General features: G+C 63.4%; 59 protein-coding genes and 1 pseudogene (2 of these 60 only partly in view). 41 read left to right on the top strand and 19 right to left on the bottom strand.

Features of this window, described 5'->3' with window-relative positions:
• The 5 genes from lptG to rsmA form a co-directional block, all read left to right on the top strand.
• Window positions 1-795, top strand: partial view of an LPS export ABC transporter permease LptG gene (gene lptG, locus QTJ18_RS10160; protein WP_252751534.1) — the 3' portion only. 294 nt of this gene lie to the left of the window's left edge; 795 of the gene's 1089 nt are visible here — the last part of the coding sequence; its start codon lies beyond the left edge, outside the window; it ends in the stop codon at window positions 793-795.
• Complete coding sequence (locus QTJ18_RS10155; protein WP_252751535.1) at window positions 795-3122, top strand: LPS-assembly protein LptD; 2328 nt, start codon at window positions 795-797, stop codon at window positions 3120-3122. Before lptG ends, QTJ18_RS10155 begins: the two co-directional genes overlap by 1 nt.
• 109 nt (window positions 3123-3231) lie before the next feature.
• The gene (locus QTJ18_RS10150; protein WP_252751536.1) at window positions 3232-4173 is read left to right on the top strand and encodes a SurA N-terminal domain-containing protein; all 942 of its coding nucleotides are present in this window, start codon (window positions 3232-3234) and stop codon (window positions 4171-4173) included.
• Complete coding sequence (pdxA, locus tag QTJ18_RS10145; protein ID WP_252751537.1) at window positions 4170-5201, top strand: 4-hydroxythreonine-4-phosphate dehydrogenase PdxA; 1032 nt, start codon at window positions 4170-4172, stop codon at window positions 5199-5201. The genes QTJ18_RS10150 and pdxA overlap by 4 nt, the downstream gene beginning before the upstream one ends.
• A complete protein-coding gene (rsmA, locus tag QTJ18_RS10140) occupies window positions 5201-6028 on the top strand; it encodes a 16S rRNA (adenine(1518)-N(6)/adenine(1519)-N(6))-dimethyltransferase RsmA (RefSeq protein ID WP_252751538.1) in 828 nt (275 codons plus the stop codon). Before pdxA ends, rsmA begins: the two co-directional genes overlap by 1 nt.
• Window positions 6029-6049: 21 nt before the next feature.
• Here rsmA and gmk read toward each other — a convergent pair whose 3' ends face one another.
• The 8 genes from gmk to QTJ18_RS10100 form a co-directional block, all read right to left on the bottom strand.
• A complete protein-coding gene (gene gmk / locus QTJ18_RS10135; protein ID WP_252751539.1) occupies window positions 6050-6718 on the bottom strand; it encodes a guanylate kinase in 669 nt (222 codons plus the stop codon).
• A gap of 4 nt (window positions 6719-6722) precedes the next feature.
• Window positions 6723-7610 (bottom strand): YicC/YloC family endoribonuclease, encoded by an 888-nt coding sequence (locus QTJ18_RS10130; protein WP_252751540.1) that lies wholly within the window; start codon window positions 7608-7610, stop codon window positions 6723-6725.
• Window positions 7611-7665: 55 nt separating this feature from the next.
• On the bottom strand, window positions 7666-8883 hold the full coding sequence (mltG, locus tag QTJ18_RS10125; protein WP_252751541.1) for an endolytic transglycosylase MltG: 1218 nt from the start codon (window positions 8881-8883) through the stop codon (window positions 7666-7668).
• A 111-nt stretch (window positions 8884-8994) separates the two neighbouring features.
• Window positions 8995-10257: a beta-ketoacyl-ACP synthase II gene (gene fabF / locus QTJ18_RS10120; RefSeq protein ID WP_252751542.1), complete on the bottom strand. Its 1263-nt coding sequence runs from the start codon at window positions 10255-10257 to the stop codon at window positions 8995-8997.
• 128 nt (window positions 10258-10385) lie between these two features.
• On the bottom strand, window positions 10386-10622 hold the full coding sequence (locus QTJ18_RS10115; protein WP_003547058.1) for an acyl carrier protein: 237 nt from the start codon (window positions 10620-10622) through the stop codon (window positions 10386-10388).
• Window positions 10623-10912: 290 nt separating this feature from the next.
• On the bottom strand, window positions 10913-11650 hold the full coding sequence (fabG, locus tag QTJ18_RS10110; RefSeq protein ID WP_252751543.1) for a 3-oxoacyl-[acyl-carrier-protein] reductase: 738 nt from the start codon (window positions 11648-11650) through the stop codon (window positions 10913-10915).
• A 17-nt stretch (window positions 11651-11667) separates the two neighbouring features.
• Window positions 11668-12612: an ACP S-malonyltransferase gene (gene fabD / locus QTJ18_RS10105; protein ID WP_252751544.1), complete on the bottom strand. Its 945-nt coding sequence runs from the start codon at window positions 12610-12612 to the stop codon at window positions 11668-11670.
• A 75-nt stretch (window positions 12613-12687) separates the two neighbouring features.
• The gene (locus tag QTJ18_RS10100; protein WP_252751545.1) at window positions 12688-13977 is read right to left on the bottom strand and encodes an Nramp family divalent metal transporter; all 1290 of its coding nucleotides are present in this window, start codon (window positions 13975-13977) and stop codon (window positions 12688-12690) included.
• Window positions 13978-14194: 217 nt separating this feature from the next.
• Between QTJ18_RS10100 and QTJ18_RS10095 the strand changes: the two genes are divergently transcribed.
• The 6 genes from QTJ18_RS10095 to rplI all read left to right on the top strand — a co-directional run bounded on the left by QTJ18_RS10095 (window position 14195) and on the right by rplI (window position 19234).
• Window positions 14195-15238, top strand: a complete 1044-nt coding sequence (locus QTJ18_RS10095) for an aldo/keto reductase (RefSeq protein ID WP_252751546.1) — start codon at window positions 14195-14197, stop codon at window positions 15236-15238.
• A 191-nt stretch (window positions 15239-15429) separates the two neighbouring features.
• The gene (locus QTJ18_RS10090; RefSeq protein WP_252751547.1) at window positions 15430-16374 is read left to right on the top strand and encodes an RTX toxin; all 945 of its coding nucleotides are present in this window, start codon (window positions 15430-15432) and stop codon (window positions 16372-16374) included.
• A 382-nt stretch (window positions 16375-16756) separates the two neighbouring features.
• Window positions 16757-17224, top strand: coding sequence for a 30S ribosomal protein S6 (gene rpsF / locus QTJ18_RS10085; protein WP_252751548.1), 468 nt, complete (start codon window positions 16757-16759; stop codon window positions 17222-17224).
• Between the two features lie 24 nt (window positions 17225-17248).
• A complete protein-coding gene (gene rpsR / locus QTJ18_RS10080) occupies window positions 17249-17497 on the top strand; it encodes a 30S ribosomal protein S18 (protein ID WP_062552730.1) in 249 nt (82 codons plus the stop codon).
• A gap of 171 nt (window positions 17498-17668) precedes the next feature.
• Window positions 17669-18634 (top strand): DUF2232 domain-containing protein, encoded by a 966-nt coding sequence (locus tag QTJ18_RS10075; protein WP_252751549.1) that lies wholly within the window; start codon window positions 17669-17671, stop codon window positions 18632-18634.
• 24 nt (window positions 18635-18658) lie between these two features.
• Window positions 18659-19234 (top strand): 50S ribosomal protein L9, encoded by a 576-nt coding sequence (gene rplI / locus QTJ18_RS10070; protein ID WP_252751550.1) that lies wholly within the window; start codon window positions 18659-18661, stop codon window positions 19232-19234.
• A gap of 147 nt (window positions 19235-19381) precedes the next feature.
• Here the strand turns inward: rplI and QTJ18_RS10065 are convergent, their stop codons facing one another.
• From QTJ18_RS10065 to QTJ18_RS10055, 3 genes are read right to left on the bottom strand one after another with little or no spacing between them, the layout of a single operon-like run.
• Complete coding sequence (locus QTJ18_RS10065; protein ID WP_252751551.1) at window positions 19382-20434, bottom strand: HlyD family secretion protein; 1053 nt, start codon at window positions 20432-20434, stop codon at window positions 19382-19384.
• Window positions 20435-20447: 13 nt separating this feature from the next.
• A complete protein-coding gene (locus QTJ18_RS10060) occupies window positions 20448-22208 on the bottom strand; it encodes an MFS transporter (RefSeq protein WP_252751552.1) in 1761 nt (586 codons plus the stop codon).
• Window positions 22205-22660, bottom strand: a complete 456-nt coding sequence (locus tag QTJ18_RS10055; protein WP_252751553.1) for a MarR family winged helix-turn-helix transcriptional regulator — start codon at window positions 22658-22660, stop codon at window positions 22205-22207. Before QTJ18_RS10055 ends, QTJ18_RS10060 begins: the two co-directional genes overlap by 4 nt.
• Before the next feature lie 442 nt (window positions 22661-23102).
• Here QTJ18_RS10055 and QTJ18_RS10050 point away from each other — a divergent pair, with 442 nt between their 5' ends.
• On the top strand, window positions 23103-24599 hold the full coding sequence (locus QTJ18_RS10050) for a replicative DNA helicase (protein WP_252751554.1): 1497 nt from the start codon (window positions 23103-23105) through the stop codon (window positions 24597-24599).
• Between the two features lie 47 nt (window positions 24600-24646).
• Here QTJ18_RS10050 and QTJ18_RS10045 read toward each other — a convergent pair whose 3' ends face one another.
• From QTJ18_RS10045 to QTJ18_RS10035, 3 genes are all read right to left on the bottom strand, one after another.
• Window positions 24647-24949, bottom strand: a complete 303-nt coding sequence (locus QTJ18_RS10045; protein WP_252751555.1) for an AzlD family protein — start codon at window positions 24947-24949, stop codon at window positions 24647-24649.
• Window positions 24946-25647, bottom strand: coding sequence for an AzlC family ABC transporter permease (locus QTJ18_RS10040; RefSeq protein ID WP_252751556.1), 702 nt, complete (start codon window positions 25645-25647; stop codon window positions 24946-24948). Before QTJ18_RS10040 ends, QTJ18_RS10045 begins: the two co-directional genes overlap by 4 nt.
• A gap of 63 nt (window positions 25648-25710) precedes the next feature.
• Window positions 25711-26568, bottom strand: a complete 858-nt coding sequence (locus QTJ18_RS10035) for an AraC family transcriptional regulator (RefSeq protein ID WP_252751557.1) — start codon at window positions 26566-26568, stop codon at window positions 25711-25713.
• Window positions 26569-26651: 83 nt separating this feature from the next.
• On the opposite strand from QTJ18_RS10035, the gene alr reads away from it, so the two are divergent.
• The 14 genes from alr (at window position 26652) to cimA (ending at window position 39745) form a co-directional block, all read left to right on the top strand.
• Window positions 26652-27809, top strand: coding sequence for an alanine racemase (alr, locus tag QTJ18_RS10030; RefSeq protein ID WP_252751558.1), 1158 nt, complete (start codon window positions 26652-26654; stop codon window positions 27807-27809).
• A gap of 103 nt (window positions 27810-27912) precedes the next feature.
• Window positions 27913-28203 carry a type II toxin-antitoxin system ParD family antitoxin gene (locus QTJ18_RS10025; protein WP_252751559.1) on the top strand — a complete coding sequence of 97 codons (291 nt, stop codon included), beginning with the start codon at window positions 27913-27915 and terminating at the stop codon, window positions 28201-28203.
• A complete protein-coding gene (locus QTJ18_RS10020; RefSeq protein WP_252751560.1) occupies window positions 28193-28516 on the top strand; it encodes a type II toxin-antitoxin system RelE/ParE family toxin in 324 nt (107 codons plus the stop codon). The genes QTJ18_RS10025 and QTJ18_RS10020 overlap by 11 nt, the downstream gene beginning before the upstream one ends.
• Before the next feature lie 7 nt (window positions 28517-28523).
• Window positions 28524-29927, top strand: coding sequence for a DNA repair protein RadA (gene radA, locus QTJ18_RS10015; protein WP_252751561.1), 1404 nt, complete (start codon window positions 28524-28526; stop codon window positions 29925-29927).
• A gap of 124 nt (window positions 29928-30051) precedes the next feature.
• A complete protein-coding gene (locus QTJ18_RS10010) occupies window positions 30052-30645 on the top strand; it encodes a CvpA family protein (RefSeq protein ID WP_252751562.1) in 594 nt (197 codons plus the stop codon).
• 133 nt (window positions 30646-30778) lie between these two features.
• The gene (purF, locus tag QTJ18_RS10005; protein ID WP_252751563.1) at window positions 30779-32284 is read left to right on the top strand and encodes an amidophosphoribosyltransferase; all 1506 of its coding nucleotides are present in this window, start codon (window positions 30779-30781) and stop codon (window positions 32282-32284) included.
• Between the two features lie 69 nt (window positions 32285-32353).
• On the top strand, window positions 32354-33094 hold the full coding sequence (locus QTJ18_RS10000; protein WP_252751564.1) for an SDR family NAD(P)-dependent oxidoreductase: 741 nt from the start codon (window positions 32354-32356) through the stop codon (window positions 33092-33094).
• Between the two features lie 61 nt (window positions 33095-33155).
• Window positions 33156-34055, top strand: coding sequence for a DMT family transporter (locus QTJ18_RS09995; protein ID WP_252751565.1), 900 nt, complete (start codon window positions 33156-33158; stop codon window positions 34053-34055).
• A 279-nt stretch (window positions 34056-34334) separates the two neighbouring features.
• Window positions 34335-35720, top strand: coding sequence for a cysteine--tRNA ligase (gene cysS, locus QTJ18_RS09990; protein ID WP_252751566.1), 1386 nt, complete (start codon window positions 34335-34337; stop codon window positions 35718-35720).
• 271 nt (window positions 35721-35991) lie between these two features.
• The gene (locus QTJ18_RS09985; RefSeq protein WP_252751567.1) at window positions 35992-36471 is read left to right on the top strand and encodes a GFA family protein; all 480 of its coding nucleotides are present in this window, start codon (window positions 35992-35994) and stop codon (window positions 36469-36471) included.
• Window positions 36468-36605 (top strand): hypothetical protein, encoded by a 138-nt coding sequence (locus QTJ18_RS09980; RefSeq protein ID WP_252751568.1) that lies wholly within the window; start codon window positions 36468-36470, stop codon window positions 36603-36605. Before QTJ18_RS09985 ends, QTJ18_RS09980 begins: the two co-directional genes overlap by 4 nt.
• A 9-nt stretch (window positions 36606-36614) precedes the next feature.
• Entirely contained in the window at window positions 36615-37079 is a 465-nt protein-coding gene (locus QTJ18_RS09975; RefSeq protein WP_252751569.1) for a GFA family protein, read from the top strand.
• Between the two features lies 1 nt (window position 37080).
• A complete protein-coding gene (gene pip, locus QTJ18_RS09970) occupies window positions 37081-38037 on the top strand; it encodes a prolyl aminopeptidase (protein WP_252751570.1) in 957 nt (318 codons plus the stop codon).
• A 91-nt stretch (window positions 38038-38128) separates the two neighbouring features.
• Window positions 38129-39745 (top strand): citramalate synthase, encoded by a 1617-nt coding sequence (gene cimA, locus QTJ18_RS09965; protein WP_252751571.1) that lies wholly within the window; start codon window positions 38129-38131, stop codon window positions 39743-39745.
• A gap of 2 nt (window positions 39746-39747) precedes the next feature.
• Here the strand turns inward: cimA and QTJ18_RS09960 are convergent, their stop codons facing one another.
• Complete coding sequence (locus QTJ18_RS09960) at window positions 39748-40662, bottom strand: protein-L-isoaspartate O-methyltransferase family protein (RefSeq protein ID WP_252751572.1); 915 nt, start codon at window positions 40660-40662, stop codon at window positions 39748-39750.
• Window positions 40663-40881: 219 nt separating this feature from the next.
• Here QTJ18_RS09960 and rarD point away from each other — a divergent pair, with 219 nt between their 5' ends.
• Window positions 40882-41793 (top strand): EamA family transporter RarD, encoded by a 912-nt coding sequence (rarD, locus tag QTJ18_RS09955; RefSeq protein WP_252751573.1) that lies wholly within the window; start codon window positions 40882-40884, stop codon window positions 41791-41793.
• Between the two features lie 110 nt (window positions 41794-41903).
• On the opposite strand, the gene QTJ18_RS09950 is transcribed toward rarD, so the two are convergent.
• Complete coding sequence (locus QTJ18_RS09950) at window positions 41904-42509, bottom strand: LOG family protein (protein ID WP_252751574.1); 606 nt, start codon at window positions 42507-42509, stop codon at window positions 41904-41906.
• Between the two features lie 170 nt (window positions 42510-42679).
• On the opposite strand from QTJ18_RS09950, the gene QTJ18_RS09945 reads away from it, so the two are divergent.
• From QTJ18_RS09945 to QTJ18_RS09915, 7 genes and pseudogenes are all read left to right on the top strand, one after another.
• Window positions 42680-44530: a LysM peptidoglycan-binding domain-containing protein gene (locus QTJ18_RS09945; protein ID WP_252751575.1), complete on the top strand. Its 1851-nt coding sequence runs from the start codon at window positions 42680-42682 to the stop codon at window positions 44528-44530.
• A 102-nt stretch (window positions 44531-44632) separates the two neighbouring features.
• Window positions 44633-46519, top strand: a complete 1887-nt coding sequence (locus tag QTJ18_RS09940; RefSeq protein WP_252751576.1) for an ABCB family ABC transporter ATP-binding protein/permease — start codon at window positions 44633-44635, stop codon at window positions 46517-46519.
• Between the two features lie 9 nt (window positions 46520-46528).
• Window positions 46529-46750, top strand: a pseudogene (locus QTJ18_RS09935) (type II toxin-antitoxin system RelE/ParE family toxin); the annotation flags it as partial.
• The gene (locus tag QTJ18_RS09930; RefSeq protein ID WP_252751577.1) at window positions 46747-47028 is read left to right on the top strand and encodes a helix-turn-helix domain-containing protein; all 282 of its coding nucleotides are present in this window, start codon (window positions 46747-46749) and stop codon (window positions 47026-47028) included. The pseudogene QTJ18_RS09935 and the gene QTJ18_RS09930, both read left to right, overlap by 4 nt.
• 268 nt (window positions 47029-47296) lie before the next feature.
• Window positions 47297-47998: a phosphatidylserine decarboxylase gene (locus tag QTJ18_RS09925; protein ID WP_252751578.1), complete on the top strand. Its 702-nt coding sequence runs from the start codon at window positions 47297-47299 to the stop codon at window positions 47996-47998.
• A gap of 18 nt (window positions 47999-48016) precedes the next feature.
• A complete protein-coding gene (gene pssA, locus QTJ18_RS09920; protein ID WP_252751579.1) occupies window positions 48017-48832 on the top strand; it encodes a CDP-diacylglycerol--serine O-phosphatidyltransferase in 816 nt (271 codons plus the stop codon).
• Window positions 48833-49042: 210 nt separating this feature from the next.
• A complete protein-coding gene (locus QTJ18_RS09915; protein WP_289851976.1) occupies window positions 49043-49171 on the top strand; it encodes a hypothetical protein in 129 nt (42 codons plus the stop codon).
• Between the two features lie 66 nt (window positions 49172-49237).
• Here the strand turns inward: QTJ18_RS09915 and QTJ18_RS09910 are convergent, their stop codons facing one another.
• Window positions 49238-50008: an SOS response-associated peptidase gene (locus tag QTJ18_RS09910; RefSeq protein WP_252751580.1), complete on the bottom strand. Its 771-nt coding sequence runs from the start codon at window positions 50006-50008 to the stop codon at window positions 49238-49240.
• A 120-nt stretch (window positions 50009-50128) separates the two neighbouring features.
• On the bottom strand, window positions 50129-50455 hold the full coding sequence (locus QTJ18_RS09905; RefSeq protein ID WP_252751581.1) for a YnfA family protein: 327 nt from the start codon (window positions 50453-50455) through the stop codon (window positions 50129-50131).
• 62 nt (window positions 50456-50517) lie between these two features.
• Between QTJ18_RS09905 and QTJ18_RS09900 the strand changes: the two genes are divergently transcribed.
• The 7 genes from QTJ18_RS09900 (at window position 50518) to QTJ18_RS09870 (ending at window position 54734) form a co-directional block, all read left to right on the top strand.
• Complete coding sequence (locus QTJ18_RS09900; RefSeq protein ID WP_252751897.1) at window positions 50518-50964, top strand: NUDIX hydrolase; 447 nt, start codon at window positions 50518-50520, stop codon at window positions 50962-50964.
• Window positions 50965-51122: 158 nt separating this feature from the next.
• Window positions 51123-51551, top strand: a complete 429-nt coding sequence (locus QTJ18_RS09895) for a TIGR02301 family protein (RefSeq protein WP_252751582.1) — start codon at window positions 51123-51125, stop codon at window positions 51549-51551.
• 106 nt (window positions 51552-51657) lie between these two features.
• Window positions 51658-51915 carry a hypothetical protein gene (locus tag QTJ18_RS09890; protein WP_252751583.1) on the top strand — a complete coding sequence of 86 codons (258 nt, stop codon included), beginning with the start codon at window positions 51658-51660 and terminating at the stop codon, window positions 51913-51915.
• A 19-nt stretch (window positions 51916-51934) separates the two neighbouring features.
• The gene (locus tag QTJ18_RS09885; RefSeq protein ID WP_252751584.1) at window positions 51935-52657 is read left to right on the top strand and encodes a hypothetical protein; all 723 of its coding nucleotides are present in this window, start codon (window positions 51935-51937) and stop codon (window positions 52655-52657) included.
• A 90-nt stretch (window positions 52658-52747) separates the two neighbouring features.
• Window positions 52748-53605, top strand: coding sequence for a CAF17-like 4Fe-4S cluster assembly/insertion protein YgfZ (gene ygfZ / locus QTJ18_RS09880; RefSeq protein ID WP_252751585.1), 858 nt, complete (start codon window positions 52748-52750; stop codon window positions 53603-53605).
• Between the two features lie 32 nt (window positions 53606-53637).
• Entirely contained in the window at window positions 53638-54216 is a 579-nt protein-coding gene (locus tag QTJ18_RS09875; RefSeq protein ID WP_252751898.1) for an HD family hydrolase, read from the top strand.
• Complete coding sequence (locus tag QTJ18_RS09870; RefSeq protein ID WP_252751586.1) at window positions 54216-54734, top strand: tyrosine phosphatase family protein; 519 nt, start codon at window positions 54216-54218, stop codon at window positions 54732-54734. The genes QTJ18_RS09875 and QTJ18_RS09870 overlap by 1 nt, the downstream gene beginning before the upstream one ends.
• 109 nt (window positions 54735-54843) lie before the next feature.
• On the opposite strand, the gene QTJ18_RS09865 is transcribed toward QTJ18_RS09870, so the two are convergent.
• Window positions 54844-55666, bottom strand: partial view of a DMT family transporter gene (locus tag QTJ18_RS09865; protein WP_252751587.1) — the 3' portion only. Its footprint extends 71 nt past the window's final position; only the last 823 of its 894 coding nucleotides appear in the window; its start codon lies off the right edge, out of view; the stop codon is at window positions 54844-54846.

The following is a 55666-nucleotide window of genomic DNA, read 5'->3' as shown; positions in this document are numbered from 1 at the left end:
GTCTGGCAATTCATCATGCCCTTCGTCTTCGGCGCCTTCCTGATCGGCGTCTTTGCCTCCTTCGTCGTCAATCCGCTGGGTGCCTGGGGACAGACGGTCGCCTCCAATATGGAGACAGACTGGCGCAAGGCCAGCAACGCAACCAAGCCCTCCAATTTCCTGCCCTGGATTCGGCAGATCAGCGGCGAGAACGATACGATCATCGGCGCCAAGAACTTCGAAGAGGGAGGGCGCGAGCTGTTCAACGTGGTGCTTTTCCACTTCAACGAGAACGGCCGCATCACGCTGAGACAGGACGCGGCATCGGCGACCTTGGAAGATGGTTACTGGGATCTTAAGGACGTTCTGGAAACGCGCGCCGATGCGCCGCCGGCGCGAAAGCCCGCCGCCGAGGTGCCGACAAATGTCCGGCCGGAATTCCTGCAGGAGTCGATCACCCGGCCGGAAAGCGTTGCTTTTTTTAGCATTTTAAGAAAAATCGAAGCAGCTCGAACTTTCGGCATCTCCACCAAGGCGCTCGAGACGCAATTCCACTCGCTTCTGTCATTGCCATTGCTTCTGGTGGCCATGACTCTCATCGCTGCCACGGTGTCCCTCAGATTCAGTCGGATGGCTCAGTCCCGTTCGGTGATTCTGGGTGGAATCGTGAGCGGCTTCGTGCTTTATGTCGTGACAGTGCTTGTGAAAGCATTTGGGAGCAGCGGGGTGGTCCCACCCATTGTGGCGGTCTGGATTCCAGTCGTCGTCGCAATGGCACTCGGGGCAACTATTCTGCTTCATCAGGAGGATGGCTAGTGGCGGTAAGTGACCGCGGGAATATCAGACGGCTTTTTGCGGCCTTGCTGACCAGCACGGCTGTCAGCTTGGGCGTCGTCTACCCGTCAACGGTTCTGGCACAGGGCACGCCCCTTTCGCCGGAAGTCGCGGATGGAGCAAAGATGCTCCTGCGTGCGAATGAACTCGTTTATAACCAGGACACCGAACGCGTCACGGCGCTGGGCGGTGTCCAGATGTATTACAATCGTCACCGCATGGTGGCGCAGCGCGTCGAATACGATCAGAAGACCGGCCGTGTCATGGCGACCGGCAATATCGAACTCGTTGAGCCGGACGGAAACCGGATCTATGCCGATTCGCTGGATGTGACGGACGACTTCTCCCAGGGCTTCGTCAATTCGCTGCGGGTCGAGACCACCGACAATACGCGCCTTGCGGCCGAAAGCGCCGAGCAGCTCTCGCAAGACGAAATGGTGCTGAACAATGGCGTCTACACCGCCTGCCTTCCCTGCGCCCAGCAGCCCGACAAGGCGCCGCTATGGCAGGTCAAGGCGCAGCGGGTGATCCGTGACGGCAAGAATCACACGATCCGGCTCGAGCATGCGCAGTTCGAACTGTTCGGCCTGCCGATCGGCTACCTGCCCTTCGTGACGGTGCCGGACGAGACGGTCGAACGCAAATCGGGCTTCCTGTTTCCGCGCATGACGCTGACGGACAAGCTCGGCTTCGGCCTGACCGTGCCCTATTACCATGTCTTCTCGCCAAGCATGGATGCAACGATCAGCCCGACCTTCTACACCCGTCAGGGCCTGTTGCTGGCGGGCGAGATCCGCAACCGTTTCGAATCGGGCGAGCATCGCCTGCGTGCCGCCGGCATCGTCCAGAGAGATCCCGGCGCCTTCGACAACTGGACCAGCGATGCGCATGCCGATCAGCGGGCGATGATCGCCTCCAAGGGCCGCTTCGAGATCAATCCCCGCTGGACCTTCGGCTGGGACGTCATGGTGCAGTCGGACAACAATTTCTCCAAGACCTACAGGCTGCCCGGCTATTCCGAGACGCCCTTCACCAACGACATCTACCTGACCGGAATCGGCCAGCGAAACTATTTCGACCTGCACAACTACTATTTCAACGTGCAGGACCAGAGCTATGACCGGCTTCCGGAACGGCAGCAGGCGGTCGTCTACCCGTCGCTGGACTACACCTATTACGCCCCGGAATCGGTGGCGGGCGGCGAGCTGAAGATCACCACCAACTTCACCAATCTGTCGCGCCGCGAAGACGATTTCTACGACTGGTCGGGCTCCAAGCGCTTCCGCGGCCTGGAAGGCAGCTATACCCGCTTCACCACAGAAGCCGAATGGGAGCGCACCTTCACCACCGATCAGGGCCTGTTGCTGACGCCGATCCTGGCGGCCCGCGGCGATGCCCTGCGCACGACCGGCTCCTCGGCACCGAGCTTTGACGGATATCGCTATGCCGGCGATTTCGAGGGCTCCGGCGGCAATACGCGCTACATGCTGACCGCCGGACTGGAAGCGCGCTATCCGCTTCTGCTGACGACCCCAAATTCCAGCCATGTGATCGAGCCGATCGCGCAGATCTTCGCGCGGCCCGACGAGCAGATGGCGGGCGGTCTGCCCAATGAGGATGCGCAGAGCTTCGTCTTCGACGCGACGTCGCTTTTCGATCGCGACAAGTTCTCCGGTTTCGACCGGATCGAAGGCGGCACGCGTGCCAATGTCGGCATCCGCTATACCGGGTCCTTCGACAATGGCTTCGGCGTTCGCGGCCTGTTCGGCCAATCCTATCACCTGGCCGGGCTGAACTCCTTCGCATCGCCGGATCTCGTCAATGTCGGCGCCGATTCCGGGCTTGAGACCGATGTCTCGGATTTCGTCACCATGGCCGCGATCGATCTGCCGCAGGGCTACAGCGTGCAGGCGCATGGCCGCTTCGACGAGAAGACGCTCGGCCTGCAGCGCGCCGATGCCTCGTTCCACTACAACCTGCCGCGCGTCAGCGGCTCGCTCGTTTACACCAATGTCCAGGCACAGCCCGAGTACGGTCTGGCCGAAAAGGCGGAATTCCTGAAATCGAGCTCCGCCGTCAGGATCAACGAGAACTGGTCCGTGGCCGGCTCGGCGACCTGGGACATCAACAAGGAAACGGTGATCCGCCGCGGCATCGGCGTGACCTATGCCGACGAGTGCACCATCTTCACCGTGGCCTATTCGGACAAGCCGGCCAATACGGATCCGAACGACTGGACGGTCACGGCGCGGCTGAGCTTCAGGACGCTGGGCGAGATCGCATTGGGATCGGACGACAGTACCGAGTGAGACCGCACCGGCGCGGCGAACGTCATCGTTTCGCCGCATGACGGTGCAAAGGAGCGGCCGGGCCTGTTGCGACACGCCCGGCACCAGAACGAAGTGGAAGGAACGTAAGATGTTTGCACAGGCAGCATGGCGTCGCGTGGCACTTGCCGCAACGGCACTCGCTGTTTCCTTCGCGATTGAACCGATCCACGCACCGGCATTCGCTGCCAGCGAGGTGGTTGCGGTCGTCGACAGGACGCCGATCACGAGCACCGACGTGGCGAAGCGGGTGGCCTTTCTGAAGCTCCAGCGTCGCACCGGCAATCTGCAGAAGATGGCGCGCGACGAATTGGTTGACGAAGCGCTGAAGCGTGAAGAAGTCGCCCGCGTCAGGATGTCGGTCAGCACCGAAGATGTCGACAAGTCCTTCGAGCGTTTCGCCGCCGGCAACAAGCTTTCGGCCGCCCAGATGGCGACGATCCTCAACCAGGCCGGCGTCGGCGTGGAGCATTTCAAGGCCTATATCGCCGTCCAGATGAGCTGGCCGCGCGTGGTCAATGCGCGTTTCGGAAGCGGCAGAATGTCTTCCGAGGAACTCGTCAAGCGGATGATGGAAAAGAAGGAAAAGCCGGTCACCACCGAATATTTCCTGCAGCAGGTCATCTTCGTCGTGCCGCAGGCCAAGCGCAATGCCATCCTGGCCAAGCGCAAGGCGGAGGCGGAAAAATCCCGCGCGAGCTTCCCCGGCTGCGACCAGTCCAAGCAATTCGCCAAGACCATGCTGGATGTTTCCATCCGCAATCTGGGCCGCGTGATGCAGCCGGAACTGCCGGATGACTGGAGGCCGCTGATCGAGAAGGCCGCCGCCAACGGCACGACCGGCACACGGGTGACCGAACGCGGCGTCGAATTCCTGGCGATCTGCAATCAGAGGCAGGTATCCGACGATACGGCCGCAGAGGTCGTCTTCCGCGCCGAGGATCTCGGCAAGGAGAAGAAGACGGGTGAGAACCCGAATGATGCCAAATATCTGGAGGAACTGCGCGGCAAGGCGCAGATCGTCTATCCTTGAGCGGCATTGCGCGACAGGACCAGCTTCTGGCGCTGACACAGGGGGATCCGGCCGGGATCGGTCCGGACATCGCCCTTTCCGCCTGGCTCAAGCGGCGGGAGCAGACGCTCTCGCCTTTTCTCTATCTGGGTGATCCCGACATACTGTCGCAGCGTGCGCGCATGCTCGGCCTTGAGGTTCCGCTCCGCGAGAGCGAGCCGGAAACGGCGGCCTCCCTGTTCGAGATGGCCTTGCCGGTCCTGCCCGTGCCCGTCGGCAGCGAGATCGAGGTGGGACGCGGGCATATAGCCGGCGCGCGCAGCACGATCGGCGCCATCGAGACGGCCGTGGCCCTCGCGCTCGATGGGCGGGTCGCGGCGCTTGTCACCAATCCCATCGCAAAATCGGTCCTCTACGAGGCCGGCTTCGGCTTTCCCGGCCACACCGAATTTCTCGCCGATCTCGCCGAGAAGGCGACCGGCCTGAGCACGCGCCCGGTGATGATGCTTGCCGGGCCGAAGCTGCGCGCCATCCCGGTGACGATCCATATCCCTCTGAAGGATGTGGCCGCCTCCCTCACAACGCCGCTGATCGTCGAGACCTGCCGGATCGCCGCCCATGATCTGAGATCCCGGTTCGGCCTCGATCACCCCCGCCTTGCCGTCGCAGGGCTCAATCCGCATGCCGGCGAAGACGGCACGATCGGGCAGGAAGATCTGGACGTGATCGAGCCGGCCATTGCCGAATTGCGGGCGGAGGGCATCAATGCCTTCGGTCCCCTGCCCGCCGATACCATGTTTCACGACGAAGCCCGCAGCCGCTACGATGTGGCTGTGTGCATGTATCACGACCAGGCGCTCATTCCGGCCAAGGCGCTGGGCTTCGACGATTCCGTCAATGTCACGCTCGGCCTGCCCTTCATCCGCACCTCGCCGGATCATGGCACGGCCTTCAGCCTGGCCGGAACGGGGCTGGCTCGCGATACGAGCCTCATCGCAGCGCTGAAGCTTGCTGCAGAACTGGCCGAACACGCCGGCAGGGTCGATTGATGGGAACATTGGACGGATTGCCGCCGCTTCGCGAGGTGATCGCGCAGCATGGTCTCGACGCGCGCAAGGCGCTCGGCCAGAACTTCCTCTTCGACCTCAACCTCACCCAGAAGATTGCGCGCACCGCCGGCCCTCTGGACGATGCCACCGTGTTCGAGGTCGGCCCCGGCCCTGGCGGCCTGACGCGAGCCATCCTGTCGCTCGGCGCCCGGAAAGTGATCGCCATCGAGCGGGACAGCCGGTGCCTGCCGGTGCTGGCCGAGATCGAGCGGCATTATCCCGGCCGCCTGGACGTGATCGAGGGCGATGCTCTGAAGACGGATTTCGAGGCACTGGCGCCCGAAGGGCCGGTGCGCATCATTGCCAATCTTCCCTATAATGTGGGAACGCAGCTTCTCGTCAACTGGCTGCTGCCGTCTCGCTGGCCGCCCTTCTGGCAGTCCATGACGCTGATGTTCCAGAAGGAAGTCGGCCAGAGGATCGTCGCCCGGGCGGGCGATGACCATTATGGGCGCCTCGGCGTCCTGTGCGGCTGGCGCACGCAAGCGCGCATGGCCTTCGACGTGCCGCCGCAGGCCTTTTCGCCGCCGCCCAAAGTCACCTCCACCGTCGTGCACCTGACGCCGCGGGACGCCCCGCTGGCCTGCGATGTGGCTGTTCTGGAACGGGTCACGCAGGCAGCCTTCGGCCAGCGGCGCAAGATGCTGCGCCAGAGCCTGAAGCCGGTCGGCGGCGAGGCGCTGCTGAACCGGGTCGGCATCGATCCGGCGCGTCGTGCGGAGACACTGTCGATCGAGGAATTCGTCGCCCTCGCCAATGCCGTCTGACGAAACCCTTGTCGGGGGAGATCAGGTCGGCAGGACCGGCTCTTCCTCGAGGAGATTGCGAACGAAATCGAAGAGGCCATGCCGGCGATCGCGCCGGATGCGTTCCGCATTGACGATGCAATTGACATGGCCGAAGGCCTCGTCGAGATCGTCATTGACGATGACATAGTCATATTCGCGCCAGTGCTCGATTTCGGAGCGCGAATTCATCAGCCGCGTCCGGATGACTGCCTCTGTATCTTCGGCGCGGCGGTGCAGGCGCGACTGCAACTCCGTCATGCTGGGCGGCAGAACGAAGATCGAGACGACATCCGCCTTCATCTTCTCCTGCAGCTGCCGCGCGCCCTGCCAGTCGATGTCGAACAGCATGTCGCGCCCTTCGGCCATGGCCATTTCCACCGGTTCGCGCGGCGTGCCGTAGAAATTGCCGTGCACTTCCGCCCATTCCAGCAGATCTCCGGCATCGCGCATCCGCTCGAACTGCGCCACCGAGATGAAATGATAGTGCTTGCCGGCGATCTCGCTTGGCCGCTTGGCGCGGGTGGTCACGCTGACGGAAATTTCCAGGCTGCGATCCTCATCGAGCAGGTTGCGGGCGATCGTCGATTTTCCCGCTCCAGACGGCGAGGAGAGCACCAGCATCAGTCCACGTCTGGCAATCTTGATGGAGGCAGGCGAGGCCGGCTTCATGGGGTCACTCCAAGTTCTGAACCTGTTCGCGGAACTGATCGATCACAACCTTCAGCTCCAATCCCCTTGCCGTTACCGGAGCGGCGTTCGATTTGGAACAGATTGTATTGGCTTCGCGGTTAAATTCCTGTGCAAGGAAATCCAGCCGGCGGCCGATCGGGCCGCCCTTGTCGAGCAATTCCCTGGCCGCGGCGACATGCGCCTTCAGCCGGTCGATCTCTTCGCGCAGATCCGCCTTGGTCGCCAAAAGCGCGGCCTCGGCATACAGGCGCTCGCGGTCCAGGCTCGCACCATTCTCCATCAGGAGCGCCACCTGCTGCTTCAGGCGCCGGGCGATCTCCTCCGTCGAGCGGGACGGATCCGCTTCCACTTCCTCCACCAGCCGGGCGACGGTAGCGATATGGCCGGACAGGATATCCTCGAGCGCCCGGCCCTCCGAGAGCCGCATGGCGATGAGATCGTCCAGCGCCAGGGTCAGGCCATCCAGCACGGCCGCATCCCGTTCGGCGACGGCCGCCTCCCCCTCCGCCGCTTCGCGGAAATCCACGAGGCCGCGAATGGTCAGCAGGCTGTCCAGGCGAAGGGGAGACGGATCGACGAGATCGCCGAGCTCCGTCCGCAGGGCCTTGAGCGCCGAAAGAGCCTCGCGGTTCACGACAGCCTCCATCTTTGCTTCCGTCACCGCGGTGGACAGCGTGACCTGGAGATTGCCGCGCGTCAGCCGCGCACCGACCAACCGTCGCACATCCGTCTCCAGCGCCTCGAAGCCGCCCGGCAGCCGCAGGCGCAGATCCAGGCTCTTGCCATTCACCGAACGCAGTTCCCAGACCCAGCGATGGCGTCCGACAGAGCCTTCCCGCCGGGCAAAACCGGTCATGGACTGAACGTTCATCCGCAATTCCCTTTACATGAAGAAAGGCCGCCCGAAAGGCGGCCAAGCTGAAACCTCAATTTCCCTTGGGCGGCTTCTCCGCCTCATTGCCGCCCGGAAGCCCGTCGTCGACGATCTCCGCTGTGGTGCCATCCTGCTTCGCCCGCTCGGCCTCCAGCTTGCGCCAGCGGCGTACATTGGCATTATGCTCGTCCAGCGTCGCGGCGAAGACGTGTCCGCCGGTGCCGTCCGCCACGAAATAGAGGTCGTTGGTGCGCCAGGGATTGGCCACGGCTTCAAGCGCGGCCCGGCCTGGATTGGCGATCGGGGTCGGCGGCAGGCCCTTCACCTGATAGGTGTTGTAAGGCGTCTGCTTTTCCAGATCCGACTGGTAGATCGGCCGGTCGGACGGCTTGCCCTGCCCGCCGAAGATTCCGTAGATGATGGTCGGGTCCGATTGCAGCCGCATGCCCTTGTTGAGACGGTTGATGAAGACGGAGGCGACATGGGCGCGTTCGTCGTCCTTGCCGGTCTCCTTCTCGACGATGGAAGCAAGCGTCACGAATTCCTGCTTGGTCTTGACCGGCAGGTCGGGATCGCGCCGCTCCCAGATCTGGTCGATCAGCCTCTCCTGGGCCACCCGCATCTGGCTGAGGATCTCGACGCGCTTGGTGCCGCGCGAAAACTTGTAGGTATCCGGACGCAGGCTGCCCTCCGGCGGAAGTTCGTTCGGCAGGTCGCCTTCGAGAACCGGATCGTCGGACAGCCGGGTCATCATCTGCTGGACCGTCAGACCCTCCGGCATGGAGACCGAATAGAGGATGGATTTGCCCGATTCGAGAATCGTGGCGATCTCCTTCATCGAGGCACCGGCCTTGATTTCGTATTCGCCGGCCTTCAGCGTTTCGCCGTCATCCAGATAGCTGCCCGTGATGTAGCGGAAGATGCGTGCATCCGACACAATGCCGTTGCGCTCCAGGCTCTGGGCGATCTGCGCCAGCCCCGCGCCGCTCGGCACGACGAAATGCGTATTGACCTCAAGCGGTCCCTTCGACTGATATTCCTGCATGACATAATAGAAGCCAGCGACAGCGGCCACGCAGGCAAAGACCATCATCGTCATCACGAAGTTCAGGAATATGACGAGCTGGCTGCGCGCCTTCTTGGACCGGCGCGGCGGCTCCGGAACCTTTTCCGGTTTGAGAGCCTCGTTGGGCGATTTGGGTATGAAGGGCCCGCCGCCATTGACGTCGCGGCCCGCTCCCTTGTCGCTGCTGCTGTTCGTGTCAGTCACCGGCACTCCTTCTGATCGTCAGGCACGCCCCTGTCTTACTGCGCAATGCGGCGAAAACAGGGACCGGCAGGCGGCCAGCCGGCACCTGGCCGGCTGCTTTGGCTTGCGACTTCAGCCCTGGTAGCGACGCAGCACCAGCGATGCATTCGTTCCGCCGAAACCGAAGGAATTGGACAAGGCAACATTGATGTCGCGCTTGCGCGCCACATGCGGCACAAGATCAATCTTCGTCTCGACATCCGGATTGTCGAGGTTGAGCGTCGGCGGCGCGATATTGTCACGAATGGCGAGCGTGGCAAAGATGGCTTCCACGGCACCGGCCGCACCCAGAAGATGGCCGATGGCGGATTTGGTGGACGACATCGAGATCTTCGAGGCGGCATCGCCGACCAGGCGTTCGACGGCACCGAGTTCGATCGTATCGGCCATGGTCGATGTACCATGGGCATTGATGTAATCGACATCGGCAGCCGTCAGGCCGGCGCGTTTGAGGGCGGCACTCATGCAGCGATAGGCGCCGTCGCCATCTTCGGAAGGAGCCGTGATGTGAAAGGCGTCGCCGGACAGGCCATAGCCCACCACTTCCGCATAGATCTTGGCACCGCGCGCCTTGGCATGCTCCAGCTCTTCCAGCACCACGATGCCCGCACCCTCGCCCATGACGAAGCCGTCGCGGTCGCGGTCGTAGGGACGGGACGCCTTTTGCGGCTCGTCGTTCCTCTGCGTCGACAGGGCCTTGCATGCGGCAAAACCGGCGAGCGAGATGCGGCAGATCGGCGATTCCGCACCGCCGGCGACCATCACGTCGGCATCGCCCAGCGCGATCAGCCGGCTGGCATCGCCGATGGCATGCGCGCCGGTCGAACAGGCGGTGACGACGGAATGATTGGGACCGCGCAGCTTGTGGCGGATCGAGACATGGCCGGAAACGAGATTGATCAGGCGGCCGGGAATGAAGAAGGGGGAGATGCGCCGCGGACCCTTGTCGCGCAGGGTATAGCCCGCATCGACGATCCCTTCGAGGCCACCGATGCCCGAGCCGATCAGCACGCCGGTGGCGCACTGGTCCTCGTCGCTCTGCGGATGCCAGCCGGCATCGGCAAGCGCCATATCGGCAGCGGCCATGCCATAGACGATGAAGGGATCGACCTTGCGCTGCTCCTTCGGCTCCATCCAGTCATCGGCATTGAAGGTCCCGTCGGAACCGTCGCCGAACGGAATGCGGCAGGCAATCTTGGCCGGGAGATCTTCGACTTCGAAGTCAGTGACCCGTCGCGCTGCGTTTTCGCCCGCGAGAAGCCTGGACCAGGTGATCTCCGTTCCGCAGCCGAGAGGAGATACCATTCCGGTACCGGTGATAACGACACGCCTCATGCCAGCGTCCCACCCCCCATTGTCTTAATGCGATCTCAAATGCGATCTGATCTTACTGAAACGGCCCGAACATGCCGGGCCGTCGATGGACCTGCCCCATGGGGTGGTCCGTCCAGAATGGATCGAAATCAGGCCTGGGCCTTTTCGATGAATTTCACGGCGTCGCCGACCGTCAGGATCGAATCGGCAGCGTCGTCGGGAATTTCAACGCCGAATTCCTCTTCGAAGGCCATGACGAGTTCGACGGTGTCGAGCGAGTCGGCGCCGAGGTCATCGATGAAGCTGGCGCTTTCGACGACTTTGTCGGCATCGACGCCGAGATGATCAATGACAATTTTCTTAACGCGCTCTGCGATATCGCTCATGTCGGTTTCCTCGACCTTTATCTTGACCGGATGGAGATTAAGCCATCCGAACGCTGTTGGAACCCTTTTTCCGCCCCTTCGGCCGGCATAGAGGGCAAATTCGATCACCCGAGGGAAGCTGCCGACATGGTCGCTGCCAAAATGGGCAGGCGGAAGGCCAGCCATCGGGGTGACTGTACACAGTCATGGCCCGCTTAACACGGTTTCACCGCGCCGCAAAGCCACAAAATCACTCACTAATCCGCCGCCAACAGGCAAATGTGACGGCGGATGTCGAGGGGGCGAGCCCCTCAGATCATGGCCATGCCGCCATTGACGTGCAGGGTCTGGCCCGTGACATAGCCGGCCTCTGCCGAAGCGAGGTAGACGACGGCGCTGGCAATATCGGCGCCGGCCCCCATGCGCTTCATCGGAATGGCGCCGAGGATGGCGTCCTTCTGCTTGTCGTTCAGCTTGTCGGTCATCGCGCTTTCGATGAATCCGGGCGCGATGCAGTTGACGGTCACGTTGCGGGTGGCGATCTCCTGGGCGAGCGATTTCGAAAAACCGATCATGCCCGCCTTGGAGGCGCAGTAATTGGCCTGGCCGGGATTACCGGTCACGCCGACCACCGAGGTGATGTTGATGATGCGGCCGAACCGGCGGCGCATCATCGGATGCGTCAGTTCGCGCGTCAGCCGGAAGGTCGCGGTCAGATTGACCTCGATGACACTGTCCCAATCATCGTCGCTCATGCGCACGAAGAGGCCGTCGCGGGTGATACCGGCATTGTTGACCAGGATATCGACACCGCCGAGCTCCGCCTCGGCCTTTTCACCCAGCGCCTTGACCTGCTCGCGGTCGCCGAGATTGGCCGGGAAGACATGCACACGCTCGCCGAGTTCCGCCGCCAGCGCCTCCAGCTTTTCGGCGCGCGTGCCGTGCAGGCCGACGGTCGCGCCCTGGCGATGCAGCATGCGGGCAATCTCTTCGCCGATACCGCCCGTTGCGCCGGTTACCAAGGCCTTGCGGCCGGTCAAGTCAAACATGATCTTTTCCTTCGTTCTCAGCCGAGAAGTGTTTTCAGCGCGGCATCAATATCCGCCGGCGTGTTGACGGCAATGCCCGTCACGGTCTTGTCGATGCGGCGGGCAAGGCCGGTCAGGACCTTGCCGGCGCCGATTTCGTAAAGCGTCGTCACATCATTGGCCGCAAACCATTCGACCGTCTCGCGCCAGCGCACCTGGCCGGTCACCTGGGTGACGAGCAATTGCGCGATCTCATCGGCATCGCGCACCGGTGCGGCGCGGACATTGGCAATGACGGGAACGACGGGATCGCGCTTGGCCACCTGCGCCAGCGCATGCTGCATGGCATTGCCGGCAGGCGCCATCAGAGCCGAATGAAAGGGGGCCGAGACCGGCAGCATGATGGCCCGCTTGGCACCCTTTTCCGTCGCCAGCGCCGCCGCCTTCTCGACTGCGGCCCTGGAGCCGGAAATGACCAGCTGGCCGCCGCCATTGTCATTGGCGATCTGGCAGACACCGGCGTCCCGGGCCTCGGTGCAGACGGCATCGACATCCACCTGTTCCAGGCCGATAATGGCCGCCATGGCGCCCTCGCCGACCGCCACGGCCGATTGCATGGCATCGCCGCGGATCCGCAGGAGCCTTGCCGTATCGGCAATGGTGAAGGTTTCTGCCGCGCAGAGTGCCGAATATTCGCCCAGCGAATGACCGGCAACATAGGCGACCTTGTCGGCGAGCTTCAGACCGCCGGCTTCCAGGACGCGCATGACAGCCATCGAGACCGCCATCAGCGCCGGCTGGGCATTGGCCGTCAGCGTCAGCTGATCCTCCGGCCCATTCCACATGATGTCGGACAGTTTCTGGCCAAGCGCTTCGTCGACTTCCTCGAAAACCGCACGGGCCTGCGGGAAGGCCTCGGCGAGATCCTTGCCCATACCGACGGCCTGACTGCCCTGGCCGGGGAACGTGAATGCAATGCTCATGGGATAAGTCCTTCCCTTTTTCGCCTTTCCATTCACATTCTCTCGCGCCAAGTCAAGGCCGCAGGTGCCTGGCCGTCAGGTCAGGAGGCCGATCACCTCGTTGATGCACAGAACAATGAACAGCAGGGCGGCAATGCCGAGCAGGCCGTTCGACACCCAGCCGCTGCGCCATTGCGCCGGAACGCGTGATGAATTCAAGAGCCAGATCAGGGTCAGCGCCAAAAAGGGCATGAAGAAGGCGCCCAGCGCGCCGTAGATCACCACGAGCAGGAAGGGGCGGCCAAAATATAGCAGCACCATCGGCGGGATCGTCAGCCAGAACAGGAAGAAGCGGAAGGCCGGCGTACGTTCCAGCCCCTCGCGCGAACCCGTTTCGCCCTGGATGTGGTTGCGGACGAAATCGGCGAACAGCAGCGAGACACCGTGCCAGACGCCGAGGATGGAGGACACCGAGGTGGCAAAGAAGCCGACGAGGAAGAGCGTCGAGACGACGCCGCCGAAGCGCTCGCGCAAGACCTCGTCGAGGTCGAGAAGGCCGCGATCGCCGCTCGAAAGGGTGATCTGCGCGGTATAGAGCAGCTCGGCGCCGATGATCAGCATGGCGACGACGAAGATGCCGGTCATGACATAGGCCACCCGATTGTCGAGCCGCATGACGCCCATCCAGGCCGGCGTGCGCCAGCCCTTGGCATTCACCCAATAGCCATAGGAGGCCATGGTGATGGTGCCGCCGACGCCGCCGATCAGGCCGAGCGTGTAGATGGCGGAGCCTTCCGGAATGGACGGGATCAGGCCGGTGATCGCCTCACCGACATTGGGACCGACGAGAATGGCCACGCCCACGACGATCACGAACATGGTGCCGATGAAGAGTTTCATGACCGTTTCAAACATTTCGTAACGGTTCATGGCCACGAACAGCGCGCACACGATGCCGGCCGTCATCGCCCAGGCCCAAAGGGGCAGGATCGGAAAGAGCGCCGCCAGCGGCAGGGCCGTCGCGCTCATTGCCGTCGCGCCGTAGACAAAGCCCCAGATCAGGATATAGGCGCCGAAATACCACGTCGTCCAGCGCCCCAGAGAGCGCCAGCCGTCCAGCATGGTCGAGCCGGTTGCCAGATGATAGCGGGCGGACCCTTCGGCGAGCGCGATCTTGACGATGCAGCCGATGACCGCAGCCCATAGCAGCGCATAGCCGAATTTCGACCCCGCTATGAGCGTCGCCACCAGATCGCCGGCGCCGACACCGGTCGCTGCCGCCACGATGCCGGGTCCGATCAGCTTCCACCGCGCCGCACCGACCGGCGGCAGAGCGGCATCGGCTGGTTCGTTCAGCCTGCCGCCCGCTGTGTTCCGCTCTTCCATCTCAACACTCCATGCAATTCAAAAGACATGATTTTGACCTCGAAAGGACACAAAGTGTTTTGGCCGCGAAAGGTTGCCTGTTCGTCAACGTCATCTTCGATCGCGCGGCCGGCACCAAGGGTGGACGGGCGGTTTTGCTTGCGTTGCAGCAAAAGCCCCCTACATTCGCCTCGCCATTCCATCACCTGCCGCTCAAGGCGAAAGACAGGACACATTCATGAAATACAAGACGCTTGGCCGGACGGATATCCGTGTCTCCGAAATCTGCCTGGGCACGATGACCTGGGGCTCGCAGAACACGCAGGACGAAGCCTTCGCGCAGATGGATCATGCGTTGGAAGCCGGGGTCAACTTCTTCGATACGGCCGAACTCTACCCCACGACGCCGGTCTCGCCCGAGACCTATACCGACACCGAGAAGATGATCGGCAACTGGCTTGTCGCAAGGGGCAAGCGCGACAACGTCGTCCTGGCCACCAAAGTCGCGGGCGCCGGCCGGCCCTATATCCGCAACGGCGCGCCGATCAATGCCGAGACGATCCGGCTTGCCGTCGACGCCAGCCTGTCGCGACTGAAGACCGATTATATCGACCTTTACCAGATCCACTGGCCGAACCGCAGCCATTTCCATTTCCGCGGCGCCTGGAACTACGATCCCTCGACCCATGACAAGGCCCGTACTCTTGCCGAGATCACCGAAAAGCTGGAGGTGCTCGGCGAATGCGTGAAGGCAGGCAAGATCCGCGCGATCGGTCTCTCCAACGAGACGAGCTGGGGCACGCAGACCTTCCTGACCATTGCCGAGCGGCTCGGCCTGCCGCGCGTGGCAACCGTGCAGAACGAATATAACCTGCTCTACCGGCATCATGATCTCGACATGGCGGAGCTGTCGCATCACGAAGATGTCGGCCTGCTTGCCTATTCGCCGCTGGCCGGCGGCATTCTGTCGGGCAAATATCTCGACGGGCAAAGGCCGGAAGGCTCGCGCGGCTCCATCAATCGCGACATTGGCGGCCGCCTCGTCTCCTATCAGGAGCCGGCGACGCGGGCCTATCTGGAGCTGGCGCGCGCCCATGGCCTCGATCCCTCGCAAATGGCGCTGGCATTCTGCCTGACCCGGCCGTTCATGGCGTCCGTCATCATCGGCGCCACCTCGATGGACCAGCTGACGCGAAACATCGGCGCGGCCGATGTGACGCTGAGCGACGAGGTGATGCAGGGGATCAGCCAGATCCACCGGCAATATCCGATGCCGATCTGACGCGCGGGTTTGCGGCCGCAGGGACTGCGCCACCAGCGATTTGCCGATCGCTAACCTTTCCCGCAGGTTCCGCTGGCCAGCCGGGCATGGCAGGCCTTAAGGCTTTCTTGGGGTCCGCGAGCATAGAATGGTGATCCGGTGCCATGTCGACGCCGGATCACAGGCCTGCGCCAATTCAAGAGGCGACGAACTTGAGCATAACCAACAGCTTCTTCGCCAATCCCAATGCATCGCGTTATGTCGACACGTTGTTTTCGCCGCTCAACGCTTCGTCGAGCCCGGCCGGCGCTTCAAGAGCGCAATCCTCATCTGACAGAGTTGGCGGCTTTGGCGGCTTTGGCGGCTTTGAAGCCGGGGCGGCGGGTCAGGCCGAAAGCCAGACGGCAGGCCAGCGCGCGCTGTCGCGCATCATCGAGATCCTGACACTCGGCGGTGGCGAAGAGAGCGGTCAGGCGCGGATGAACGAGCAGCTCGGCTATGTCACGAGCGGCCAGGGCACGGAAGGCGAGGATAGGCTGACGGTTTCGGCGCGCGGCATATTCGGTCTCGATACCGGCGCCGGCAACGATGTCCTCACCCTGTCGAGCGCCACGATTTCGGGCCTGGCGGGCGGCGCCGGCGACGACACGATCGACGCGGCCGGCCGCTTCATCGCCTCGATCGATGGCGGCGACGGCCGGGACGACCTCAGGATCAAGGCTGCCCTGGCGCTCGACATTCTCGGCGGTGCGGGAGACGATAGCCTGAAAGTCGCCGCGCAGACCATTCGCGGCCTGGATGGCGGCGAAGGCAATGACCGGCTGGTGCTGCAGGGCAACCGGATTTTCGCCACCGGCGGCGAAGGCGACGATACTGTCGATATCCAGGCAACCGGGCGGGATGCGGTGGTGGAATACGGCTTCGGCCGGGGCGGCGGGCAGGACGCGGTGACCAGCAATGGACCGCTTTCGCTGGCGCTCGGATCGCTTGCGGCAAGCGATCTTCTGGTAACCGTCAGCGGCAACAGTTTGACCGCCAGTATCCAGGGAAGCACCGACCGTATTTCAGTGACCTTGGCCGGCAAAGATCCCCTTTCCTACCGGTTCGCCGTCAAGGACGGGCAGACCATGCTGATGATCGAGCAATCGGCGCCCTGACGGCGAGGCCCGGCGCGCTTGCCGTCAGCACCCCCTGCTTGCGACCCCTTGCGACCCTGTGCGCCCCTCGCGCCCCCCCCCCGCGACCAAATTCCCTTGTTGATTTGCTCTAAATCGCCCCCCGCGCTTGCTTTTGGGGAAAATGCGCGTATAAGCGCCCCTGTTCGAACCGCCCGGTCATCTGGCTGGTGGCTGAACGGAGGGCCGGTTCCGTTACTGGAACCGCAGGAACCGCAAGCGTTCCGGCCTCCCGTGTCTCCGCTCTCGACCGTCTCGATCGTCACGCTTTTCTTGCCGGAGCTTCAGGCTCCTCCCAAGACCAGTCGTTGAGGCTTAGCCGCCGATTACCGGGCCAAGACAACCGCAAGAAAGGCAAGCTACTATGGCTCTTTATGAACATGTATTCCTTGCCCGGCAGGATATGTCCGCTCAGCAGGTTGATGCCCTCGTCGAACAGTACAAGGGTGTCATCGAAGCTCATGGCGGCAAGGTCGGGCGCGTAGAAAACTGGGGCCTCAAGTCCCTCACCTACCGCATCAAGAAGAACCGCAAGGCTCATTATGCGCTGATGGACATCGATGCACCGGCTGCCGCCGTGCACGAAGTCGAGCGCCAGATGCGCATCAACGAAGACGTTCTTCGCTACATGACGATTGCCGTCGACAAGCACGAAGAAGGCCCGTCTGCCATGATGCAGAAGCGCGACCGCGACGACCGTCCGCGCCGCGATGGCGACCGTCCGGAGCGTTCCTTCGGCGACCGCGGCCCGCGTCCGGATCGTGGCCCGCGTGAAGATCGTGGCCCGCGTGAAGGCGGCTTCGAGCGTCGTCCGCGCGAAGATCGTGCGTAATTCGAGAGCTTAAGGAGAATTACCATGGCTGACGCATCCTCTGCTCCGGCACGCCGTCCCTTCCATCGCCGCCGCAAGACCTGCCCCTTCTCGGGCGCCAATGCACCGCGGATCGACTACAAGGACGTTCGCCTCCTGCAGCGTTACATTTCCGAGCGCGGCAAGATCGTTCCGTCGCGCATCACGGCCGTTTCCCAGAAGAAGCAGCGCGAGCTGGCCCAGGCCATCAAGCGCGCCCGCTTCCTCGGCCTGCTGCCCTACGTCGTATCCTGATCATGATCCTGCCGCCGGATTTCGTCCGGCGGCATCTCCTTACTTACAAGGATGGCCCTTCCGCGATGGGCGCGGATCGGAACCTCTCTAAAACCCATGTTGGGGACAGACCCGCTGATCTAATCCATCAGGGCCCTCCCCTAACTGCTTGAACCGGCAGGACAGCGAGACGTGTACGGATTGAACCAGACAGTGCTGACCACCGGCATTCTTGCCGGTATTGCCGCCGCCCTGCTCGTGCTGGGCGCGAATGCGCAGCCGTCTTTCGCCTTCGTTCTCTATGCGTCTTCGGCGCTTCCCGTGCTCGTTGCCGGCCTTGGCTGGGGCAATCGCACCGCAATCGTCGCCATCACCACCGCAGCCGTACTCGGCGTGGTGCTCGGCTCGCCGATGTTCGCGCTTGCCATGGCCATTTTCACGCTGATTCCGGCCGGCTGGCTCTCCCACCTGGCCAATCTCGCCCGCCCCGCCGCCGAGCTCGGCGGACCGGCGGACCTGGTGGCCTGGTATCCGATCTCCGATATTCTCCTGCATCTGTGCGGCCTGGTGACGATCGCGGTCATCATCCTCGGCGTCGTCATCGGCTACGGCCCCGAACTGACCAATGCGCTGGTCGATGCCATGGCCGAGAGCTTCAACCGGCAGGATCCTTCGCTCGTTCCGGATGCCGCTTCGCTTGCCCAGACCAAGGCGCTGATCGTGCTGATGCTGCCGATGATCCAGGGCGGCCTGTGGGTCATGCTGCTGTTCACCGCCTTCTACCTGGCGGTGAGGATCGTGTCCCGCAGCGGCCGCGCGCTTCGCCCGCGCGAAGACATGCCCTCGGCGCTGCGCATGAACCGCAATGCGATCTTCATCTTTCTCGGCGGCATTCTGTTGACATTCGTGGGCGGCGTTCCGGCCATGATCGGCGCGACCGTCTGCGGCACCTTCGGCGCCGGCTTCCTGATGGCGGGCTTCGCCGCGCTCCACTTCAACCTGAAAGGCAAGGACTGGCGGCTGCCCGCCCTCGTCCTCGCTTATCTTTCCAGCCTGCTGTTTCTGCCGCTGCTCGCAGTTGTCGTGCTCGGCCTCACCGATACCCGCCGGACGATCGCCCTGACGCCGGCGCGCAAACAAGACACCGACGAATCTTAAGACCTGATCAGAAAGGACACTACAATGGACGTCATTCTCCTCGAACGCATCTCCAAGCTTGGCCAGATGGGCGAAACCGTGAAGGTTCGCGACGGTTATGCGCGCAACTTCCTGCTGCCGCAGGGCAAGGCACTGCGCGCCAACGCCGCCAACAAGACCCGTTTCGAAGCCGAGCGCGCCACGCTGGAAGCCCGCAACCTCGAGCGCAAGTCGGAAGCCCAGAAGGTTGCCGAAGCCCTCGAAGGCAAGTCCTTCATCATCGTTCGCGCTGCCGGCGAAACCGGCCAGCTCTACGGCTCTGTCGCTGCCCGTGACATCCTCGAGGCTCTGTCTGCGGAAGGCTTCAACATCGGCCGCAACCAGATCGACCTCAACAACCCGATCAAGGCAATCGGCCTGCACAAGGTGACGCTGCATCTGCATGCTGAAGTCGAGATCGAAATCGACCTCAACGTCGCCCGTTCGGCCGAAGAAGCCGAGCGTCAGGCCAAGGGTGAAAACCTCAACTCCGTCGACGCCATCTACGGCGTGGACGAAGACGCCCTGCGTCCGGAAGACTTCTTCAACCCGGATGAAGACGAAGACGGCGACGACGCCTGATCCAGATCCTGCCAATAGGCATGATCAGACCCCGGATCCGCCTGCGGATCCGGGGTCTTTTTTCTCAAATGTAGCCCGATTGCCTGCGCGATGCCGGATCGCAATCTGCCGATGCGCGGCTTTGCGCAAGCCCGCTGTCGCGCCGCCTCAGCCCAGCTCCGGCTTGGCGGCCGTATCCACCCTCACGACCACCGAGAGGCCGGGCTGCAGCTCTTCGAGCGCCGGCTGGCCGGGATCGAGCCGGATGCGGACGCCGACCCTCTGGGCGATCTTGACGAAATTGCCGGAGGCATTGTCCGAGCGGATGACCGCGAATTCCGATGCCGTGGCCGGCGAGAAGCGCTCGATCTGGCCACGCAGTTCGCGATGATCGAGCGCATCCACGCTGATCTCGACCGGTTGGCCGACCCGCATGCCCTGGAGCTGGGTTTCCTTGAAATTGGCGATCACCCAGACATCCTGCGGCACCACCGCCATCAGCTGGGTTCCGGAGGTGACATACTGGCCGAGCCGGACGCCGACTTCGCCGAGACGCCCGTCGCGCGGTGCATGGACGACCGTGTTGGCCAGATCGATCTGCGCCAGTTCCACGGCGGCCTCGGCACTGGAAACCGCAGCCTCCAGCGATGCGCGGTTGACGACGATCGTCTGGGCCTCCTGGCGCGACACCTCCAGCGCCGCCTCCGCCTGCCGGAGCGCGGCCTGAGCCTTCTCCAGATCCGCCTGGGACTGCTCCTGGCCGCTGGTCGTGCCGACCCCGCTTCGCGACAGGTTCATCTGCCTCTCATTGGCGAGCTGCGCCTGGGTCCGGGCCGCCTCGGCTGCCGACACGGCCGCCTGGCTGGAGGCGATATTGGCCTTGGCCGAGATTTCCTGCTGGTGCGAATTGGCCAGCGCCGCCTTCTGGCTGTCGAGCGTTGCCTGCGCCTGCGCCAGTTTCTGGCGATAGGTGCGATCGTCGATCCGCACCAGGACCTCGCCGGCCTTGACCGTCTGGTAATCCTTGATCGGAACCTCGACGACATAGCCGCTGACCTGCGGACTCAAGGTGGTGACGTAGCCGCGGATATAGGCATTGTCGGTCATTTCGATGGTGCTGGCAAAGGGCGGCAGCCGCCAGGCATAGAGCACGAGGCCGAGGCCGACCACGCCGACCAGCAGCACGATCAGGGTTGCGGGAGAGAAGAAGCGTCTGAACATGGAACTATACCAATTAGCCCTGGGGGTTGATGTGCAGCTCGCCGCGATCGGCATTCCGGCGCTCGAAGCGGGCCTTCAGCCAGTCGAAGGAGAGATGGATGAGAAGGCCGGCCAACGCGGCAAGCGTGGCGAGCCCGAGCAGCAGAAACGTATCGTTATAGGCAAGCACATAGGCCTCGCGCGCGACCTGCTGGCCAAGGAGCGCCAGGCCTTCGGCATGCAGAAGCCCCTGGTCCGTCAGCGTCCTGGCATAGGCCCCCGAGAGCTGGGCGACGCGCGCAGCCACATCGGGATCGGTCAGGCTGATGCTTTCGGTGAGGATGCTCGAATGGAATTTTTCGCGGATGGTGACGAAGGAGCCGAGCAGGCCCGTGGCGATCACCGATCCGCTGATCTGGGTGAAAAGGAAGATTGCGATGAAATTGACCAGATAGGGCACGCCCTTCTGGATCGCCGCGGCAAAGCCTCGTCCCATGACCGGCGGCAGGAACATGGCGGCGCCGAAGGCGATCATCGACTGGCTCACATAGAAGGCTTCGGGCCGGGTGAGATTGTTCGACTGGCTGTCCATCAGCGCGCCGATGGCAATGAGGGAGAGCGCGATCACATGGGCTGCGCCCGACCATTGCCTTGCCATCATCACGGCGCAGACGGCGCCGCCGGCGATCGAGGCCAGAAGGATGAAGACGAAGAGCTGGCTCATCTGGTCGTTCTGCATGCCGAGTTGCTGCAGGAAGCCGACCATGGTGCTGGATTGCTCCGATGTGACGGCGCGAAAGACGATCAGAACGCCCGCCAGATGCAGATTGGGCCAGGTAAAGATCCAGCGAAGATCGAGCAGCGGGTTTTTCCGATGCAGTTCGATCACGGCAAACAGCGTCAGGAAGACGATGGACGTGGCCAGCAGAAGGCCGAGCCATGGCGCTTCGAACCACCAGTAGAAGCGGCCGAGGGTGAAGAAGACGGCGAAGGCGCCAAGGCCGACCGCCAGAAGCAGGTAGGTGAAGACGTCCATGCGTTCGATGACCTTCGCCTTTGGCGGCGCGGTCAATGGCAGGAGATAGATGATCGGCAGGGCGCAGAGGGCCAGGCCCAGTTCCATCGTGTACAGCGCCTGATAGCCGTCCAGATCCAGCAGGCCCGGCGAGATGATGCGGGCGACGGGACTGGCCAGCAGCGTGCCCGTCAAGGCGATGCTGAGGCCGATCGTCAGCTTCTTCTGCGGCGAAAAGGCCTCCAGAATGTAGAGGAAGCCGAGCGAGGAGAGCGGGGCTGCCGCCATGCCGCTGACGAAGCGGATGACGAGCGCCGAGTGATAATCGGTGACGAAGAGGTTGAGGCAGGCGGCCGCCACGAAAGCGGCGATGCTGAGTTCTGCAAAGGGCCTTAGCCCGTATTGGACACGGATCTTGAACAGGGCCAGCGAGAGGCTGGCATAGGGCGCGACATAGGCCGCCGACAGGGCCGCGACTTCCGCGAGCGTTGCGGAGAAGGTACCCTGCAACTGGTAGATATTGGCCGACACGATGTTCATGCCGAGACCCTGCGTCAGAAACATCAGCAGGCCGGACAGGATATAGGCGAGCGTCAACCAGGCCGGCCGCTCTTCCAGCGGAACCGGCTGTTTCGGCAAATCTTGGGGCAGGCGAGGAAGAGGCGCGCCATCCTGCGGCGTCGGTGCCGCAGGCAATGGCTGCGACGAATCCCTTGCCGCCTCTGCCGGCTCCGTAGCGGCGGCGGCGCTGTCCTGCCTGTTCTCCATCGACGCCGTCATTGGTCTTGCTCCTGCGCGCTCGCATCGGAAAGATTGCGGTTGAGAGCCAAGAGAACGCGCAAAGCGACCTGCAGATCCTCCGGCGTGATTCCTTCGGTGATCTGTCGGCGCAGATCGCCCGCCAGCGCCTGGATGTGCCGGCCGGCCTCCTTGCCCTCCGGCGTGACATGGATCTCCTTCACCCGCCGGTCGAGATCCCCTGCCCGCCTTTCGATCAGGTTCTGCTTTTCCATCGCATCGAGAAGGCGCACGAGCGTCGGGGTCTCGATATCGAGCTCCTGTGCCAGGTCCTTTTGCGACAGGCTTCCCCGCCGGGTCAGGGCAAACAGCGTGCGGGCACGCGCCAGGGTCAGCCCGCTTCGCCGGCTTTTCATGTCGAACAGCGCCCGCAGCTTCCTGTTGAAGGCGGACATTTCATCGAACAGGCGCTCGTCGAGCAAGGGGCGGGACATTGATCACCCAGACATATTATTAGGTTGCTAATTGTTTGATCCCTATTTATGGCGGGGTCCGTCGACGATCAAGCGCATATCTGGAATTTTAGCCATGCATGCCGCGCATGACTCGCAGCCAGGCTGTCGAGACCGTGATCCGGCGGCCGCGGATCATGACGTCGCCGTCCTTCAGGCGCGACCTGTGGGGCGACGCCTGCCATCTGCTGACGGAGTGCGTTATGCTACAGGACCGCCGGACGCGATTCGCGTGGTGACCACAGTCAACGAGAATCTGCGGCGAGAGACGGAATTTTTGTTTTCTGCAAGGTCAGCCTGTGAAGAGGTGTGGGTTGACGCTTTGGGGCGTGTGTTGCGAAGAGCGGCGCTCTAGAGTGCCCTCAAGGCACGGGGCGCGGATGAGGCGTGTGGCGACAATGACGAGAATGATGGGATCAGGACAATGAACGAAGCAGCGCGCAAGCTGGGCAATGCCCTGCCGGCAGAGCCGCATTATCGCGAAGCCCCGAACAATATCGAGGCGGAGCAGGCCCTTCTTGGCGCCATCCTCGTCAACAATGATGCCTATTACCGCGTCTCGGACTTTCTGAAGCCCTCGCATTTCCACGAGCCTCTGCACCGCAAGATCTTCGAGGTGGCAGGCGACATCATCCGCATGGGCAAGATCGCCAATCCGGTGACCATCAAGAATTTCCTGCCGGCCGAGACCAAGGTCGGAGAACTGACGATTCCGCAATATCTCGGGCGTCTTGCCGGCGACGCCGTCACCATCATCAATGCGGAGGATTATGGCCGCGCCATCTATGACCTGGCGCTGCGCCGTGCGCTGATCACCATCGGCGAAGACATGGTCAATATTGCCTATGACGCGCCGCTCGACATGCCGCCGCAGACCCAGATCGAGGATACCGAACGGCGTCTGTTTGAACTGGCCGAGACGGGCCGTTACGACGGCGGCTTCCAGTCCTTCGCCGACGCCGTGGCGCAGGCGATCGACATGGCGGGCGCGGCTTTCGAGCGCGACGGCCATCTGTCGGGCATTTCCACCGGCATCATGTCGCTGGACGCGAAGATGGGCGGCCTGCAGCGGTCCGACTTGATCGTTCTGGCAGGGCGACCCGGCATGGGCAAGACCTCGCTTGCCACCAATATCGCCTATAATATTGCCGCCGCCTATGAGCACGAAGTCCTGCCGGATGGATCCTTCAAGGCCAGGAATGGCGGAGTCGTCGGCTTCTACTCGCTCGAAATGTCGTCCGAGCAGCTGGCCACCCGTATCATTTCCGAGCAGACGGAAGTCTCATCCTCGAAGATCCGCCGCGGTGATATCACCGAATCCGATTTCGAGAAGCTCGTGGCCTGCAGCCAGATGATGCAGAAGGTGCCGCTCTATATCGACCAGACCGGTGGTATCTCGATTGCCCAGCTTTCGGCGCGGGCGCGCCGCCTGAAGCGTCAGCGCGGCCTCGATGTACTGGTGGTGGACTATATCCAGCTGATGACCGGCTCCGGCAAGTCCGGCGAAAACCGCGTGCAGGAAGTGACCCAGATCACCACCGGCCTCAAGGCGCTGGGCAAGGAACTCAATGTTCCAATCATCGCGCTCTCGCAGCTCTCGCGTCAGGTCGAGAGCCGCGAGGACAAGCGTCCGCAGCTCTCCGACCTTCGTGAATCCGGCTCGATCGAGCAGGATGCCGACGTCGTCCTCTTCGTCTTCCGCGAGGAATATTATGTGAAGAACATGGAGCCGCGCGATCCCAATGATCCGAAATATGCGGAGTGGGAAGCGCAGATGGACAAGGTGAAAGGCACGGCCGACGTGATCATCGCCAAACAGCGTCACGGACCGACCGGCACCGTCAAGCTCGCCTTCCAGTCGGAATTCACCCGTTTTGCCGATCTGGCCGATCCGAGCTTCACCCAGTACGAGGAGCACTGAGCCTCGGACAGCGCCCCGCTCGAACAAAGCGGGGCGTTTTTTGATGCTTACAGCCCAGCAGCGCGCAAAAGCGCCACCGCGAGCACGCCAAGGCCTGCCGCCGGCAGCAGCGGCAGACGCAGGGCGGCAAGAGCGGTCACGGCGCAGGCGAGCGTTTCGGCGATGCCGGTGGCGATGGCCGTGGGCGTGACAACGGCCATCAGCACGGCCGGCGGCACTGCCGTCAGCGCCTTTTCCATGCGCGGCGTCAGCGTGAAACGGTTGACGAGCATCGCGCCGATGAGGCGGGTGAAGACGGTCGCCGCCATCATGGCGAGGATGGCGGCAAGACTTGCCGGATCGATCGTCATGCGCGGATCTTTCCGCCGACCGGAGCCGCAAGGGCGACGGCGAGGCCGGCAAGCGCGCCGGCGGCAATATACCAGGCGCCGGGAAGCAGGCTGTGCACCGTGACGGAGGCAATCGCGCTGGCGACGAGAATGAGGCCGGTCTCCCGTCCTTTCCAGAAGCCCATCAGAAGCACGATGAAGACGGCCGGGAAAGCGAAGTCCAGGCCATAGACGGCCACGTCGCCGAGCAGCGCACCGAAGAGCGCGCCGCCAAGGCTTGCCAGCACCCAGCCGCAATAGAAGGGCAGCGCGAGGCCGAGATAGAAGGCGGGCGTCAGCGGCCTTTGCCGCGCACGCGCCTCTGCCAGTGCCCAGTTCTCATCCGCCATCACCAGCAGCGTCGGCACTTTCTGCCAGAGCCGGAACAGGCCGAGGCTACGCTCCAGCGAGGCGCCCATCAGAACATGCCGCAGGTTGACCAAAAGCGCCGCAAGGCCGAGCGCGCTCCACGAGGCGGGATGCGTCCAGAGGTCCATGGCGACGAATTGCGAGCCGCCGGCAAAGACCAGCGCGCTCATCAGCACGGTTTCCAGCGGCGACAGGCCATTGCCGGTGGCGACCGTGCCGAAGACGAAGCCGATCGGCAAGGCGGCAAGGACGAGCGGTAGAATGGTGCGCATTCCCTCAAGGAACTCGCGCCGGGGCATAATCGAAGTCATGGAGGCCTCCTGTTGCCGCAGGCTGTAGCCTGCAACGCCCCTTCCGGTCTTGAAGGAAAGTGATCAGCCAGCGCGAAAGACGGCGGGCGTCAGACCCGTGCGCGCCTTGAAATGGCGCGTCAGATGCGCCTGATCGGCAAAACCGCAGGCGGCGGCGACATCCGAGGGTGTGGCACCTTGGCGCAGCAGACGGCGGGCGTGGCGGATGCGCAGATCCGTCTGGTAGGCATGCGGCGTGATGAAATAGTGCTTGCGGAAGGCGCGGATCATATGCGCCCGGCTGAGGCCCGCCACCTTCGCCAGCGCTTCCAGGCCGATCTCGGCGTCGAAATGGCTGGCGATATAGTCCTTCACCCGTCGCATGGCGATGGGCTCCCGGTAATCGGGCGCACGGATGATCTCGCTGCCATGGCAGGCAAACATGGTGGCGAGCACGCCATACATGGCCTCCTCCCCTTCCAGCGCGGTCCCCTCCTCGATTGCCTGATGCGCCCGGTTGAAGGCTGCGGCAAGCCCCTGGTCGGTCAGAAGCTGGCGGGTGAAGCTCGGCATGCCGTGAAAGGCGCGGCCCGTCATGTCCTCGATGATCTCGGTCAGCACCGCCATGTCCGGATAGATCATCCGGTAGCGATAGCCGTCCGGTGCGCCGGGCTGGCCATCATGCACCTCGCCGGGATTGATCAGATAGAGGGCGCCTGGACCCGTATGCTCCCTTTCACCGCGGATCTTCGCCACCTGACAGCCATTCTCGATGGCGCCGATCGAAAACGTGTCGTGCGAATGCGGTGCGAATTCGTGGGTGATGAAGGAGGCCGTCAGACATTCCATATTGCGGAAACGGCTATCCCGCCAGAAGCGGGTGGTTTCCGTCTTTGTCACCGGCATGGCCTGCGCCGCCTGCTGCTGCGAAACATTGTGCATGACGGCAGAATAATCCCGATCGTCGCACCCGTCTTGAACAAAAGTGATAGTGTCCCTTCCAATCGCTTGGAATGGACACCGTAATGACTGACATGCCCGACCTCGATCCCTTCGATGCCACCGCACTGCGCCTGACGGTCAATCTTGCTGCACTGGCCGATAACTGGCGCGACCTTGCAAGGCGCTCCGGCCGCGCCCGGACCGCGGCCGTCGTCAAGGCCGATGCCTATGGCCTGGGGATCGAGGATTGCGGCGAGACGCTTTATCGGGCCGGCGCGCGCGATTTCTTCGTCGCCGCCGCAAGCGAGGGCGAGACGCTGCGGGCCTATGCGCCCGAGGCCAGGATCTTCGTCCTTTCCGGGATCTGGCCCGGCCAGGAGCGCACCTTCTTCGACAATGATCTTGTGCCGGTTCTGGCATCCGAGGAACAATTGGCCTTCTGGATGTCGGTTCTCTCCGAACGCGGTCCCTATCCGTGCGCGCTGCAGGTGGATACCGGCTTCAACCGGCTTGGCCTGTCGGTCGATGAGGCGCTGGCGCTTGCCGAGGATGTGTCGCGTCCCACGAGTTTCGATCCCGTCCTCGTCCTCTCGCACCTGCACAGCGGCGACACCCATGAGTCCGACGGCAATCGCCGGCAGCTCGATCTCTTCAGGACGGTGAGCGCTGCCTATGAGGGGATCGAGGCCAGCCTGTCCGCCTCGGCCGGCATTTTCCTTGGCCCGCAGTATCATTTCGACCTGACCCGTCCGGGCATAGCGCTCTACGGCGGGAAGGCCGTTACGGGCATGGACAATCCGATGCGGCCGGTGGCCACGGCGCAGGCGCGTATCGTGCAGCTTCGCGAGGCAAAGGCGGGCGAGACGGTCAGCTATGGCGGCAGCCACCGCCTGACGCGCGACAGCCGCCTGGCCATTGCCGCTGTCGGCTACGCCGATGGCTATCTGCGCAACCTCTCCGGTGCCGGCGTGCCGCTGCGTTCCCAGATCCCGGCCGGCGCCTGCGGCTTCATTGCCGGCCGGCCAGTGCCGGTGACGGGACGGATCACTATGGATCTGACGATCTTCGATGTCACCGACCTTCCGGCGGGCGCGGTGCGCGCCGGCGATTACATCGAGCTGTTCGGCGACAATCTGGCGCTGGACGATGTCGCAGCCGCCGCCGGTACCATCGGCTACGAGCTTCTGACCGCGCTCGGCCTGCGCTACGAACGGCGCTGGCTTGGCGAAGATGATGTCTGATACTGTCTTGTCCCGTTCTTTTCGAAGCTGACCCTCCGTTCCGCGCCGCCCCCTCTGTTCAGGCCAATCTGAATGCGCTACAAGAGAACAAAAGGAGATCGAAATGCCCGAGATCCATCTGACAGAAGAAGAACAGGCCTTCATCGATACCAAGCTGCGGACAGGTGCCTATCAAAGCGCCGAGGAGGTCGTGCGGGCGGGCCTGCATTTGCTGGATCTGCAGGACAGGGAGGCAGCAGAGCTGCGCCGCCGCCTGCAACAAGGCATCAATGATGCGGACGCCGGCCGTGTGCACGAATATGTGTTGGCGGACGATCTCCTGAGTGATATTCGCCTGCAGGCGGCGAAAGAGGAAACCGGCAGGCGTCGAATGGCGAAAGGGAATGGCCATTAGACGCCGGCGCCTCGTCTGGACCCAGTCGGCGCGGTCGGACCTTGTCGAGGCCTATCACTATCTCGCAGAATTGAACGAACAGGCTGCTGATCGATTGATCCTCGGCCTGGAGTCCAAGGCGCGAATGCTTGCCGAGAGCGGCCTCACAGGACGTGATCGCAGCGATCTGGCGGCAGATGTCCGCAGCATCGCCTATCGCTCGCGCATCCTGTTTTTCAAAGTATCGCCGCAGGCGATCACGATCCTGCGCGTGCTGCACGGCCACCAGGATCTCTCGGCCGATCACTTTGACGAAGAACAACAAGAAGACTGATTGACCGATGGCAAAGCCCAAGACCCAATTCGTGTGCCAGAACTGCGGCACGGTGCATAATCGCTGGGCCGGAAAATGCGACGGCTGCGGCGAATGGAATACGATCGTCGAGGAAGACCCGATGGGCGGGATCGGCGGCGGCCCCGGCAAGACGCCGAAGAAGGGCCGGCCGGTGGCGCTGACCACGCTGTCCGGCGAGACCGAGGAGGCACCGCGCGTTCAGACCGGCATCAGCGAGCTCGACCGGGTGACCGGCGGCGGCTTCGTGCGCGGCTCGGCGGTGCTGGTCGGCGGCGATCCCGGCATCGGCAAGTCGACGCTTCTGATGCAGGCGGCGGCGGCCTTGTCGCGGCGCGGCCACAGGATCATCTACGTGTCGGGCGAGGAAGCGGTGGCCCAGGTGCGGCTGCGGGCGCAGCGGCTGGGGGCGGCATCCACCGATGTGCTGCTGGCGGCGGAAACCAATGTCGAGGATATTCTGGCCACCGTCGCGGAGGGCAAGCGGCCCGATCTCGTCATCATCGATTCCATCCAGACGCTCTGGAGCGACGTGGTCGATTCGGCGCCCGGCACCGTCACGCAGGTGCGTACCGGCGTGCAGGCCATGATTCGCTTCGCCAAGCAGACCGGCGCCGCCATGGTGCTGGTCGGCCATGTCACCAAGGAAGGCCAGATCGCGGGGCCGCGCGTGGTGGAGCACATGGTGGATGCGGTTCTGTATTTCGAGGGCGATCGCGGCCATCACTACCGGATCCTGCGCACCGTGAAGAACCGCTTCGGCCCGACCGACGAGATCGGCGTCTTCGAAATGTCCGACAAGGGCTTGAGAGAGGTCCTGAACCCCTCGGAGCTCTTCCTCGGGGAGCGCAATGCCAAGGCGCCGGGCGCGGCCGTCTTTGCCGGCATGGAAGGCACGCGGCCGGTTCTGGTGGAAGTCCAGGCACTGGTTGCCCCAACCTCGCTCGGCACGCCGCGCCGCGCGGTGGTGGGCTGGGATTCCGCCCGCCTGTCAATGATTCTCGCGGTTCTGGAGGCGCATTGCGGCGTGAAGCTCGGCCAGCATGACGTCTACCTGAATATAGCCGGCGGCTACCGGATCTCCGAACCGGCGGCCGATGTTGCCGTTGCCGCGGCGCTCGTCTCCTCGCTGGCCGGCGTGGCCCTGCCCGCCGAACGGGTCTATTTCGGCGAAGTCAGCCTGTCCGGCGCGGTCCGCCCCGTCTCGCAGACGGCCCAGCGCCTCAAAGAGGCCGAAAAGCTCGGCTTTTCCTCTGCCATGCTTCCGGCCTCCTCCGCTGAAATTCCCAAAGGCGGCCGCAAGGGCTGGAGCGAGATCGAAGGCCTGCCGGATCTGGTTGTCGACATTGCCGGATCGGCCAGGAAGCTCGGGAAAGCGCCGGAGGAGGATTGATCTTTCCCCCGCCGTTTCCCTGATGTAGAAGGTGCCCCGAAGGGCGGTTCACGATCAACGTGACAATCGCCGATCCACCACAGGTCCCCCGGTTCCGGCCGGCCATCTTGGAGTTCGCTCATCCATGCCCATCACGATCTTCGACGGCATCGTCCTCGGCGTCACCCTCTTTTCGGCGGTGCTCGCCATGGTTCGCGGCTTCTCCCGTGAAGTGCTGTCGATCGCAAGCTGGGTCGGGTCGATCGCCGCTGCCTATTATCTCTACCCGATCCTCCTGCCCTATGCGGAGCGATACACCACCGACCACCGCATCGCGATTGCCGGCTCGGCGGGCGTGATTTTCCTGATCGCCCTGATCATCATCACCTTCATCACCACGCGCATCGCCGATTTCATCATCGACAGCAGCATCGGTCCGCTGGACCGGACGCTCGGCTTCGTCTTCGGTGCCGCCCGCGGCGTCCTGCTTCTGGTGGTGGCCGTTGCCTTCTGGAACTGGCTGGTGGATGTCCGCCAGCAGCCGGACTGGGTCACCAACGCCAAGTCGAAGCCCTTTCTCGATACGCTGGTCGGCCGGCTGGAGGCCGTGCTGCCAACCGATATCGAGCCGCAGATCCGGGCCCGCATTCTGGGCAAGCCGGATGGCACAGCACCGCCCGCAACAACCGAGACGGCACCCTCCGATGACGCGCCGGCGCCGGGTGTGACAAACAATTGACGCTTTGTTGCTATTCTAGATGCAGCCAAGCGGCGGCAATCATGCTATAGACGCCCGAAAGAGCAGGCCGGACTTGGGACGCTTCCCCTCCGGCCTCTTTACGTTTCCTGATAGAGCTCGAGGACCTGCGTAGATGGATCAGCTGGTTTCCCCACATTTTTCCAAGTCTTTCGCTTCAGAGGATCTTGATGGCGACACGCTGCATGAAGAGTGCGGCGTGTTCGGCATTTTGGGACATCCCGATGCCGCCACGCTGACGGCGCTTGGACTGCATGCGCTCCAGCATCGCGGACAGGAGGCGGCCGGGATCGTCTCTTTCGACGGCCGGCAATTCCATACCGAAAAGCATATGGGCCTGGTGGGCGACCATTATACCAATCCGGCGACGCTGGCGAAGCTGCCCGGCAACATGGCCATCGGCCACACCCGCTATTCCACCACAGGCGAAGTAGCGCTGCGCAACGTGCAGCCGCTGTTTGCTGAGCTGGAAGTCGGCGGCATTGCGGTGGCGCATAACGGCAATTTCACCAATGGCCTGACGCTGCGGCGGCAACTCATCGCCGGCGGCGCCATCTGTCAGTCCACCTCCGATACCGAAGTCGTGCTGCACCTGATCGCCCGCTCGCGCTACACATCGACCACCGACCGGTTCATCGATGCGATCCGCCAGATGGAAGGCGGCTATTCCATGCTCGGCATCACCCGCACCAAGCTGATTGCAGCGCGCGATCCCACCGGTATCCGCCCGCTCGTCATGGGCGAACTGGACGGCAAGCCGATCTTCTGCTCGGAAACCTGCGCGCTCGACATCATCGGCGCCAAGTTCATTCGCGATGTCGAAAACGGCGAAGTCATCATCTGCGAGATCCAGCCGGACGGTTCGATCTCGATCGAGGAGCGCAAGGCGCCGAACGTGCAGCCGGAGCGGCTCTGCCTCTTCGAATATGTCTATTTCGCCCGGCCCGATAGTGTTGTCGGCGGCCGCAGCGTCTATGTGGCGCGCAAGAATATGGGCATCAACCTGGCCAAGGAATCGCCCATCGAAGGCGATGTCGTGGTGCCGGTGCCGGATGGCGGCACGCCGGCCGCACTCGGTTATGCGCAGGAGAGCGGCATTCCCTTCGAATACGGGATCATCCGCAACCATTATGTCGGACGCACCTTCATCGAGCCGACCCAGCAGATCCGCGCCTTCGGCGTCAAGCTCAAGCATTCCGCCAACCGGGCGATGATCGAAGGCAAGCGCGTGATCCTCGTCGATGATTCGATCGTGCGCGGCACCACTTCGCTGAAGATCGTGCAGATGATCCGCGATGCCGGCGCGCGGGAAGTGCATTTGCGGGTGGCCAGCCCGATGATCTTCTATCCCGACTTCTACGGCATCGACACGCCGGATGCCGACAAGCTGCTCGCCAACCAGTATGACGGTGCAGAGGCCATGTGCCGCTATATCGGCGCCGATTCGCTCGCCTTCCTGTCGATTGACGGCCTCTACCGCGCCGTCGGCGGGGAAGACCGCAATCCTGCCCGCCCGCAGTTCACCGATCACTACTTTACCGGAGACTATCCCACGCGCCTGCTTGACAAGGATGGTGAAGCGATGGGACGGAAGCTCTCGGTACTCGCCAGCAACGGGTGAGAGGGGACGGCGCAGATTGCGGCAGGCCGGCAGGCTTGCCGGCGCCGGACGTCGTGAACGGGACATGGTATGACTGTTGATCTGAAGGGCCGGCTCGCGCTGGTTACGGGCGCCTCGCGGGGCATCGGCTATTTCACCGCCTTGTCGCTTGCCAGGGCCGGAGCGCATGTCGTCGCCTGCGCCCGCAGCGTCGGTGGGCTTGAAGAACTCGACGATGCCATCAAGGCTGAGGGCGGCAGCGCCACCCTCGTTCCCTTCGACCTCACCGATATGGCGGCGATCGACAAGCTCGGCGCCTCGATCTTCGAGCGCTGGGGAAAGCTCGACATTCTGGTCGCCAATGCCGGCATTCTCGGCGTCATTTCGCCGGTCGGCCATATCGAGGCGAAGGTCTTCGACAAGGTCATGCTCACCAATGTGACAGCGACCTGGCGGTTGATCCGCTCGGTGGAACCTTTGCTGCTCAAATCCGATGCCGGCCGTGCGCTGCTACTGTCATCCGGCGTGGCGACCGATGCCCGGCCTTTCTGGGGCGCCTATGCGGCCTCCAAGGCGGCCGTGGAAATGCTTGGCCGGACCTGGGCTGCCGAAACCAGACAGACGAAACTGAAGGTCATCAACGTCAATCCCGGCGCGACACGCACCGCCATGCGCGCCCAGGCCATGCCGGGGGAGGATCCGGCGACGCTGCCCCATCCGTCCGAGGTTGCCGAAAAGCTCGTGCCGCTCTGTGCCCCCGAGATGACGGAGAGCGGCCGCCTATACCTCGTCCGGCAGGACAGGTTCGTCGATTACCGCCTGCCCGAATAGCGTCGTCAACCGCCCGAGGCGGGGCAGCGTCCCGCCTGACAGGCCTCTTCGAAACCTCGCCATGCGCCCGCGCGACCTGTTCTCCTACCTGTTCCTCGCCCTTGCCTGGGGTCTGTCCTTCCTGCTGCTCCTGACGGTGGTGCAGGCGTTCGGCTGGGCCGGCGCCGTCACCTTCCGGTGCTTCATCGCAGCGGCGATCCTCCTGGTCCTGGCGCGCATCACCCGCCGCAGGCTCGCCTTCCCGGCCCGCCTGGCGCCGCTTGCCGTCGTGGGCGCGACCACGGTGGCGGGACAATTGATCGGCCTCTCCTTCGCCACGCCGCGCATCGGCACGGCGATGGCGGCGATCTTCGTGGCCTCGATCCCCCTCTTCTCCATGGTGATCTCCAGGCTCTGGGGCATGGAAGCGATCACCCCCACCCGCATTCTCGGCCTCGTGCTTGGCACGATCGGGCTTGTCATGCTGGTCGGTTTCCCGGCCGTGCCGGTGACGGCGCAATTCCTCTATGGCTGCGCCGCCATGCTGGTTTCGACCTTTTCCGCAGCCTTCGGCAGCAATTATGCGAACCGTTTCCTCGCCGGCACCGGCGCATGGGAGGTCACCATCGGCGCCTTCCTCTCCGGCGGGGTGATGACCCTGCCGCTGCTGATCATCGTGCCCGTGCCCGGCACACCGCTCGCCATCGATTACCTCGCTTTGTTTGCGCTGGCCGGCCTGATGAGCGCGCTGACCTATGTTCTCTATTTCGGCCTGGTCTCCAGCATCGGTGCGACCCGCGCCATCAGCGTGGAATTTGCCGTCACGGTGGTGGCGGTTCTCGTCGGCGCCCTGGTGCTGGACGAGCCGCTGAGCCTGCTGCAGGTCGCCGGCGGGGTGGTGATCATGCTCGGTTGCGCGCTGGTGCTCGGGCTGATCCGGGGCAGATCGAAGATCGTCTTGCAGCCGCAAGCCCGAGCTTGAGCCGGCTCTGGCGACACTGCCATGGTCACTGCGGGACGATGTGCCTGCGAGAAGAATATTTCCCGTGTCGAAGACATTGCGCGCGTTTCGACCTTGCGCTCCCCTTGACCGCCTCGAGGTTCAGCGCCATAAGCTTTGTCCCATGACCACGGCCCTCTGCATCATTTGCGGGATTATCATTCGCTAGCATTTTGCTGGCTGGCCGTTCGCGTCTCTCGATCCGACAAGAAGACACTGAACCGGTCCGGCCGGTTCCAGTCCGTTTCGGGAGACCACTTCATGAGCCGCATGCTCAAGCTCTACAACACGTTGACCCGCGAGAAGGCGGAGTTCCAGCCGCTCGACCCGAACAATGTGCGCATGTATGTCTGCGGCCCGACCGTCTATGATTTCGCGCATATCGGCAATGCGCGGCCGGTGATCGTCTTCGACGTGCTCTATCGGCTGCTGCGCCACCTCTATGGCGACAGCCACGTCACCTATGCCCGCAACATCACCGATGTCGACGACAAGATCAACGCGCGGGCGCTGAGGGATCATCCAGGCCTTCCGCTGAACGAGGCGATCCGCGCGGTGACAGAGCGGACCGAGGCGCAGTTCCAGGCGGATGCGACGGCGCTCGGCTGCCTCGAGCCAACGGTTCAGCCGCGCGCGACCGACAATATCGCCCAGATGATCGACATCATCGAAAAGCTGATTGCCCGCGGCCATGCCTATGCGGCCGAAGGCGAAGTGCTCTTCGACACGCGGTCGATGGCCGATTACGGCCAGCTCTCCAAGCGGCCGCTGGACGAGCAGCAGGCCGGCGCCCGCATCGCCGTCGATGCGCACAAGAAGAATCCGGGCGATTTCGTGCTGTGGAAGGCGTCCGGCCATAACGAGCCCGGCTGGGACAGTCCCTGGGGCCGCGGCCGGCCGGGCTGGCATATCGAATGCTCGGCCATGAGCGCCCGCTATCTCGGCGAGACCTTCGACATTCATGGCGGCGGGCTGGACCTGATCTTCCCGCATCATGAAAACGAGATCGCGCAATCGCGCTGCGCCCACGGCACGCATGTCATGGCCAATGTCTGGATGCATAACGGCTTCGTGCAGGTGGAAGGCCGCAAGATGTCGAAGTCGGAGGGCAATTTCGTCACCATCAACGAGCTTCTGGAAACCGAGAGGTTCGGCGGGCGCGCCTGGCCGGGCGAGGTTCTGCGGCTGGCCATGCTGATGACGCATTATCGCGAGCCGATCGACTTTTCCGTCAAGCGGCTGGAAGAGGCGGCGAGCCTGCTTGCCAAATGGCCGGTGGCAGAGCCGGGCGATGCCGAACCCAATCCGGCCGTGCTCGACGCCCTGGCCGACGATCTGAATACGGTGGCGGCCATCCAGGCGCTGCATGCCCTGGCCCAGGCCTCGCATACGGATGCGCAGGCCACAGCGCGCTTTGCCGCCTCTGCCGCCTTGCTCGGCCTTTTGCCGGAACCGACAGAGGTCGATGAGGCGATCGCCGCCGGCATCGACGCGCTGATCGCAATGCGTCTCGAACTCCTGAAGGCGAAGAATTTTGCCGAGGCCGACCGCATCCGCGACGAACTTGCGGAAAAGGGCATCCAGCTGAAGGACGGCAAGGACAAGGAAACCGGCGAGCGGATCACAAGCTGGGAGATGAAGCGGTAGGACCATTTGGACAGCGGATATCAGAGGGAGCAGCCCCCTCATCCGCCCTTCGGGCACCTTCTCCCCGAGGGGAGAAGGGAGAAAGGGCCGCATCGCCGCGATGTCCGCGCCGCCGTCATGCAGAGGCAGACGGTTGAGATACGCGAGAGGCGGTTGCCATCTGTCCCTTCTCCCCTCGGGGAGAAGGTGCCCGGAGGGCGGATGAGGGCGTGACAGGAATCTTACCAGCCGGGCATAGAGCGACTGAATGTGGAGGCAGAAGGAGACGAGCATGAGCGAGATCCATACCGGCGGTTGCCAGTGCGGCGCGGTGCGGTTCCGCATGGACGGTGTGCCGAAGGATGTGTCCGTCTGCCACTGTCGCATGTGCCAGAAGGCCTTTGGCGCCTATTACGCACCGCTGGTGGCGGTCGGCACGGCACGCGTGACCTGGACCCGCGGCGCGCCCAAGCGGTTCGCCTCCTCGAACTTCGTCCAGCGCGGTTTTTGCGAGAATTGCGGCACGCCGCTGACCTATGAGGCGCCGGACGGCCTGTCACTGGCAGCCGGCGCCTTCGACACGCCCGGCCGCCTGCCGCCGACCATCCAGTTCGGCATCGAATGCAGACTGGATTTCGCCGATCGCATCCCGGCGCTGCCGGCCCGCGCCACGCTGGACGATCTTGACGACGCACCCTTTCTGCCGGATGTCGTCTCCAACCAGCATCCCGACCACGACACGGCCGAATGGCCGCCGGAGGGCACGCCGTGACGCAGCCGAACGCCAACCTCAAGCCGAACGCCAATCTCAAAATGCCGAAATGGCTGCTCTACGGACTGATCGGCAAGGGCCTGCTGCTTGCCGCGATCACCATCGGCATTGTCCTCTATGTAAGCCAGACCTAGGAGAGTGGAATGGAAGGAGAATTTACCGGCGGTTGCCAGTGCGGCGCGGTGCGGTTTCGGGCAGGCAAGCTCGGCCGGCCCTCGATCTGCCACTGCCGCATGTGCCAGAAACAGTTCGGCCATTTCTTCGGCGCCTTCGTCACGGCCGACCAGGCGCATCTGTCGTGGACGCGCGGCCAGCCGAGCCTGTTCCGATCCTCGGCCAAGGTGCATCGCGGCTTCTGCAACCGCTGCGGCACGCCGCTCACCTATCATCATCCCGGCGGGGTGGAGCTGGCGATCGGCGCCTTCGACCATCCCGAACAGCTGGAGCCGCAGGTTCAGGTAAACCACGACAAGCGCCTGCCCTGGATCGACCGGCTGTTCGACAAGCCCGCCTTCACCAGCCCCGAAATGGAAGCCTTCTTCGCCTCCATCGAGAGCTTCCAGCATCCCGACCACGACACGGCCGAATGGCCGCCCAAGGAAGACTGAGATGAGCCAATTGCGCAGCTATTATCCCGAGATCGAACCTTATGAAACCGGCATGCTGGATGCCGGCGACGGCCATCAGATCTACTGGGAGAGGGTTGGAACCAGGGGCGCCAAGCCGGCGGTCTTTCTGCATGGCGGGCCGGGCGGCGGCTGCAATCCCAACCAGCGCCGCGTCTTCGATCCGGCGCTTTACGACGTGCTGCTGTTCGACCAGCGCGGCTGCGGCCGCTCGACGCCGCATGCCTGCCTTGAGGCGAACACCACCTGGCATCTGGTGGCCGATATCGAGCGGCTGCGCGAGATGATCGGGGTGGAGCGCTGGATGGTGTTCGGCGGCTCCTGGGGCTCGACGCTGGCGCTGGCTTATTCCGAGACGCATCCCGAGCGGGTGACGGAACTTCTGGTCCGCGGCATCTATACGCTGACCAGGGCCGAACTCGACTGGTACTACCAGTTCGGCGTCTCGCAAATGTATCCCGATCGTTTCGAGGAGTTCCTGGCGCCGGTGCCGGAGGCCGAACGCCACGAGATGATGGCCGCCTATCATCGCCGCCTGACAGGGACGGACGAAGCGGAGAAGCTCAGATTCGCCAAGGCCTGGAGCCGCTGGGAGGGGTCGACCATATCGCTGATCCCGGATCCGGCGCAGATCGACAGCTTCGGCGAGGATCATTATGCCATCGCCTTCGCCCGTATCGAGAACCATTACTTCATGCATGCCGGATGGCTGGAAGAGGGCCAGTTGCTGCGCGATGCGCATAAGCTTCAGGGCATTCCCGGCGTCATCGTGCATGGCCGCTACGACATGCCCTGCCCGCTGAAATACGCCTGGGACCTTTCGAAGCGCTGGACCGACGCCGAACTGATGATCGTCGAAGGCGCCGGCCATGCGCTGACCGAGCCCGGCATCCTGGATTGCCTCGTCCGGGCAACGGACAGGTTTGCGGGAAAGAACTGAGACGAATGAGGAAGTGTTCTACCCCCTCTACCCTGCCGGGCAGAGGGGGTAGCCACGGTCTCTACAGGACATGCCAGGGAGCGGCACGAACATGACACGCGAGAAGATCTATCTCTTCGACACGACGTTGCGGGACGGGCAGCAGACGCCCGGCATCGACTTTTCCGTCGAGGACAAGATTGCCATTTCGAAGCTGCTCGACGATTTCGGCATCGACTATGTCGAAGGCGGCTATCCGGGCGCCAATCCGACGGATACGGCCTTCTTTGCGAGCAAGCGCACGCGCCAGGCGAAATTCGTCGCCTTCGGCATGACCAAGCGCGCCGGCGTATCGGCGGCCAATGATCCGGGCCTGGCGACGCTGCTGCAGGCGAAAAGCGACGTCATCTGTTTCGTCGCCAAAAGCTGGGACTATCATGTTCGCGTGGCCCTTGGCTGTTCGAACGAGGAGAATCTTCAATCGATACGCGAAAGCGTGGAGGCGGCCATTGCCAGCGGCCGCGAGGCCATGGTCGATTGCGAGCATTTCTTCGATGGCTTCAAGGCTAATCCGGACTATGCGCTGGCCTGTGCCAGGACCGCCCTGGATGCCGGAGCACGCTGGATCGTGCTGTGCGACACCAATGGCGGCAGCCAGCCAAGCGAGATCCGGGAGATCGTCTCCCGCGTCATCCAGGCTGGCATTCCGGGCGATCGGCTCGGCATCCACGCCCATGACGATACCGGCCAGGCCATTGCCAATTCGCTTGCTGCGGTAGAAGCCGGCGCAAGGCAGATCCAGGGCACGCTGAACGGAATTGGCGAGCGCTGCGGCAATGCCAATCTCGTGACGCTGATCCCGACGCTTTCGTTGAAGCCCGTCTACAAGGATCGCTTCGAAACCAGCATCGATGCCGAAGGCCTGACCGGCCTGACGCAGCTTTCGCATGCCTTCGACGAACTGCTGAACCGTTCGCCCAACCATCAAAGCCCCTATGTCGGCGCTTCGGCCTTCGCCACGAAGGCGGGCATCCATGCCTCGGCGCTCCTGAAGGATCCGCGCACCTACGAACATGTCGAGCCGGAATCGGTCGGCAATCTGCGCAAGGTCATGGTCTCGGATCAGGGCGGCAAGGCCAATTTCCTGAACGAGTTGAAGCGGCGCGGCATCCAGGTCGGCAAGGACGATCCGCGGCTCGACCGGCTGATCTCGCTTGTCAAGGAGCGCGAGGCGGAGGGCTATGCCTATGAGGGCGCGGATGCCAGTTTCGAGCTTCTGGCCCGCCGGACCCTTGGAACCATTCCGTCCTTCTTCGAGATTGACGGCTTCCGGGTCATGGTCGAGCGCCGCTTCGATGCCAATGGCCAGATGAAGACGGTGTCGGAGGCGGTGGTGCGGCTGGTCATCGATGGCGAGCGGGTCATGTCGGTGGCCGAGGGCGATGGACCGGTCAACGCGCTGGACCTGGCGCTGCGCAAGGATCTCGGTAAATTCAACCGGGAGATCGAGGATCTCGAACTCGTGGATTACAAGGTGCGCATCCTCAACGGCGGCACCGAGGCGATAACCCGCGTCCTGATCGAATCCATGGATGGCGACGGCAGCCGCTGGTGGACGGTCGGCGTATCGGAAAACATCATAGATGCCTCTTTCCAGGCGCTGATCGATTCGATCGTCTACAAGCTGATGAAGAACCGCCACATGGCGGGGCGGCTGGCCGCCGAATAATATCAGAGCATGTCGAAGGAGAGCCCCCAGCTTTCCTCGCCATACCATTCCTGCGCAGCCGATGCCTGTTCATCTGGTGCATTTCCATTGGCTGGCTGGCGATGGGGTGCCTGCACTCCCCAGCGCAGGCTGCGGATCTTGCCATGTCCGCCGCTGCGAAACGCGCGCATCACGCTCTCGTGGCGCCCGGCCACCTCCTCCAGCCCCTCGGCCCAGATGAAGCTCACGCCCTGCAGGAAGCGGGCCTCGAAACCCGCGGTCCGGCGTTCGATCATCAGCATGCCGGCGCGCGCGGTCACCCCCGTGCGGCCGCCGGAGGCATCCTGGGCAGGCACGCCGAAGGGGAAGATCAGCCGGCCGTTCAGGTAGAGATTATCGACCCAGCGCGCCGGCGGATGATCGAGCGCGAAATTGACATAGATGACATCCGCCTTCTCGCGCGGCCAGTCGAAGGCGCTGCCATGCACCACCTGCACATGCTTGTAGGATGCCAGGGCGGCCTTGGCCATGTCTGCCAGCTTCGCATCATATTCCACTGCCGTGACCTGACCGGACGGGCCGACGAGTTCGGCCAGGATTGCCGAGTAATAGCCGCTGCCGGCGCCCAGATGCACGACATGCTCCCCCTCCTGGACAGCCGCCTTGTGCAGCAGGCCCACATGCAGCGACGGGCTGCCATTGTTGATGGCGCGCGCCATGTCGAGGCCGATCAGCACGTCCTGGTAGAGCACCAGCGGATCCTCGGAGGGCAATGCCCGGTAGCCCTCCTGGTCGCGGATATACCAGGGCGGCGGCCCGGCAAAGGCCTCGCGCGACACGCGGCTCATGGCGGTGAGAAGCCGCTCGTCCCGTTGAACGAAAGCTCGCGCCAGCATCTGCTGGGCAAAGAGCCGGCGATGAATGGGGTTATCGCTCATGTCGAGCCTCCATGGCAAAGCGCCGGGCAGCCTTTCGACGCTGCACGGACGGTCTGACGGTTTCCCTGCAGCCCGGCCGGCGCTTCGTCGACCTGGCCGCTGCCCTGCTTCCCTCACGATGGGCGATGCTTTGCAGTGATGCAAGCAGCAAGCGAATGAATTGGCAGTTACAGCCAATCCGGCATAAGAGGAGCCATATCAGCAGAGGATCGTAGCAAGATGTCGACAGAAACCGCAGTTCCGGTGCAGCAGACGGGTGATACGCCGCAAGGTTTTGCCTATGCGCTGGCGGCCTATGGCATCTGGGGCTTTCTGCCGCTGTATCTGAAGGCGCTCGGCCATATCTCGCCCTTCGAGGTCCTGGCGCACCGGGTGATCTGGTCGCTGCCCTGCGCGGCCATCATTCTCCTGATCACCAGGCGATTCGGCGATATCAAGGCGGCGTTCCGCTCGCCGCGCACGCTGATCATGGCCATCGTGACGGCCTCGCTGATCACGGTGAACTGGGTGACCTACGTCTATGCCGTCGGCTCCGGCCATGCCATCGAGGGCGCGCTCGGCTATTTCATCAATCCCCTTTTCAGCATTCTGCTCGGTGCGATCATCCTGAAGGAGCGGCTGGCCCGCACCCAGATGGTGGCGATCGCGCTTGCCTTCATCGCCGTCGGGATCTTGACCTTCGATGCCGGCCGCCTGCCCTGGATCTCGCTCACGCTGACCTTCAGCTGGGGCCTTTATGCGCTGCTGCGCAAGACGCTGCCGGTCGGCCCCAATCAGGGCTTCTTCCTGGAAGTGGCGCTGCTCTCGGTGCCGGCCCTTCCCTATATCCTGTGGCTGGAGGCCAATGGCAGCGGCCATTTCACCCACGGCACGCAGGCCGATACCTGGCTTCTGGCTGCGGCCGGCGTGGCGACGGCCATTCCGCTGATGATCTATGCCAATGCCGCCAAGCTGCTGCGGCTCTCCACCATCGGCATCATGCAATATATCACGCCGACGATCATCTTCCTGATCGCAGTCTTCGTCTTCCGCGAGCCGATGAACCCGGTAAAGCTCTCGGCCTTCATTCTCATCTGGTCGGCCCTGGCGCTCTACACGTTTTCCATGCTGCGGAACTACCGCGCCCGCTGAGCCTTGAGAGCGCCCCTTGTCGAAAGGGCACGCTCGCAGACAAGTCGATTCCTCGGCCCATCCCTTCATCGACCGATCCTTGCCTTACTGCTTCGGCCCGCGAAGCAGACCTAAAGGCGTGCAATGACGGCCTCGTTGCCCTCATCGACCGGCATTTCGCTCCAGGCATCCATAATGGCCGGGACGATCTCCTCCACCGAACCGATCACCAGCGGCTGGACGAGATTGGCGCTGTGGATAAAGCCCTGCCGCTTCATGTGCTCGATCAATTGCAGCATCGGATCCCAGAAGCCGCCGATATTGGCAAACACCATGGGCTTGCGGTGGCGCCCGAGCTGCGCCCAGGTCATGATCTCGACGATTTCCTCCAGCGTGCCGATGCCGCCCGGCAGCGTCACGAAGGCATCGGCGCGTTCGAACATCTTGTGTTTGCGCTCATGCATGTCGGCGGTGATGATCAGCTCGTTCAACTGTCCGAGAGAATGCCGCGTTGCCTCCATGTCGACAAGAAACTCGGGGATGATTCCCGTGACTTCGCCGCCATTGGACAGAACGCCCGAGGCAACCGCCCCCATGATGCCCTTGGTGCCGCCGCCATAGACGAGTCGGGCGCCGTGCTGGGCGATGGATTTGCCAAGCTCACGCCCGGCGGCAACATAGGCGGTATCGCGGCCCGGCTGGGAGCCGCAGTAAACACAGATGGATCGAATTGACACAGGTTTCTCCGGTTTGCACTGTCGGGTGCTCTCGCTTTGCGTCGCACCTCTGTCAAAAGTGACGGGAAATCAAGCATCGGGCAAGCGCAAAGGCCTGTAAAACCTTGTTAAGAAGGCGTGAAACCTGTAATTCCTATTGCAGTTGGCGGTATTCCGTCTGGAGAGATCTGATGTTGAACAATCGCGCGGGATGGCTCGCGCTATCGGTGCTTGCCGTAGCGACCCTATTGATGGTGTTTTTCGTGATGCCGCATCTTTCGCCGGAACGACAGCCGGTGGGAGAGGCCATCAATGCCGCGGGACGCGAGGTCAAGGACGCCGTGACGCTGGGAGGCGATGCCGCCCGCGAACTCGTCGATCCCACGCCCGACAAGGCCGCAGGCACGACCACCAGGACCGATACGCTGCCTTCTCCCGCACCCGCGGTGAAAATGGCCAAGCCTTCGACGGCCGACCAGCGGCCGCTGGTCATCCCGACATTCGACGTTCTGCGCGTCGAGCCGGATGGTTCCACCGTGATTGCCGGCCGCGCCGAGCCGAAATCCAGATTGGAAGTCGCCGATCAGGTCCAGACCATCGCCATGACAAGCGTCGATCACGCCGGCGAATTCGTCGCCATTCCGCAGGCACCCTTGCCGCCCGGCGATCACCAGCTTGTTTTGAAGGCAACCTCGGAAGATGGGCGCACCGTCATTTCGGAGGAAATCGCCACCGTCTCCGTACCGAAACTGAAGGGCGGCGAGCTTCTGGCCATGGTCAGCAAGCCGGGAACGGCAAGCCGAATCATCGCCATGCCCAAGATCAATGAAGTGGCCAAGGCCGAACGGGTCACCGCGGGACCAACGGACACGGCAGCCATCGTTCCGCCTCCGGTCATGCAGGAGCCGGCCATGCCACCGGCACAGCCGGACGCAACCGGTCCGGCAGATGCCGCGACAAACGCGCCGGCTGCCAATGAACCGGCTGCGGCAGACCCGCAAAAGCAGATGGAAACGGCATCCGCCCCGGCGGCGGCAGGCGCGGCAGGCACGGCAGGCACGGCACCGGCCGCCGCTGCCGGCACGCCGGAACTGCAGGTCAGTGCCGTGGAGATCGAAGGCAATCATCTGTTCATTGCCGGCCTCAGCAAACCCTCGTCGCAGCTGCGCGGCTATGCCAATGACAGTGTCATCGGCGAGGCCAAGGCCGGCAGCGACGGACATTTCGTGATCGACGGCATCATGGATCTGCCGGTCGGCTCCCATCGCATCGCCGTCGACCAGCTGGACGCATCCGGCAAGGCGGTCGTGCGGGTCGAAGTGCCGTTCAACCGTCCTGCAGGCGACCAGATCGCGGCTGTCGCGACCCCGTCCGCCGCGGCTGCGGCCCCTGCCCTCAGCCCTATCGACGAGGGAGCCTTCGACAAGCTGCGCAACGAGGTGGCGAAAGCCTTCCAGCTGCTGCAGGCGCTCTATGCCGGCGGCGCCACGCCTTCCGTGGAGCAGGTCGCTGCTGCGCGTTCGGCAACCGCGATCGCCCTGCGTTCGCTTGCCGAATACCGCCTGCCCGCCGATGCGGATGCCAATGCCAATGCCATCGTGACCGACGCCGCCAAGGGCGCCATGGATGCCTTGAAGGCTCTGGATGCGCTGCCGCGGGATGTCGTGGGACTGGGCAAGGGACTGGCCTCCTTGTCGGAAATGATTGCCGGCATTGTTGGCACGGCTCCCCCCGTCCAGGAGGCGCCGCTGCCGCAGGCCGGCGTTGCCGCGCAGGAGCAGAGCGGACCCAAGACCATTGCCCAGGCGCCGCTGACGCAGAGCGAATCCGCCTCCGTGATCATTCGCCGCGGCGATACGCTCTGGCAGATTTCGCGGCGCATTTACGGCCAGGGTGTTCGCTACACGACGATCTACATTGCCAATCAGCAGCAGATCTCCAACCCGAACAGGATCGAGCCCGGGCAGATCTTCGGCGTGCCGAAGGATTCGCTGCCGGACGACGAGGCGGAGAAAATTCACCGCCGCTTCACCAGAGGCTGACGGGAAAAGGCCGGCGCCCGGCCTTTCGCGGCAGCGGTTCGACGGCGGCGTTGCATTGGCCCCGTCTCCGGCTTATGTGAGAGCCTCCTTCCGGAGGCATTCATGGCAGAGAAAAAGAAGACCGTTTCGGCGGATTCAGGCAATCCGCTCGGCACGCTGGTGAATCTGTGGCCCTATATGTGGCCGAGCGGCCGCCCGGATCTGAAGGCGCGCGTCGTCTGGGCGACGCTCTTTCTCTTCATCGCCAAATTCGTGCTGCTGGCGGTTCCCTATTTCTTCAAATGGGCGACCGATGCGCTGAACGGCAAGCTGGACATGGCGGGCCTGCTGCCGGCTCTGCTGATGGGTGCCGTGGCCTTGGTTATCGCCTATAACCTCACTCGTGTCCTGCAGCTCGGGCTCAACCAGCTGCGGGATTCGCTGTTTGCCAGCGTCGGCCAATATGCGGTCAGGCAGCTTGCCTACCGGACCTTCGTGCACATGCACCAGCTGTCTCTGCGGTTCCACCTGGAGCGCAAGACGGGCGGGCTCTCGCGCATCATCGAGCGCGGCACCAAGGGCATCGAGACGATCGTCCGCTTCACCATCCTCAACTCGGTGCCGACCCTTGTCGAGTTCGTGCTGACGGCAATCATCTTCTGGTATTCCTATGGCTTTGCCTATGTCGCGGTCACGGCCGTGACCGTCTGGGCCTATATCTGGTTCACGGTCAAGGCGTCCGACTGGCGCATTGCCATCCGCCGCTCCATGAATGCCAGCGATACCGAGGCCAATACCAAGGCGATCGATTCGCTCCTGAACTTCGAGACCGTCAAATATTTCGGCAATGAGGAGATGGAAGCCAGGCGCTTCGATGAATCCATGGCGCGCTACGAGACCTCCGCCACGCAGGTCTGGACCTCGCTCGGCTGGCTGAACTTCGGCCAGGGCGTGATCTTCGGTCTCGGCACCACCGTGATGATGGTGATGTCGGCACTGGCCGTCCAGCGCGGCGAGCAGACGATCGGCGATTTCGTCTTCGTCAATGCCCTCCTCATCCAGCTCTCCGTTCCCCTCAACTTCATCGGCTTCGTCTATCGCGAAATTCGCCAGGGCCTGACCGATATCGAGCAGATGTTCGATCTGCTGGAGGTCGAGGCGGAGGTCGTGGACCGGCCGGACGCAAAGCCGCTGGCGATCGAGAACGGCCGCATCACCTTCCGCGACGTGCATTTCGCCTATGACCCCGAACGGCCGATCCTGAAGGGCGTGTCCTTCGATGTGCCGGCCGGCAAGACGGTGGCAATCGTCGGCCCCTCGGGTGCCGGCAAATCCACCATTTCGCGCCTGCTCTACCGTTTCTACGACATCCAGTCCGGGGCGGTGGAGATCGACGGGCAGGATGTGCGTACCGTCACCCAGAAGAGCCTGCGCGCCGTCATCGGCATGGTGCCGCAGGATACCGTGCTGTTCAACGACACGATCGCCTACAATATCCGCTATGGCCGCCTGTCGGCCAGCGAGGAGGAAATGCTGGCGGCGGCCGATGTGGCGCAGATCGGCACCTTCATCCGGCAATTGCCGGATGGCTTCCAGACCATGGTCGGCGAGCGCGGCCTGAAGCTTTCGGGCGGCGAAAAACAGCGCGTGGCTATCGCCCGTACCATACTGAAGGCCCCGCCAATCCTCATCCTCGACGAGGCGACCTCGGCGCTGGACACGACGACGGAGCAGGAAATCCAGGCGGCGCTGGATGTGGTGTCGCAAAACCGCACGACGCTCGTCATCGCCCACCGCCTGTCCACCGTCATCAATGCCGACGAGATCATCGTGCTGCGCCATGGAGAGATTGCCGAGCGCGGCACGCATGCGGGGCTCTTGGAGCAGAACGGCCTCTATGCCTCCATGTGGAACCGCCAGCGCGAGGCGACCCAGGCGGAAGAGCACCTGCGCCAGGTGCGCGAAAGCGACGATCTGGGCGTGGTGGTGCGCAAGGAGCCGGCGGTGTGAGCGCGGCAAGACCCGACGGACTGGAAGCCGATGACCTGCGTCGGGAAAGGTGTCCAAGAGATCAGGATCCGCGACGGATCCGGTGCATTCAGGGTCATCTATCTCGCCAAGTTGATGGACGCTGTCTACATTCTGCACTGCTTTCAGAAAAAGACGCAAAAGACGTCGAAACTCGATATGTCTCTCGCCGTCAAACGCTACGAGGACCTGATGAAGGAGCGAACGCCATGACGGAAGATGGTTTTGCCAGCGTCTGGGATGCCATTGAGGATACGCCGGAAGAGGCGGAGAACATGCGCATTCGCTCGACCCTGATGATCGCCCTTGAGAAACACATCCGCGCGAGAAATTGGACACAAGCCGAAGCAGCACGCCATCTGGGCGTGACGCAGCCGCGGATCTCCGATCTCTTGCGGGGCAAGATCAATCTGTTTGCCCTCGACAGCCTGGTCAACATGATCGTCGCAGCCGGGTTATCGGTTGAGGTGCGTGTTCTCCACGCCGCCTGAGCCATGGCGGAATTCCGTTGGCCATCGACGACCGTCGCAGCAGCCGATGCTGCAAATCAGGACGTCCTCTCGCCGTCATGCCGCCCCGCATCGGTCCGGTCTTCGGTCGACTGGATGACGAGACGATGCTCTCCGTCACGCGCCTGTTGGTTGTTTTTCTCGGACTGGCTTGAGTCCACAGCCCCGCCGGAACCGCATTGCCCCGAAATCCGTTTGCCTGTACTCAGCTGGGTTTCAAACCCTGACGCTGACTTGCTGGAGACCGCCGTTGTCCAATCTGTTCGACACTATCCGCAACACGCTCGTTCCGATCCACAAGGAAGGCTATATTTTCGTTATTGCCTTCTTCGTAGCATCGCTCGTGCTTGGACTGATCGCCCAGCCGCTGTTCTGGATTGGTCTCGTGCTCACGTTGTGGTGTGCCTATTTCTTCCGCGATCCAGAGCGCATGGTGCCGCAGGACGACGATCTCATCATCTCGCCGGCCGATGGCCGCGTTTCGTCGGTGCAGATGGTCATTCCCCCAGCCGAACTGGAACTCGGCATCGAGCCCATGCTGCGCATTTCCGTGTTCATGAATGTCTTCGATTGCCATATCAACCGGGCGCCGGCGCGCGGCCGCGTCTCCAAGATCGTCTACCGGCCGGGCCAGTTCGTCAATGCCGAGCTGGACAAGGCCAGCACCGACAATGAACGCAATGGCCTTGTCATCGAAACGAGCCATGGCCGCCTCGGCGTGGTTCAGATTGCCGGTCTCGTGGCGCGGCGCATTCTCTGCTTCGTGCATGAGAGCGAACCGGTCGATGCCGGCGAACGTTTCGGCCTCATCCGCTTCGGCTCGCGCCTCGACATCTATGTTCCGGAAGGCGGCCAGCCCCGCGTCTCGCTCGGCCAGCGCTGCATCGGCGGCGAGACGGTGATTGCCGAATTCGGTTCGACCAAGGGACCCATGCTCAGCCGCCGCAGCTAACCAAGACGGAGTTATTCAATGCACGCCGACACGCCCGTGGAACCGCCCGATGACGATGCCGCCCGAGGCCCCAGGCTGCGTGAGATCCCGCTCCGGCTGATGGTTCCCAACCTCATCACCGTGCTCGCCATCTGCGCGGGCCTGACGGGGATCCGGCTGGCTTTCGAAAACCGCTTCGAACTGGCTGTCGGCATGGTGCTTCTGGCAGCCTTTCTCGACGGGATCGACGGGCGTGTGGCGCGGGCCCTGAAGGCTACGTCGAAATTTGGCGTCCAGATGGATTCGCTGGCCGACATCATCAATTTCGGCGTTGCGCCGGCGCTTGTCCTCTATGTCTTCGTGCTCGACAGGGTGGGCTCCATCGGCTGGATTGCGGCTCTCATCTATGCCATTGCCGCGGGCCTGCGGCTGGCGCGCTTCAATGTCATGGCCGACCGCGAATACAAGGCGAAATGGCAAAGCGAGTTCTTCGTCGGCGTGCCGGCGCCGATGGGCGCCCTGCTGGTGATGCTGCCGGTCTATCTCGGCTTTCTCGGTATGGGCGACAGCCGCGCCTTCGCCTATGCCGCGACCGGCTATACCATCCTCATCGGCTATCTGCTGGTCAGCCGCCTGCCCGTCTGGTCCGGCAAATCCGAAACGCGCGTGCGCCGCGACCTGATGCTGCCGGTGCTGCTGATCGTGGTCCTTTACGTCGCGCTTCTGATGAGCTTCACCTGGGAAGTCTTGGCCATCACCACCCTCGCCTATCTGTGTATCCTGCCCTTGAGCGCCAGGGCCTGGAAACGCCGATATGGAACGCTGACGATCGAGGACGATCACGCCAATATCTGAGATCCTTGCCGCATTGCGAAATGGCATGAGGAACCATTTTGCAGTGCGGAATTTTGTGCTTTCTTAACAACAGGTTAACAAATAACCGCAAAAATTTTAGGCAATTTGCGCGATCTTCCGTTGCGTCAAAATTCCGCCCTGTTTTCTGATGATTTGGCGCGCCCGGACGCAATTCATATCGGATTCGCGTCGCGCTTCAGAGGACGAGACATGGCCACCGAATCCAAACCCTCCCTGCAGACCAAGCAGGACCTGCATGCCCCGCTGCGCCCGCTGGCCATCAAGGCCGTTGTCGCGGCTGCGCTGATGCTGAAGCGCAAGACGCTGAAGTCGGCCTGAGCCGAACCTGGGCCTTGACGGTGAGCCGGGCCTGGGCTGACGCGACGGCGGCATGCGCCTCCCCGGTCAGAACAGCGAGAGCTGGCCGGCCTCGTCTTTTCCGGCGGCCGCCTCTTGCCTGGATGGAGGATTTTCCGGCACGACCGCCAGCTGAAGGTCCGGGCCCATATTGGCCACGCTGTTGACCCGGTCCGATACGGGAACAGCCTCCAGCAGATCGTCCGGCGCCGGACGCATGAGATCCGCCACGTCGCGCGGTTCCTGCGTCTTGCAATCCAGCCAGCGGTCGAAATCCTGGGGATCGATCACCACCGGCATGCGCTCGTGGACGGGCGCCAGCCCTGCATTCGCGCTGGTCGTCAGGATGGCGGCGGTATCCAGCTCCGATCCATCGGCAGAGGCGAAGGTTTCGAGGAGCCCGGCAAGGGCGATCAGTCGTCCGCGCTTCGGGCGGATCCAATAGGCCTGCGGTTTCTGCTCACCGCCCTTTTCCGGCCGATGCCATTCGTAATAGCCGGAGGCCGGCACCAGAACACGCCGGTGGCGCATGGCGGCCCGGAAGGACGCCTTCTCGATGGCCGTCTCGGCCCGCGCGTTGAAGAGCAGCGGAAACTCCTTCGGATCCTTCACCCAGCCGGGCAGCAGTCCCCAGCGCGCCAGAAGACTGCTGCGCGCCGGCTGATTGCTGCCGGGCGCCGGGCGATCGCCGGCCGCGACCAGAAGGATCGGCTGGGTCGGCGCGATATTGTATCGCTGCGGGAAATCATCGATCGAGACGGTGCTGAAGAACTCGACGACCTCTTCCGGCGTGGCTGTCAGGGCAAAGCGTCCGCACATGCAGGATCAGATGGCACCGGCATGACGGGTGGTCAAGCCCAAGGCCTTTTGCGCCCCTCTTTGTCGCATAGGTGGGGACCGTTCTCTCCGGCGCTTCGCCGATCGAAGGCCCAGAGCGGCTCACGCCGATCGCGGGCCGAACAGGATGATGGCGCAACCGAGACAGCAGAGAGCCGCGCCGGCGATATCGAAGCGGTCCGGCATCTGCCTCTCGATCAGATAGAGCCAGAGAATGGAGGCGCAGACATAGATCCCGCCATAGGCCGCATAGGTGCGTCCGGCCGCGGCGCTTTCCACCAGCGCCAGGCAGAGCGCAAAGAGGGCAAGGCAGGCCCCGCCGGGCAGGAGCCACCAGACGGGCTTGTCCAGCCGCCACCAGGCCCAGACGGCAAAACAGCCGGCAATCTCGGCGAGTGCCGCCACCGCAAACAGAAGATAGGTCCGCATTGCCCAGTCGTTGCAGACGCGCCCGGCTTGCGCAAGTGCGCAAACCTCCTATCCTTGCGGTCATGACCAATGACCCGACGCAATCGACCGCAACCGCGTGGCCACACGCCGCATCATCCGCCATTCTCGAACGGGATGGCCGCTTTCTGCTGATTCGGCGGCGCAATCCGCCCTCCGCCGATCTCTATGCCTTTCCCGGAGGGCGCGCCGAGCCCGGCGAAACACCCGGGGAGACGGCCTTGCGCGAATTTGCCGAGGAAACCGGCATTGCGGCGCAGGATCCGGAACTCTTCGCCACCTATGATCTGGAGACGCGCGATGAGGCAGGAGATCTGACCAGCCATTTCCACCTTTCGGTCTTTTGCGTGCGCGCCGATGCGGCAACGCAGGCGATCGCCGCCGACGATGCGGCCGATGCCGGCTGGTTCACGCCGGACGAGATCCGGGCGCTGCCCGTTCCGCCAAGCGTGCTGGATTGCGTGGACAGACTTTCGAGACGCGGCAAATGAGGCTACAGACCCTAGTTGGGACCGCTCGCGGCCTCGACCCTGACGCGGCCCGACAGATGCCGACCGCCACACGGGCGAGCGAGACGCCGGGCCTGAACCAGACGCCAAACACAGACGCGAGACCCAGGCGTCAAGCCGAAGCCCGAGCGAAGCCGGAGATGATGCGCCCTCACCTTCTCATTGCCCTGATTGTCGGCGCGCTGGCGCTTTGTCCCCCGGCTTTCGCCCAGAAAGCAACGCCGGCCCCGCCCGCCCCGCCGGTAACCATACCGACAGAAGATAAGCCGCCGCCCTATGATGGCCAGCTGATGCGGCTTGCGGAAATCCTTGGCTCCGTTCACTACCTGCGCACGCTTTGCGGCGCCGATTCGTCGGACTGGCGGACATCGATGCAGACCCTGCTCGATGCCGAGACGCTGAACGAACCGAAACGACGCGAGAAGCTGACGGCGTCCTTCAACCGTGGATTCAGGGCCTTTGCCGGCGTCCACACTGCCTGCACGGCAGCGACCCGCCTGGCGGAAGAGCGCTACCGTCGCGAAGGAGCAACACTGGCGGCAGAAATTGCTGCGCGATATGGAAATTAGAGCTTTGTTAACCTCTTTTCCGCCGCAAGCGTGTCGTTTTGATAAAAGGCTGCTAGAGTTGTTAACGTGCCGGTAACATCCGGCCTCCGTTGCAAGAGGAATGAAAATGCACACAGCGCGCAACGACATCGACGACATGATCGTGCATGAGAAGATGCAGGTGGCGCTCGAATATCAGAGTGAAGCCTGGGCTGACGGTCGTGCAGACGGTATCGAGCCGGAGATCATTGCCGACGCCGCGATAGCGCTTGCCATGCGCGAGACGATTCGTCTGCATGGCGAAGAAGGCGCCGAGGCCATGCTGGAATCGCTGCGCACACGCATGCTGGCCGGCGAGTTCTCGCCCGAGCGGACGGTGCAGTAAGATCACGAGGCCCAGTTTCATGCCCGTCTCTGCCTGGCATTTTTCCCTCAGACGGATCGCAGCGGCCGGTTTCGTGGCCTCTGTCTCCTGCCTGCCGGCCGCGGCCTTCGCCCTGTCCGGCGAAACGGCTCCGGCTGCGCAAAGCCCCGGCCTTTCTCCTTCCTCGCAAAGTCAGCCGGCGCCTCTGCCGGTGCCCGGATCGACTGTCCAGTCGCCGGCGGCAACGGCCGCGCCGGAGACGGGCGTGTCCGGTTCCGCCTCCGAGGATGGAAAGGCGTCCATCGAGATCCTCCACGATCTGTCGACGCTTCCCGAGCCCGTGCGGGCCATGCGGCAGGCGCTGACCGAGGCTGCCGCCTCCGGCGATCCGGAGCGCCTGCGCCCGCTGATGAGTTTCGATGCCGATGTGATGGAGCAGCTGAAGGCCGATGGCGGCGATCCCGTTGCCTCCTTCAAGAGCCTTTCGGGTGATTCCCAGGGTCTCGAAATCCTGGCGATCATGCTCGACATCCTGCAGACGGGAGCCGCGCATGTCGGCATCGGCACGCCCGATGAGATGTATGTCTGGCCCTATTTCGTTGGCAAGCCGATCAACAGCCTGAGTGCTCCCGAGCGCGTCGAGCTGCTGCGGATCATCACCGCCGGCGATCTTGAGACCATGGCGGAAACGAATAATTATAATTTCTACCGGATCGGCATCACCGTCGATGGCCGGTGGCGGCTCTTTGCGGGCGGCGATTGATCGGTCAGCCGCCGGCTTGCCGGCGTCATCGCTTGCACCCGGATCGTGCCCGGCCTATCTCTGGCGTGAAACGACGCGGACCTCAATCTCATGCCTTCAATCCACCTGTCTGACCGAAGCCTGATCGATATCGCCGGCGCGGATGCGCAAGGCTTCCTGCACAACCTGATCACGACGGATGTCGAGGGTATGCCGGAAGGCGAAGCGCGGCCTGGCGCCCTCCTGACGCCTCAGGGCAAGATCCTCTTCGACTTTCTGATCTGGCGCCATTTGGAGGGTTTCCGCCTGGAATGCGACACCGCCCAGCAGGAAGCGCTGATCAAGCGGCTGTCTATGTACAAGCTGCGCGCCGCCGTCACGCTTGCGCCGGCGGGCACCGGCGTGCTTGTCGTCTGGGGTGAGGAGGCGAAGCATGCGCAAGGCGTTATCGATCTGGCCTTCCAGAAGGCGGGTATTCTCGTCAAGCGCCAGGCCGGCGGGCCGCAAGCCGATGAGGTGCAGCCTGTCGCGGCTCAGGCGTATAATCGTCTGCGCATCCAGGCAGGCCTTGCCCTGGCCGGTCAGGATTATCCGTTACAGGATGCCTTTCCCCATGACGTGACGCTGGACCTCAATGGCGGGCTTTCCTTCCGCAAGGGCTGCTATGTCGGGCAGGAGGTTGTCTCGCGCATGCAGCACCGCGGCACGGCCCGCAGACGTCTCGTGCAGGTCGCCGCACAGTCGCCGCTTCCCGCACCGGGCACAGAAATTACCGCCGGCGGAAAGCCGCTCGGCAGTCTCGGCACCGTGGATGGTGCACAGGGCCTTGCGATCGTGCGCATCGACCGGGTCGGGGAAGCGCTTGCCGCCGAAATGCCTATCCTTGCCGGCGGGATGGAGATCGCGCTGACCCTGCCCGCCTGGACCGGGCTTGCCTTTCCCACCGAACCGGCCGAGGGGCATCCGTGAGCCAGACTGCCTCCCTGCGGGCATGGCAACGCATGCTGTCAGGCCGCCGCCTCGACCTGCTCGATCCCTCTCCGCTCGACGTCGAAATTGCCGATATCGCCCATGGCCTGGCGCGGGTTGCCCGCTGGAACGGCCAGACGCGTGGCGATCATGCCTTTTCCGTCGCGCAGCATTCGCTGATCGTGGAACAGGTCTTCCGCCTGGCCAATCCCACGGCAAGCGCGCTCGATTTGTGCATGACCCTGCTGCATGACGCGCCGGAATATGTGATCGGCGACATGATCTCGCCATTCAAGGCTGTGGTCGGCGGCGGCTACAAGACGGTGGAGCACCGGCTGGAGGCGGCCATCCATCTGCGGTTCGGCCTGCCGCCGCATCCCTCGCGCGAGTTGAAGACGAAGATCAAGAAGGCGGATACGATTGCCGCCTATTTCGAAGCCACCGAACTGGCCGGCTTTTCCCAGGAGGAAGCACGCCGCTTCTTCGGCACGCCCCGCGGAATCACCCGCGAGATGCTGGCGGTGGAGCCGATGGCCGCAACGGAGGCGCAGTCTTGTTTCCTGCTGCGCTTTGCGGAACTGGACCGGGCCAGGCGGGAGGCCGCCGGCTGATGGGTTCCATCATCGTCTGCCCGCTCGCCAGCATTGCCGAAATCGCCGTGCGCCACCGCGCCACGGACATGGTGAGCCTGATCGCCAATGGCCAGGATTTCCACCGGCCGGGCGTCATCCGCGCCGAGCGGCACCTGACCCTCCGGATGAACGATATCGCCTTTGCCGGCACGGGCGATCTCGTCGCCCCGAGCGAAGATCACGTCGCGCAGCTGATCGGTTTTGCGCAGAGTTGGGACCGGGCGGCACCGCTTGTCGTTCACTGCTGGATGGGCGTCTCGCGCTCGCCTGCCGCGGCACTGATCGTCGCCCTTGCACTTCATCCCGATCAGGATGAAGTGGCCCTGGCCACCAGGCTGCGGGCCGTGGCGCCGCATGCGACGCCGAATGCGCGGCTGATCGAGATCGGCGACCGGGCGCTTGGCCGCAATGGACGGCTGAGTGCCGCGATCAAATCCATCGGCCGCGGCGCCGAAACCGATGGCCGTGCGAGTTTCGTCCTGCCCCTGACGGCTTGAACCGGCTTATACCAAATGTCGGTGATAGGGATCGATCGCGCCGGAGCGATATTGGTTTGCGGCGAGGAGAAAACCACAGTCGGACCCATCGGTCCGGCGCGGATTGGTATCAAGTCGCTTCCTTCTTGTCGATCGCGGCTTCGCGAAAGATGATGACGATGCCGCTGGCGATGATGATCGCCGCGCCGACAAAGGTCATGGCATCGGGGATCTCGTTCCAGAACAGCCAGCCGATCAGCGTCGCCCAGATCAGCGCGGTGTAATCCAGGGGTGCGATGACCACCGCCGGTGACAGGCGAAAGGCCTGGGTGATCATGGTCATGCCGGCGGTGCCGAACAGGGCGATGCTGAGGAACAGCCAGAGATCGCCGGCCGCAACGGGGGTCCAGAAGAAGGGCGCCAGGAGGCCGCTCAGCAGGCTGCCGACGCCGGTCAGATAGAGCAGAAGCGTCCAGACGCTTTCGCGCGGATCGACGAAGCGTGCGCTCAGCATCAGAAGGCCATAGACGAAGGCCGTGCCGATTGCCAGCATGGAGGCCGGCTGGAAGGCGGCAGAGCCCGGCCGCACCACGACGATCACGCCGATGAAGCCGACCAGCACCGCAAGCCAGCGGCGCCAGCCAACATGTTCGCCGAGAAAGAGCGCGGATACGGCCGTGATGAACAGCGGTGCGACGAAGATCAAGGCGGTGGCCTCGGCAAGGCCGAGATTCATGATGCTGGTGAAGAACAGCACCGTGGCCGCCATCCAGACAAAGCCCCTGAGAAGATGGGCGACCGGCCGATGCGAGCGCAGGGCCGCCCTGCCGCCGGCCTTCCAGGCGATCAATGCGGCAAACGGCAAAGCGATGATATTGCGCAGGAACATGATCTGCACCGGCGAGTAGCCGGTCGTGAGCGTCTTGGCGATCCCGTCATTGACGCAGAGGCAG

The sequence above is a fragment of the Rhizobium sp. SSA_523 genome, from assembly GCF_030435705.1.
Classification (GTDB): domain Bacteria; phylum Pseudomonadota; class Alphaproteobacteria; order Rhizobiales; family Rhizobiaceae; genus Neorhizobium.
This window is presented reverse-complemented; position numbering and strand designations above follow the sequence as displayed.

What these genes read in the sequence shown, in the direction of transcription:
- QTJ18_RS10150 (WP_252751536.1), top strand. Translation starts at nt 3,232, where the DNA reads ATGTTTGCACAGGCAGCATGGCGTCGCGTGGCACTTGCCGCAACGGCA.
- rsmA (WP_252751538.1), top strand. Translation starts at nt 5,201, where the DNA reads ATGGGAACATTGGACGGATTGCCGCCGCTTCGCGAGGTGATCGCGCAG.
- gmk (WP_252751539.1), bottom strand. Translation starts at nt 6,718, where the DNA reads ATGAAGCCGGCCTCGCCTGCCTCCATCAAGATTGCCAGACGTGGACTG.
- QTJ18_RS10130 (WP_252751540.1), bottom strand. Translation starts at nt 7,610, where the DNA reads ATGAACGTTCAGTCCATGACCGGTTTTGCCCGGCGGGAAGGCTCTGTC.
- fabF (WP_252751542.1), bottom strand. Translation starts at nt 10,257, where the DNA reads ATGAGGCGTGTCGTTATCACCGGTACCGGAATGGTATCTCCTCTCGGC.
- QTJ18_RS10115 (WP_003547058.1), bottom strand. Translation starts at nt 10,622, where the DNA reads ATGAGCGATATCGCAGAGCGCGTTAAGAAAATTGTCATTGATCATCTC.
- fabG (WP_252751543.1), bottom strand. Translation starts at nt 11,650, where the DNA reads ATGTTTGACTTGACCGGCCGCAAGGCCTTGGTAACCGGCGCAACGGGC.
- fabD (WP_252751544.1), bottom strand. Translation starts at nt 12,612, where the DNA reads ATGAGCATTGCATTCACGTTCCCCGGCCAGGGCAGTCAGGCCGTCGGT.
- QTJ18_RS10100 (WP_252751545.1), bottom strand. Translation starts at nt 13,977, where the DNA reads ATGGAAGAGCGGAACACAGCGGGCGGCAGGCTGAACGAACCAGCCGAT.
- QTJ18_RS10095 (WP_252751546.1), top strand. Translation starts at nt 14,195, where the DNA reads ATGAAATACAAGACGCTTGGCCGGACGGATATCCGTGTCTCCGAAATC.
- rpsF (WP_252751548.1), top strand. Translation starts at nt 16,757, where the DNA reads ATGGCTCTTTATGAACATGTATTCCTTGCCCGGCAGGATATGTCCGCT.
- rpsR (WP_062552730.1), top strand. Translation starts at nt 17,249, where the DNA reads ATGGCTGACGCATCCTCTGCTCCGGCACGCCGTCCCTTCCATCGCCGC.
- rplI (WP_252751550.1), top strand. Translation starts at nt 18,659, where the DNA reads ATGGACGTCATTCTCCTCGAACGCATCTCCAAGCTTGGCCAGATGGGC.
- QTJ18_RS10065 (WP_252751551.1), bottom strand. Translation starts at nt 20,434, where the DNA reads ATGTTCAGACGCTTCTTCTCTCCCGCAACCCTGATCGTGCTGCTGGTC.
- QTJ18_RS10060 (WP_252751552.1), bottom strand. Translation starts at nt 22,208, where the DNA reads ATGACGGCGTCGATGGAGAACAGGCAGGACAGCGCCGCCGCCGCTACG.
- QTJ18_RS10055 (WP_252751553.1), bottom strand. Translation starts at nt 22,660, where the DNA reads ATGTCCCGCCCCTTGCTCGACGAGCGCCTGTTCGATGAAATGTCCGCC.
- QTJ18_RS10050 (WP_252751554.1), top strand. Translation starts at nt 23,103, where the DNA reads ATGAACGAAGCAGCGCGCAAGCTGGGCAATGCCCTGCCGGCAGAGCCG.
- QTJ18_RS10045 (WP_252751555.1), bottom strand. Translation starts at nt 24,949, where the DNA reads ATGACGATCGATCCGGCAAGTCTTGCCGCCATCCTCGCCATGATGGCG.
- QTJ18_RS10040 (WP_252751556.1), bottom strand. Translation starts at nt 25,647, where the DNA reads ATGACTTCGATTATGCCCCGGCGCGAGTTCCTTGAGGGAATGCGCACC.
- QTJ18_RS10035 (WP_252751557.1), bottom strand. Translation starts at nt 26,568, where the DNA reads ATGCACAATGTTTCGCAGCAGCAGGCGGCGCAGGCCATGCCGGTGACA.
- alr (WP_252751558.1), top strand. Translation starts at nt 26,652, where the DNA reads ATGACTGACATGCCCGACCTCGATCCCTTCGATGCCACCGCACTGCGC.
- QTJ18_RS10025 (WP_252751559.1), top strand. Translation starts at nt 27,913, where the DNA reads ATGCCCGAGATCCATCTGACAGAAGAAGAACAGGCCTTCATCGATACC.
- QTJ18_RS10020 (WP_252751560.1), top strand. Translation starts at nt 28,193, where the DNA reads ATGGCCATTAGACGCCGGCGCCTCGTCTGGACCCAGTCGGCGCGGTCG.
- radA (WP_252751561.1), top strand. Translation starts at nt 28,524, where the DNA reads ATGGCAAAGCCCAAGACCCAATTCGTGTGCCAGAACTGCGGCACGGTG.
- QTJ18_RS10010 (WP_252751562.1), top strand. Translation starts at nt 30,052, where the DNA reads ATGCCCATCACGATCTTCGACGGCATCGTCCTCGGCGTCACCCTCTTT.
- purF (WP_252751563.1), top strand. Translation starts at nt 30,779, where the DNA reads ATGGATCAGCTGGTTTCCCCACATTTTTCCAAGTCTTTCGCTTCAGAG.
- QTJ18_RS10000 (WP_252751564.1), top strand. Translation starts at nt 32,354, where the DNA reads ATGACTGTTGATCTGAAGGGCCGGCTCGCGCTGGTTACGGGCGCCTCG.
- QTJ18_RS09995 (WP_252751565.1), top strand. Translation starts at nt 33,156, where the DNA reads ATGCGCCCGCGCGACCTGTTCTCCTACCTGTTCCTCGCCCTTGCCTGG.
- cysS (WP_252751566.1), top strand. Translation starts at nt 34,335, where the DNA reads ATGAGCCGCATGCTCAAGCTCTACAACACGTTGACCCGCGAGAAGGCG.
- QTJ18_RS09985 (WP_252751567.1), top strand. Translation starts at nt 35,992, where the DNA reads ATGAGCGAGATCCATACCGGCGGTTGCCAGTGCGGCGCGGTGCGGTTC.
- QTJ18_RS09975 (WP_252751569.1), top strand. Translation starts at nt 36,615, where the DNA reads ATGGAAGGAGAATTTACCGGCGGTTGCCAGTGCGGCGCGGTGCGGTTT.
- pip (WP_252751570.1), top strand. Translation starts at nt 37,081, where the DNA reads ATGAGCCAATTGCGCAGCTATTATCCCGAGATCGAACCTTATGAAACC.
- cimA (WP_252751571.1), top strand. Translation starts at nt 38,129, where the DNA reads ATGACACGCGAGAAGATCTATCTCTTCGACACGACGTTGCGGGACGGG.
- QTJ18_RS09960 (WP_252751572.1), bottom strand. Translation starts at nt 40,662, where the DNA reads ATGAGCGATAACCCCATTCATCGCCGGCTCTTTGCCCAGCAGATGCTG.
- rarD (WP_252751573.1), top strand. Translation starts at nt 40,882, where the DNA reads ATGTCGACAGAAACCGCAGTTCCGGTGCAGCAGACGGGTGATACGCCG.
- QTJ18_RS09945 (WP_252751575.1), top strand. Translation starts at nt 42,680, where the DNA reads ATGTTGAACAATCGCGCGGGATGGCTCGCGCTATCGGTGCTTGCCGTA.
- QTJ18_RS09940 (WP_252751576.1), top strand. Translation starts at nt 44,633, where the DNA reads ATGGCAGAGAAAAAGAAGACCGTTTCGGCGGATTCAGGCAATCCGCTC.
- QTJ18_RS09930 (WP_252751577.1), top strand. Translation starts at nt 46,747, where the DNA reads ATGACGGAAGATGGTTTTGCCAGCGTCTGGGATGCCATTGAGGATACG.
- pssA (WP_252751579.1), top strand. Translation starts at nt 48,017, where the DNA reads ATGCACGCCGACACGCCCGTGGAACCGCCCGATGACGATGCCGCCCGA.
- QTJ18_RS09915 (WP_289851976.1), top strand. Translation starts at nt 49,043, where the DNA reads ATGGCCACCGAATCCAAACCCTCCCTGCAGACCAAGCAGGACCTGCAT.
- QTJ18_RS09910 (WP_252751580.1), bottom strand. Translation starts at nt 50,008, where the DNA reads ATGTGCGGACGCTTTGCCCTGACAGCCACGCCGGAAGAGGTCGTCGAG.
- QTJ18_RS09905 (WP_252751581.1), bottom strand. Translation starts at nt 50,455, where the DNA reads ATGCGGACCTATCTTCTGTTTGCGGTGGCGGCACTCGCCGAGATTGCC.
- QTJ18_RS09900 (WP_252751897.1), top strand. Translation starts at nt 50,518, where the DNA reads ATGACCAATGACCCGACGCAATCGACCGCAACCGCGTGGCCACACGCC.
- QTJ18_RS09895 (WP_252751582.1), top strand. Translation starts at nt 51,123, where the DNA reads ATGATGCGCCCTCACCTTCTCATTGCCCTGATTGTCGGCGCGCTGGCG.
- QTJ18_RS09890 (WP_252751583.1), top strand. Translation starts at nt 51,658, where the DNA reads ATGCACACAGCGCGCAACGACATCGACGACATGATCGTGCATGAGAAG.
- QTJ18_RS09885 (WP_252751584.1), top strand. Translation starts at nt 51,935, where the DNA reads ATGCCCGTCTCTGCCTGGCATTTTTCCCTCAGACGGATCGCAGCGGCC.
- ygfZ (WP_252751585.1), top strand. Translation starts at nt 52,748, where the DNA reads ATGCCTTCAATCCACCTGTCTGACCGAAGCCTGATCGATATCGCCGGC.
- QTJ18_RS09875 (WP_252751898.1), top strand. Translation starts at nt 53,638, where the DNA reads ATGCTGTCAGGCCGCCGCCTCGACCTGCTCGATCCCTCTCCGCTCGAC.
- QTJ18_RS09870 (WP_252751586.1), top strand. Translation starts at nt 54,216, where the DNA reads ATGGGTTCCATCATCGTCTGCCCGCTCGCCAGCATTGCCGAAATCGCC.